At 68.4% G+C, this 41,263-nt stretch carries 31 protein-coding genes and 1 pseudogene; 12 read left to right on the top strand and 20 right to left on the bottom strand.

Annotation, left to right across the window (positions count from 1 at the left end; all coding sequences use genetic code 11):
- Positions 1-769 precede the first annotated feature (769 nt).
- From D0D37_RS30025 to D0D37_RS30035, 3 genes are all read right to left on the bottom strand, one after another.
- Positions 770-2,353: an amidase gene (locus tag D0D37_RS30025; protein WP_116203961.1), complete on the bottom strand. Its 1,584-nt coding sequence runs from the start codon at positions 2,351-2,353 to the stop codon at positions 770-772.
- Positions 2,354-2,396: 43 nt separating this feature from the next.
- Complete coding sequence (gene glnA / locus D0D37_RS30030) at positions 2,397-3,740, bottom strand: type I glutamate--ammonia ligase (protein WP_116203962.1); 1,344 nt, start codon at positions 3,738-3,740, stop codon at positions 2,397-2,399.
- A gap of 64 nt (positions 3,741-3,804) precedes the next feature.
- Positions 3,805-5,085 carry an MFS transporter gene (locus D0D37_RS30035; protein ID WP_116203963.1) on the bottom strand — a complete coding sequence of 427 codons (1,281 nt, stop codon included), beginning with the start codon at positions 5,083-5,085 and terminating at the stop codon, positions 3,805-3,807.
- A gap of 92 nt (positions 5,086-5,177) precedes the next feature.
- Between D0D37_RS30035 and D0D37_RS30040 the strand changes: the two genes are divergently transcribed.
- Complete coding sequence (locus tag D0D37_RS30040; protein WP_116203964.1) at positions 5,178-5,813, top strand: LppX_LprAFG lipoprotein; 636 nt, start codon at positions 5,178-5,180, stop codon at positions 5,811-5,813.
- Here D0D37_RS30040 and D0D37_RS30045 read toward each other — a convergent pair.
- The gene (locus D0D37_RS30045; RefSeq protein ID WP_116203988.1) at positions 5,810-7,189 is read right to left on the bottom strand and encodes an alpha/beta hydrolase; all 1,380 of its coding nucleotides are present in this window, start codon (positions 7,187-7,189) and stop codon (positions 5,810-5,812) included. The genes D0D37_RS30040 and D0D37_RS30045 overlap by 4 nt on opposite strands.
- Before the next feature lie 32 nt (positions 7,190-7,221).
- Positions 7,222-8,844, bottom strand: a complete 1,623-nt coding sequence (locus tag D0D37_RS30050) for an alpha/beta hydrolase (protein ID WP_208720213.1) — start codon at positions 8,842-8,844, stop codon at positions 7,222-7,224.
- A 99-nt stretch (positions 8,845-8,943) separates the two neighbouring features.
- Here D0D37_RS30050 and secA2 point away from each other — a divergent pair, with 99 nt between their 5' ends.
- From secA2 to D0D37_RS30065, 3 genes are all read left to right on the top strand, one after another.
- Positions 8,944-11,283, top strand: coding sequence for an accessory Sec system translocase SecA2 (gene secA2 / locus D0D37_RS30055; RefSeq protein ID WP_116203965.1), 2,340 nt, complete (start codon positions 8,944-8,946; stop codon positions 11,281-11,283).
- Positions 11,284-11,386: 103 nt separating this feature from the next.
- The gene (locus D0D37_RS30060) at positions 11,387-13,108 is read left to right on the top strand and encodes an NAD+ synthase (protein WP_116203966.1); all 1,722 of its coding nucleotides are present in this window, start codon (positions 11,387-11,389) and stop codon (positions 13,106-13,108) included.
- A gap of 778 nt (positions 13,109-13,886) precedes the next feature.
- Positions 13,887-14,420 carry a methylated-DNA--[protein]-cysteine S-methyltransferase gene (locus D0D37_RS30065; protein ID WP_116203967.1) on the top strand — a complete coding sequence of 178 codons (534 nt, stop codon included), beginning with the start codon at positions 13,887-13,889 and terminating at the stop codon, positions 14,418-14,420.
- Between the two features lie 701 nt (positions 14,421-15,121).
- Here D0D37_RS30065 and D0D37_RS30070 read toward each other — a convergent pair.
- From D0D37_RS30070 to lysX, 3 genes are all read right to left on the bottom strand, one after another.
- Positions 15,122-15,703, bottom strand: a complete 582-nt coding sequence (locus D0D37_RS30070; RefSeq protein ID WP_116203968.1) for a DinB family protein — start codon at positions 15,701-15,703, stop codon at positions 15,122-15,124.
- Between the two features lie 7 nt (positions 15,704-15,710).
- On the bottom strand, positions 15,711-16,304 hold the full coding sequence (locus D0D37_RS30075) for a hypothetical protein (RefSeq protein WP_208720214.1): 594 nt from the start codon (positions 16,302-16,304) through the stop codon (positions 15,711-15,713).
- Positions 16,305-16,817: 513 nt separating this feature from the next.
- The gene (lysX, locus tag D0D37_RS30080) at positions 16,818-20,141 is read right to left on the bottom strand and encodes a bifunctional lysylphosphatidylglycerol synthetase/lysine--tRNA ligase LysX (RefSeq protein ID WP_116203970.1); all 3,324 of its coding nucleotides are present in this window, start codon (positions 20,139-20,141) and stop codon (positions 16,818-16,820) included.
- A 245-nt stretch (positions 20,142-20,386) separates the two neighbouring features.
- On the opposite strand from lysX, the gene panB reads away from it, so the two are divergent.
- Positions 20,387-21,277 (top strand): 3-methyl-2-oxobutanoate hydroxymethyltransferase, encoded by an 891-nt coding sequence (gene panB / locus D0D37_RS30085; protein WP_116203971.1) that lies wholly within the window; start codon positions 20,387-20,389, stop codon positions 21,275-21,277.
- A gap of 44 nt (positions 21,278-21,321) precedes the next feature.
- Here the strand turns inward: panB and D0D37_RS30090 are convergent, their stop codons facing one another.
- Positions 21,322-22,260: a cytochrome c oxidase assembly protein gene (locus tag D0D37_RS30090; RefSeq protein WP_116203972.1), complete on the bottom strand. Its 939-nt coding sequence runs from the start codon at positions 22,258-22,260 to the stop codon at positions 21,322-21,324.
- Between the two features lie 16 nt (positions 22,261-22,276).
- Positions 22,277-23,224 carry an undecaprenyl-diphosphate phosphatase gene (locus D0D37_RS30095; protein WP_116203973.1) on the bottom strand — a complete coding sequence of 316 codons (948 nt, stop codon included), beginning with the start codon at positions 23,222-23,224 and terminating at the stop codon, positions 22,277-22,279.
- Positions 23,225-23,457: 233 nt separating this feature from the next.
- Here D0D37_RS30095 and D0D37_RS30100 point away from each other — a divergent pair, with 233 nt between their 5' ends.
- Positions 23,458-24,432 carry a right-handed parallel beta-helix repeat-containing protein gene (locus D0D37_RS30100; RefSeq protein ID WP_116203974.1) on the top strand — a complete coding sequence of 325 codons (975 nt, stop codon included), beginning with the start codon at positions 23,458-23,460 and terminating at the stop codon, positions 24,430-24,432.
- Positions 24,433-24,583: 151 nt separating this feature from the next.
- Entirely contained in the window at positions 24,584-25,522 is a 939-nt protein-coding gene (gene pip / locus D0D37_RS30105) for a prolyl aminopeptidase (RefSeq protein ID WP_116203975.1), read from the top strand.
- Positions 25,523-25,617: 95 nt separating this feature from the next.
- On the opposite strand, the gene D0D37_RS30110 is transcribed toward pip, so the two are convergent.
- The 5 genes from D0D37_RS30110 to D0D37_RS30130 all read right to left on the bottom strand — a co-directional run bounded on the left by D0D37_RS30110 (position 25,618) and on the right by D0D37_RS30130 (position 31,203).
- Positions 25,618-26,421: an ABC transporter permease gene (locus D0D37_RS30110; protein WP_425266981.1), complete on the bottom strand. Its 804-nt coding sequence runs from the start codon at positions 26,419-26,421 to the stop codon at positions 25,618-25,620.
- A gap of 15 nt (positions 26,422-26,436) precedes the next feature.
- On the bottom strand, positions 26,437-27,318 hold the full coding sequence (locus D0D37_RS30115; RefSeq protein ID WP_162834536.1) for an ABC transporter permease: 882 nt from the start codon (positions 27,316-27,318) through the stop codon (positions 26,437-26,439).
- A 125-nt stretch (positions 27,319-27,443) separates the two neighbouring features.
- On the bottom strand, positions 27,444-28,652 hold the full coding sequence (locus D0D37_RS30120; protein ID WP_116203976.1) for an ABC transporter substrate-binding protein: 1,209 nt from the start codon (positions 28,650-28,652) through the stop codon (positions 27,444-27,446).
- A gap of 26 nt (positions 28,653-28,678) precedes the next feature.
- A complete protein-coding gene (locus D0D37_RS30125; RefSeq protein ID WP_116203977.1) occupies positions 28,679-29,755 on the bottom strand; it encodes an ABC transporter ATP-binding protein in 1,077 nt (358 codons plus the stop codon).
- 32 nt (positions 29,756-29,787) lie between these two features.
- The gene (locus tag D0D37_RS30130; protein ID WP_116203978.1) at positions 29,788-31,203 is read right to left on the bottom strand and encodes a gamma-aminobutyraldehyde dehydrogenase; all 1,416 of its coding nucleotides are present in this window, start codon (positions 31,201-31,203) and stop codon (positions 29,788-29,790) included.
- 113 nt (positions 31,204-31,316) lie between these two features.
- On the opposite strand from D0D37_RS30130, the gene D0D37_RS30135 reads away from it, so the two are divergent.
- Both D0D37_RS30135 and D0D37_RS30140 read left to right on the top strand, forming a co-directional pair.
- Positions 31,317-32,060 carry a FadR/GntR family transcriptional regulator gene (locus tag D0D37_RS30135; RefSeq protein ID WP_116203979.1) on the top strand — a complete coding sequence of 248 codons (744 nt, stop codon included), beginning with the start codon at positions 31,317-31,319 and terminating at the stop codon, positions 32,058-32,060.
- Between the two features lie 32 nt (positions 32,061-32,092).
- Positions 32,093-32,833, top strand: coding sequence for a cache domain-containing protein (locus D0D37_RS30140; protein ID WP_116203991.1), 741 nt, complete (start codon positions 32,093-32,095; stop codon positions 32,831-32,833).
- On the opposite strand, the gene D0D37_RS30145 is transcribed toward D0D37_RS30140, so the two are convergent.
- Positions 32,823-34,241: a PucR family transcriptional regulator gene (locus tag D0D37_RS30145; protein ID WP_116203980.1), complete on the bottom strand. Its 1,419-nt coding sequence runs from the start codon at positions 34,239-34,241 to the stop codon at positions 32,823-32,825. The genes D0D37_RS30140 and D0D37_RS30145 overlap by 11 nt on opposite strands.
- A 154-nt stretch (positions 34,242-34,395) precedes the next feature.
- On the opposite strand from D0D37_RS30145, the gene gabT reads away from it, so the two are divergent.
- Complete coding sequence (gabT, locus tag D0D37_RS30150; protein ID WP_116203981.1) at positions 34,396-35,751, top strand: 4-aminobutyrate--2-oxoglutarate transaminase; 1,356 nt, start codon at positions 34,396-34,398, stop codon at positions 35,749-35,751.
- The gene (locus D0D37_RS30155) at positions 35,748-37,175 is read left to right on the top strand and encodes an aldehyde dehydrogenase family protein (protein ID WP_116203982.1); all 1,428 of its coding nucleotides are present in this window, start codon (positions 35,748-35,750) and stop codon (positions 37,173-37,175) included. The genes gabT and D0D37_RS30155 overlap by 4 nt, the downstream gene beginning before the upstream one ends.
- Here the strand turns inward: D0D37_RS30155 and D0D37_RS30160 are convergent.
- Positions 37,156-37,920: a helical backbone metal receptor gene (locus tag D0D37_RS30160; protein WP_116203983.1), complete on the bottom strand. Its 765-nt coding sequence runs from the start codon at positions 37,918-37,920 to the stop codon at positions 37,156-37,158. The two genes, D0D37_RS30155 and D0D37_RS30160, sit on opposite strands and share 20 nt — an antisense overlap.
- Positions 37,917-39,335, bottom strand: coding sequence for an RNB domain-containing ribonuclease (locus tag D0D37_RS30165; protein WP_425266980.1), 1,419 nt, complete (start codon positions 39,333-39,335; stop codon positions 37,917-37,919). Before D0D37_RS30165 ends, D0D37_RS30160 begins: the two co-directional genes overlap by 4 nt.
- Positions 39,336-39,448: 113 nt before the next feature.
- Here D0D37_RS30165 and D0D37_RS30170 point away from each other — a divergent pair, with 113 nt between their 5' ends.
- Positions 39,449-40,408, top strand: a complete 960-nt coding sequence (locus tag D0D37_RS30170; protein WP_116203984.1) for an ATP-binding protein — start codon at positions 39,449-39,451, stop codon at positions 40,406-40,408.
- A 232-nt stretch (positions 40,409-40,640) separates the two neighbouring features.
- Here the strand turns inward: D0D37_RS30170 and D0D37_RS30175 are convergent, their stop codons facing one another.
- Together D0D37_RS30175 and D0D37_RS30180 are read right to left on the bottom strand one after the other, a co-directional pair.
- Positions 40,641-40,838: a hypothetical protein gene (locus D0D37_RS30175; protein WP_116203985.1), complete on the bottom strand. Its 198-nt coding sequence runs from the start codon at positions 40,836-40,838 to the stop codon at positions 40,641-40,643.
- Between the two features lie 24 nt (positions 40,839-40,862).
- Positions 40,863-41,263, bottom strand: a pseudogene (locus tag D0D37_RS30180) (hypothetical protein); the annotation flags it as partial.

A 41,263-nucleotide genomic window follows, 5' to 3' on the forward strand; every position in this document is an offset into this window, starting at 1 on the left:
ATGTGTTAAGCACGCCGCCAGCGTTCGTCCTGAGCCAGGATCAAACTCTCCAACAATGCTGTAAAGTTCGATCGAGACTATTCTCAATCATATTTCTCAAAGGAAACCCCGACGAGGGGGTTTCATATATAAGCTCTACTGGCTTAGTTCACTAGCACACTGTTGAGTTCTCAAGCAACACACCTCGAACCAGCCCCGGAATCAACCAGGCCAAGCTCGATGCGTTATTTCAAGCTTTTGGTCGAGCATGCCGGTTCCTACAAGCTAGTCGTAGGGAGTCGGCGGCCGCTCGTGGGCCGACGCTGAACATTACCTGGTCCGTTTCGCGGTGTCAACCCGCTCGGCCCTGGCTCCTGATCGGTGAGGCTTTCGGCCCCGCCGGCCCGGTGTTCCTGGCGACGAAGAGAAGATTACATGCCTTCCAACCCCCCGAAAACAGGGGGGTCACTTAACGGCATCGGCGCTGGTCAGAGCGTTAGCGGCGGGCCGATTCGACCGGTTCGCGGGCCGCTGGGGGCGCTCGGAGGGGCGGCTGAGCGCCTTCGAGTGACCCAGGTCTCCGCCAGGACGCCCTCGGCCCAGCCCACCCGCTGCCCCAGACCACTCCTTCGCGGCCGGATGCGCAACCCAATTCCGCAGGTCAGCCGATTGCCCGGCCACCCAGCCGACCGCGGCCAGCTCCTCCCCGGCAACCGGCCGAAAGAGAAAGCCGCCGGTCAGCGCAGTGCACTGACCGGCGGCCGACAACCTGCGGGCAACCCCGAAAGAGCTACCCAGGCAACCCGGGCAAGTACCGAGGCGGAACCCGGACCGGCGCGACCCGCATGTAGTCCGCGGCCAGGGCGAGCATCTTCCCGTCCGTCCACTGTCCGCCCATGAACGAAATCCCCACCGGCAGCGGTCCGACCGAACCGGCCGGGACGGTGACGTCCGGGTAGCCCGCGACGGCGGCCGGGGTCGAGGACGGGATCACGTCGTTGTCGCCGACCTTGCAGTCCGTCTTCCAAGCCGGCGGGTTCGTCGGCGACGCGATGGCGTCCAGGTCGTACTTCGCGAGGGTCTCGTCCAGCGACCGGCGCGACAGGTCGGTCAACTCGGCCCGGTTCTTCAGGTAGGTCGGATCCTGCGGGCCGGGCGCGGCGAGCGCCTGCTCGAACAGCTCCTGACCAGCGAAGCAGGTGCGTTCCAGCGGGTCAGCGCGGTTGTACGCGACGAGGTCCGCCAGGTTCCGCGGGCCGGTTGGGCGCGTGGCGAGGTAGGCGTCGACGTCGCGGTGGAACTCCGTCAGCAGCGCCGGGAACTCCAGCGCCGAGAGCCGGTCCTGGTACGGCAGGTCCACCTCGACGACCGTCGCGCCGGCGCGTTCCAGCGAGGCTTTCGTCTTGCTGACCACGGCGTCCGTGTCCGGGCCGAGCACCGGCAGCCGCCACAGGCCGATCCGGGCACCGCGCAGGACGCCGGGGCGGAGAAGTTTCGCGTAGTCGGTCGGCTGGGTCGACGGATAGCGCAGGGTCGCCGGGTCGGACGGGTCGCGGCCCTGCAGCACCGAGAGCGTGAGCGCGGTGTCGACGACGTTGCGCGCGATGGGTCCCGCCGTGTCCTGTTCCGCGGAGATCGGGACGACGCCGGTGCGGCTGACGAGCCCGAGGCTCGGTTTGTGGCCGACCGTCGCGGTCATCCCGGCCGGACACACGATCGATCCGTCGGTCTCGCTGCCGATCGCGACCTGCGCGAGCGACGAGGCGACCCCGGCCGCGGATCCGGCGGACGAGCCGCACGGGTTGTGGTCCAGCACGTACGGGTTGTGGGTCTGCCCGCCGACGCCCGACCAGCCGGAAGTCGGCTTCGCGGCGCGGAAGTTGGCCCATTCCGACAGGTTCGCCTTGCCGAGGATCACCGCGCCCGCGTCGCGCAGCCGGGTGATCAGCGTGGCGTCCTTGGCCGGGCGGCTCCGCAGCGCGCGCGAACCGGCGGTGGTCTGCTGGGCGTGGGTGTCGACGTTGTCCTTGACCAGCACCGGGATCCCGTCGAGCGGACCGCGGGTGCGACCGGTCCGGTGCCGCACGTCGCTGGCCGCGGCCTGCGCGAGCGCGGCCGGGTTGAGCGCGAGGACGGCGTTGACCTTTGGGTCCAGCACCCGGATCCGGGCGAGATACGCGCTGGTCAGCCGGGTGGCGGTGAGCTGCCCGGTCGCCATCCGGTGCTGCAGCGACGGGATGTCGGCGCGGTCGAGGTCGAAGTGCAGCTCAGCCGGATCCGAGTGGTCACTCTGCATCGCGACCGCCGGCGGCGCGGTGGCCAAGCCCGCCGCCGCGACCAGTGCGGCGAGTACGGCGGGCAGTCTTTTTCCCATGTTCCGATGCCTCCCCAACGTCGGAGCACGGCCCGGGACCGTTTCAGAGCATCGGCAACAGGGTCCGGAGCTCGTACGGAGTGACCGCGCTCCGGTAGTTGTCCCACTCGACCCGCTTGTTGCGCAAGAAGAAGTCATAAACGTGCTCGCCGAGCGCTTCCGGCAGCAGCTCCGACTTCTCCATCTCGGCGAGCGCCTCGCCGAGGTTCTGCGGCAACTGCGAGTAACCGGCGGCGCGGCGTTCGGAGTCCGACAGCTGCCAGATGTTGTCCTCGGCGGGCGGCGGCAGCTCGTAGCCCTTTTCGATGCCCTTCAGCCCCGCGGCCAGTATCACCGAGTAGGCCAGGTACGGGTTGCACGCCGAATCGAGCGTCCGGATCTCCACCCGCCGCGACGACGCCTTGCCCGGCGAGTACATCGGCACGCGCACGAGCGCCGAGCGGTTCGCCCTCCCCCACGACACCGTCGTCGGAGCCTCGCTGCCGCTGATCAGCCGTTTGTAGGAATTGACCCACTGATTGGTGACGGCGGAGATTTCCTTGGCGTAGTGCAGGACGCCGGCGACGAAGGCCTTGCCGGTCTCGGACAGCTCGTGCGGGTCCTCCGCGTCGTAGAACGCGTTGCGGTCGCCCTCGAACAGGCTGACGTGGGTGTGCATGCCGGAGCCGGGCTGGTCGGTGAACGGCTTCGGCATGAAGGTCGCGCGCACGCCCTGGGTCAGCGCGACCTCCTTGACGACGTAACGGAACGTCATCACGTTGTCGGCCATGGTCAGGGCGTCGGCGTAGCGAAGGTCAATCTCCTGCTGCCCCGGCGCGCCTTCGTGGTGGCTGAATTCGACCGAGATGCCCATCGCCTCGAGGGTTTCGATGGCGTGCCGGCGGAAGTGCGTCGCGGTGGCGTGGCTGGCCTGGTCGAAGTAGCCGCCGTTGTCGGCGGGCTCGGGCTCGCTGCCGTCGTCAGGGCTGTTGGCGAGCAGGAAGAACTCGATCTCCGGGTGCACGTAGCAGGTGAACCCGGCCTCGCTGGCCTTCGACAGCTGGCGGCGCAGGACGTGCCGCGGGTCCGCCCAGGACGGCGAACCGTCGGGCATCGCGATGTCGCAGAACATCCGCGCGGAGTACGGGCCGCCTTCCGGGGTCTCCCACGGCAGCACCTGGAACGTGGAGGGATCGGGCTTGGCGACCATGTCCGACTCGTAGACGCGCGCGAAGCCTTCGATGGCCGAGCCGTCGAAGCCGATGCCCTCGCTGAACGCGCCCTCCAGCTCGGCGGGCGCGACCGCGACGGACTTCAGAAATCCCAGCACGTCGGTGAACCACAGGCGAACGAACCGGATGTCGCGCTCTTCCAAAGTGCGGAGCACGAATTCCTGCTGGCGATCCATGGCCGAACCCTAACCAGCACGTGTTAACGCCATGTTTCACGGGTCACCCCCGTTGGAGTCCGATTTACGCCAAGGCGGCCAGCTGCGGTTTCCGCGACCGGGTGATCGACAGCGACGCGACCGAGGCGATGACCGCGAGCCCGGCGGCGACGTACCAGGCGACCGCGTAATCGCCGAGCTGGTCGCGCACCGCGCCGGCGGCGGAAGCCGCGAACGCCGCGCCCAGCTGATGGCAGGCGAAGACCCAGCCGAACACGATCGGCCCGGCTTCCCCGAAGGAGCGGAGGCAGAGCGCGACCGTCGGCGGAACGGTCGCCACCCAGTCGAGGCCGTAGAAGAGGATGAACGCCCACATGCTCGGCTGGACCGAATTCGTGAACAGCTGCGGCAACAGGGCCAGCGAAACTCCCCGCAACGCGTAGTAGACGCCGAGCAGGATCCGTGGGTCGACACGGTCGGTGAGCCATCCCGACGCGATCGTTCCCACCACGTCGAAGACGCCGACCAGCGCGAGCAGGCTCGCCGCGGTCGTCTGCGGCATGCCGTGGTCGTGCGCGGCCGGGACGAAGTGCGTGCTGACCAACCCGTTCGTGGTCGCCCCGCAGATGGCGAACCCGACGGCGAGTAGCCAGAACGTACGAGTGCGCGCGGCCTGGAACAGCACCGTCAACCCTCGGCGGACAGTGCCGACCTTCGGAGCCGGCCGCTCCACTTCGGTGCCTTCGGGCGCTCCGTACGCGACAGCGCCGACGTCGGCCGGGTGATCGCGTACGGCCAGCAGCACGACCGGGACCACCGCGAGAGCCGCGATGGCGATGACCATGGACGCAGTCCGCCAGCCGTCGTCCACCGCGAGCGACGCGATCAAGGGCAGGAAGATCAGCTGTCCGGTAGCCCCCGCGGCGGTCAGCACGCCGGTTACGACGCCGCGGTGGCGCACGAACCAGCGCGTCGCGACCATCGCGGCGAAGCTCATCGCCATAGAGCCGGTGCCGAGGCCGACGAGCACGCCCCAGCAGAGGATCAACTGCCAGCTGGCGCTCATGAAGACCGTGCCGCCCGCGCCGAGAGCGACGACGCACAGCGCGGTAGCCGCCACCCGACGGATACCGAACCGCTCCATCAGCGCCGCGGCGAAGGGCGCGAAGAGGCCGTAGAGGACGAGGTTGACCGAGACGGCGGACCCGATCGTGGCGCGGGACCAACCGAACTCTTGGTGCAGCGGATCGATCAGAACACCCGGCGCGGCGCGGAAGCCGGCAGCGGCGAGAAGCGCGACGAACGCGGCCGCCGCGACGAACCAGGCGCGGTGCAGGCGGCGGGCAGGACGAGTCTCAACGGTCACGAGCAGTCAGTCTGGTGTGCCGGGAGCGAGGTCGACAGTGGCCGGAAGGACACTATCCGAAAGGATCGGGCCAGCCGAGTAGGCTCTCGCGCATGCTCAGCCGACGTGTCCTGCCGGCGCTGCTGCTCCTCGGGCTGGTCGGCGGTTGCACCGCGGCACCCCCTTTGCCCGCGGCGGACGGGTTGCTCGCCGCCGCCAAGGCGAACTTCTCCAAGGTCCGCAGCCTGCACTTCTCGGTCGGCGTCAACGGGGTGCTGCCCGGCCTGCCGATGACCAAGCTCGTCGGCAACGCGACCCTCAAGAGCGCCGGGCAAGCGAGCGGCAGCGCGGAGTTCACCGATCGGTCGTTCTCGTTCACCGTCTCCGGGCACACCGCGACCACAAAAGACACGAAGGGTCGCGAAACGAGCGGCCCCACGTCCTTCACGGTCGACCGGTTCCTCGGCCCGCATGGCAGCCTGATCCGCCTCCTCGATTCGCTCCGGCAGCCGACAACCGAGATCCGCGAGACGATCCAGCACATCGACGGCTACCGCGTCGGCGGAACCGTGCCCCAGGCCGTCGCGGCGAAGCTGGTGCCGCAGATCCACGCGGACGTGAACGTGAAGATCTGGGTCACGGCCGCGGAACCGCGCCGCTTCGCGCGGATGTGGCTGCAGGTGCCGCCGGCGACGGACCGCGACAGTCCGGTGATGTACGAAGTGCTGTTGACGGATCAGCAGCCCTAGCAGTTGCCGTCTCGGGCGATGGCGGTGTTGAGGTAAGCCGTTGCCGCTTTGTCGACACAGGCGTTGCCCTTGAGGAACGCTGCGTGCTGTACGTCGTCGACAGTCAGCAGTGCGGCGTTGAGGTCTTTCGCGAGCGCTACGCCTTGGCGGTACGGCGTAGCGGGATCGTGCTTCGTCGAGATGACAAGTGTCTTCGGCAGGCCGGGCGCGGATGGACGATGGGTTCGCGAGGTGGGCGGTACCGGCCAGGTCGAGCAGGTGTCGAGTTCGTGCGCGTCGGGCGAGCTGCCGGTCAGGAACGGCGCACCGGTGAGCATCTGGCGGTGCGCGGCGTCGATGGTCGCCCGGTCGGTGACGCGGTCATAGTCGACGCAGCGGACGGCGTAGTAGGCGTCGAATGCTCCGCTGTAATGGCCGTTCTGGTCGCGTTGGTAGTAGGCGTCGGCCATCTGGAGCAGCTTCGTGCCGCGATGCTCGGTCGCGAGTTCTTCCAGTGCCTGCTGCAGATTCGGCCACTGCGCCCGGGAGTAGAGCGCGGCTTCGGTCGCGGTGACGGCGTCGGAGAAGAACAGTCCGCGGCCAGCTAGCGCGGGAACTGGAGCGCGGGCGATTCGCTGGAAATCGGCGGTCGCGTCGCCGGATAGTGGGCACCCAGGACGCTTCGCGCACCACTGCGCGAAGCGGGTGAAGGCGTCCTGAAACCCGGCGGTCTGGGCGATGAGCGTCTGCGGCAAGTTCTGTGCGGGGTCGATGGCACCGTCGAGGACCATGGCACGCACCTTGTCCGGGTACGCCTCCGCGTACGCCGAACCGATCTGCGTGCCGTACGAGTAGCCGAGGTAGGTGAGCTTCGCGTCACCGAGGGCGGCGCGAAGCGCGTCGAGGTCACGTACGACCTCTCGCGTGCCTACGTGGGCGAGGAAGTCCGCACCGGTCATCTTGAGACAGCCGGCCACACTCCCGACGCCCGACGTACGAGCCGCGTCCTGCTCGGCATCCGACCGGCAGCGGATGCGCGGCTCGCTCGCATGCACACCGCGAGGATCGAAGCCGACCAAGTCGAACTGTTCGGCGAGCTTCCCCGCAGGCTGCGCCAATGTCGCCGCCGCAGTCATCCCCGAACTGCCCGGCCCACCGGGGTTGAGCACGAGAGACCCGATCCGGTGCGCCGGATCGGTGGCCCGATGCCGCAGCAAACCGATCGACACTGTCCGGCCCTGCGGGTTCGCGTAGTCGAGCGGCACCGTCAGCCGGGCACAGTCGACCGACTGATCCGCGTACAGGCCCTTCTCGAAAGCGGTCTGCGCGTACGGCGCACACGGCCCCCAATCGAGCGCGGGCTGCTGGCTCGCGCAAGCCGTGGCGGCGAGCATCATCGCCACCACTGTTGCCGCGAGCCAGCGCAACGTCAGCTCGACTTACAGCGAGTGCCGTCCGGCGGTGTCGTGCCGTCGATCAGGTAATCCGTCCCCGCCTTGTCGACGCACGCGTTGCCCTGCAGGAACACCGTGTGCTGCGTCCCCTCGAAGGTCAACAGCGAACCCTTCAGCGCCTTCGCGAGATTCACGCCCGCCTGGTACGGCGTCGCGGGGTCGTTCGTCGTCGAGATCGTCAGGGTCTTCGGCAGGCCCTCGACGTTCGGCTCGTGCGGCTTCGACGTGTTCGGCACTGGCCAGAACGCGCACGCGTCGCGGGCGGAGCTGGGTTGACGGCCGTCGTCGAGGAAGGGCGCGGCCTTTACGTATTTCTCCTGGCCTTCGAGGATCTGCTTCGGATCGGTGACTCGCGGGTCGTCGACGCAGCGGACCGCGATAAAGGCGTCTTGCGTGGTGCCGTAGCTGCCGTCCGGATTGCGCTCGTTGTAGATGTCGGCGAGCTTCTCCAACGTCGCGCCGCGCTGCAGCTTCAGCTCGTTCAGCCCGGTGTTCAGGTACTCCCAGAGGTTTTGCTGGTAGAGGGCCTGTATGGCGCCAGTGGTCGCGTCGTCATACGACAGCTTGCGGCCGTCGCCCACCGGCACCGGGAAGTCGATCAGCCGGCGCGTGAGGTCTTGGAACTGCTTCGTCGCTTCGGCCGGGTCGTGGCCGAGCGCGCAGTCCTGACGCGCCGCGCACCACTTCGCGAACTCGTTGAACGCTCCGCCGAAGCCTTGGCCCTGCGCGACGAGCGAGTCCTCCGGGCTCTGCGTCGGGTCGACAGCTCCGTCGAGAACGAGTGCGCGCACGTTCTTCGGGAAGGTCTCCGCGTACGTGGACCCGATGCGCGTGCCGTATGAGTAGCCGAGGTACGTGAGCTTCTCGTCGCCGAGGACGCTTCGCAGCACGTCCATGTCCCTGACGACGTCGCGCGTACCGACGTGCGCGAGCATGTCGTCGCCGTACTTCGTCCGCTGTACGCACTTCGCGGCGAAGTCCTTCTGTTCCGTCTCCTGCTTCGCGACGCCCGCCGGAGAACCGTCGGTCTCGCTGTCGTCGGCGCGATCGGCGTCGCGCTCGGGTCCGGTCAGGCATTTGATCTGCGGTTCGCTGGCCCCGATCCCCCGCGGGTCGAAGCCGACGAGGTCGAACCGGTCGCCCAGATCGGACTTCGACACCTGGTCGAGCAGGCCCGCCGCGGCGACCATGCCCGAAGCGCCCGGTCCGCCCGGGTTCACCACGAGCGAACCGATTTTCTTGCCCGGATCGCTCGCGCGGTGCCGCAGCACGCCGATGGTGATCGTCTGCCCGTCCGGTTTGTCATAGTTCAACGGAACCGTGAGCCGTCCGCACTCGATTCCCTGCGTCTTGAAGGCGGACCGCGCGTCGTCCGAGGTCGCGTAGGGTGCACACGCGGACCAGGACACGCTCTGCCCGTAGAACCGCGACAGTCCGGCGGGCACCGGGCCCACCGGCGCGTGCGATTCGACCGTCGGCGCGAGCGCGGACTGGTCGGGCTTGGACGAGCACGCCACGAGCGTGGTCGCGAGCAGGCCGGCAGCCGCTAACGCGACGAACGGATGGACTTTCGGGCTGGCGCTGGGATGACGTGGCACGGTTTGATCGTGCCATCCGGGTGCGGAACTCGAACGCACCGTCGGCGCGTTGGGCAGTGCGGGTGCGACCGGAGACACATCGACACGAGGAGACCAGGGGTGGCACTGATCAGCCGGGTGGGCAAGCGGCTCCGCCGGATCATCCAGCGGCCGGGCAGCGTCGAGCTGACCCGCTACGAAGCGCTGCTGCCCGCCGTCGAGAAGCTCGAACCGGAGCTGGAGAAGCTCGAGGACGCCGAGCTCACCGAGCGCGCGGGCAAGCTGCGGGACGCCATCGGCGGGGCCGCCTCGTTCACCGACGGCCAGCTGATCGAGATCTGCGCGCTCGGCCGCGAGGCCGCCCGGCGCAAGCTCGGCGAGCGGGCCTTCGACGTGCAGCTGCTCGGCACCATGGGCCTGCTCACCGGCCACGTCGTGCAGATGGAGACCGGTGAGGGCAAGACGCTCGCCGGCGCGCTGGCCGGCGCCGGCTACGCGCTGCGCGGCCGCCGCGTGCACGTGGTCACCGTCAACGACTACCTCGCCCGCCGCGACGCGGAGTGGATGGGCCCGGTGTACGACCTGCTCGGCGTCACCGTCGGCTGGGTCGAACCGGCGCACTCGAAGGAGGAGCGCAAGGAGGCCTACGGCAAGGAGGTCACCTACGGCGCGGTCGCCGAAATCGGCTTCGACGTGCTGCGCGACCGGCTGGTGACCAATGCCGACGACCTGGTGCAGAAGGCTCCCCAGGTGGCGATCGTCGACGAGGCCGACTCGGTGCTGGTCGACGAGGCGCGCGTGCCGCTGGTCATGGCCGGTTCGATCGACCACAACGACGCCGACGAGGAGGTCGCCAAGATCGTCCGGCGGCTGCGCCTCGGCCTGCACTACGAGACCGACTCCGAGGGCCGCAACGCCTGGCTGACCAGCGCCGGAGCGTCGGTCGTGGAGAAGTCGCTCGGCGGGGTCGACCTGTACGACGAGTCCGGTTCGGACCGGCTCGCCGCGGTGAACGTCGCCCTGCACGCGCACGCGCTGCTCACCCGCGACGTCGACTACCTGGTCCGCGACGGCAAGGTGCAGCTGATCAACGCCGCCCGCGGCCGCGTCGCCGAACTGCAGCGCTGGCCGGACGGCCTCCAGGCCGCGGTCGAGGCGAAGGAGCAGGTCACCGCCACCGACCGGGGCGAAATCCTCGACTCGATCACCGTGCAGGCGCTGCTCGCGCGCTACCCCGAGGTCGCGGGCATGACCGGTACCGCCGTCGCGGTCGCCGAGCAGCTGCGCGAGTTCTACAAGCTCGAGGTCGCGGTCATCCCGCCGAACACCCCGAACGTCCGCGAGGATCTGCAGGACCGCGTCTTCGCCTCGCCGTCGCAGAAGCTGCGCGCGATCGAGGAGGAGATCCGCACGGTGCACGAGACCGGGCGGCCGATCCTCGTCGGAACCCAGGACGTCGCCGAGTCCGAGGAGCTGGCGGAGAAGCTGGCGAAGGCCGAGCTGCCGTGCGTTGTGCTGAACGCGCGCAACGACGCCGAAGAGGCCGCGATCATCGCCGAGGCGGGCAAGAAGGGCGCGGTCACCGTGTCCACGCAGATGGCCGGTCGCGGTACCGACATCCGGCTCGGCGGCAGCGACGGCACGACCCGGGAAGAGGTCGCCGAGCTGGGCGGCCTGCACGTGATCGGCACCGCGCGGTATCCGTCGAGCCGTCTCGACGGACAGCTGCGCGGCCGGTCCGGACGACAGGGCGACCCGGGCAGCGCGATCTTCTTCGCGAGCCTCAACGACGACCTCGTGCTGTCGAACGCGCCGGACCTGCCGGACGGCATCGACGCGGACACCGAGACCGGCGAGATCACCGACCCGGCCGCGCACCGGCAGCTCAACCACGCCCAGCGCGTCGCCGAGGGTGTCGACCTGGAGATCCACCGCAACACCTGGCGCTACACCCGGCTGATCGAGCGGCAGCGCGCCGAACTGCTGGAGCACCGGGACAAGGTGCTGCACACCGGGCTCGCGGCGGAGGAGCTGGAGAAGGCGCAGCCGGAGAAGTTCGCCGAGCTGAAGGAAAAGCTGGACGACTCCGACCGGCTCGAGCAGGTGTGCCGCGAGGTCCGGCTGTTCCATCTCGACCAGCTGTGGTCGGACCACCTGGCGTACCTCACCGACGTGCGCGAGAGCATCCACCTGCGCGCGCTGGCCCGCGAGACGCCGCTGGACGAGTTCCACCGCGCGGCGATCCCGGAGTTCCACAAGATCATCGCCGAATCCGCCTCGCGCGCGGCGAAGACGCTCGAGGAAGCCGAGATCACCGACGACGGCCTCGACCTCGAGGAGGTGGGCGTGCGGCGGGCGAACACGACGTGGACGTACCTGGTGCACGACAACCCGTTCGACTCGGACTTCGAGCAGACGGTCAAGAAGGTGCGCAGCATGATGCGGATGAAGAAGTCCTGATTCCTGCTTTCGAAGGGCTCCTCGCCTCGGGTGAGGGGCCCTTCGCCGTTCTCTGGCTCACCTCCGCGTAGTTTCTGTCGGTCCGGTGGGACAGAATGGCGGCATGCCGCAACTGCGCATCGCACTGGCCCAGGTCAACACCACCGTCGGCGACATCGACGGGAACACCGCGCTCACCGTCGAGTGGACCCGCAAGGCCGCCGAGGCGGGCGCGCACGTCGTCGTGTTCCCGGAGATGTCCCAGACCGGTTATCCGGTCGAGGACCTCACGCTCCGGCGCACGTTCGCCGACGCGTCCCGGCGCTCGGTGACCGAACTGGCGCGCCGGCTCGACGAGGCAGGCTGCGGCGAGGTGCTCGCGTACGTCGGCTACCTCGACCACGACGAGATCGGCCCGCGCGACGCCGCGGCGGCGCTGTACCGCGGCGAGGTCGTCGCCCGGCAGTTCAAGCACCACCTGCCGAACTACGGCGTGTTCGACGAGCACCGGTATTTCAAGCCGGGCACCGAACTCGAGGTCCTGCGGCTGCACGGCGTCGACATCGGCATGGTGATCTGCGAGGACATCTGGCAGGACGGCGGCCCGATCTCCGCGCTGGGCAAGGCCGGGGTCGACCTGGTGGTCGCGCCGAACGCGTCGCCGTACGAGCGGTCGAAGGACGAACAGCGGCTGCCGCTGATCGCCCGGCGAGCGGCCGAGGCGGGCGCGCCGCTGGTGTACACGAACCAGGTCGGCGGACAGGACGACCTGGTCTTCGACGGTGACTCGCTGGTGGTCGGCGCGGACGGGACTTTGCTCGCGCGGGCGCCGCAGTTCGTGGAACACCTGCTGGTGCTGGATTTGGACCTGCCTTCGGCTAGTGCGGCTGCCGCGGGCTCTTTCGACGGCTTGGAGGTGCACCGGCGAGTGCTTAATGACTCGCCGCTGGTCGCGTACTCGCCGCTGGTCGCTCCGACGATCAGCGAACCGCTGTCGGACGAGGCCGAGGTGTGGTCGGCGCTGGTCGTCGGACTGCGCGATTACGTGCACAAGAACGGCTTCTCGTCGGTTACGTTCGGTTTCTCCGGCGGAATCGACTCAGCGGTCTGCGCGGCGCTGGCGGCGGACGCACTCGGCGGCGACAACGTGTACGGCGTCTCGATGCCGTCGAAGTACTCGTCTTCGCACTCGCGGGATGACGCCTCCGACTTGGCGGAGCGGATCGGGGCGCACTACCGGGTCGAGCCGATCGGCGAAATGGTTGACGTGTATGTCAATCAGCTGCAGCTGACCGGGCTCGCGGAGGAGAACATCCAGGCGCGGGTGCGCGGGATGCTGCTGATGGCGCTGTCCAATTTGGACGGTCACCTGGTGCTGGCGACCGGCAACAAGACCGAGCTGGCAGTCGGCTACTCGACCATTTACGGCGACGCGGTCGGAGCGTTCGCGCCGATCAAGGACCTGTTCAAGACGCACGTGTGGCAGCTGGCGCGGTGGCGGAACGAGGAGGCGGCGAAGCGAGGGGAAACGCCGCCGATCCCGGAAAACTCGATCACGAAACCGCCGTCGGCGGAGCTGCGGCCGGACCAGAAGGACTCGGATTCGCTGCCGGATTACGAGCTGCTGGACGATGTTCTGGACGATTACGTCGAGAACGACCGGGGCTACGCGGATCTGCTCGAGGCGGGGTTCGGCCCGGAGACGATCGACCGGGTCGTGCGGATGGTCGACCGAGCCGAGTACAAACGGCGGCAGTACCCGCCGGGCACGAAGATCACGTTCAAGGCGTTCGGGCGGGATCGGCGGCTTCCGATGACCAACGGATGGCGGGAACGGAAGTCCTGATCGGGGGTTCTGCCTCGAGCTGGGTTTCGGGGGCCGTGGGCGGGGCTGTTTAGCGCGGTTCGGCTGGGGCGGCTGGGTTTTCGGTCTGCGCTTCGCGGAGTTGACTTGGTCGCCCAGCACGGCTGGCTCGAACGGCTGGGTTTTCGGGCTCGGTTCGCGGAGTTGGCTTGGGTTGCCCGGCGCGGCTGGCCGGACTGGCTCGAACGGGCCGGTTTCGGCCTCGCTTCGCAGAGTTGGCTTGGCCGCCCGGCGCGGCCCGTTGGGCTGACTCGAACAACTCGGCTTCGGCCCCGCGTCGCAGGATCGGCTTGGCTTGCCCGGCGCGGCTGGCCGGACTAGCTCGAACGACTGGGTTTTTCGGACTTGCTTCGCGGAGTGGTTGGGCATTGCTGACGGGGTTGCCCGGCGCTGGCTGCCAGTTGGCTGGGCTTGGCCTGCGGTCGGCTGAGTGCTGGGCACGGCTCGCCGGGCTTCCCGCTTCGGCCAGTTCGCGGACGCAGCCAGCTGGGGTTTCCGGCTCGGCCGACCAGTTCTCGACTTGGTTGGTTGCGGCTTCGGATGTCGCCAGCCCCTTGCCAGACATGATCTGCCGGGCTGCTGAACGCGGTGATCGTCGGGCTGCCGGTGTTGTGGGCGCAGCTTGTCTCCGGCCGGTTTTGCGATCGGGCTTGCCTGGCTCGCAGTGTCCTTCGCGGGAGCCGGCCCGGCCCTGTGCGGCTCCAGGGTCGTGTCGTTTTCTCGCCAGTTTCTGTCGGTGCCGGGTCGTAGGCTGAGCGGTATGACGGTTGGATACACGGTGTTCGACACCCCGATCGGGGCCTGCGGCCTCGCCTGGCGGGACGGTGCGGTGATCGGGACCGCGCTGCCGGGAAGTTCGGCTGAGCGGACGCGCGCGCACCTCGCGACCCGCTTCCCGGACGCGGTGGAATCGCCGGTGCCGGAGGAACTTCGCGCGGTCGTGGACGATGTCGTCGCGCTGCTGTCGGGAGAGGCTCGCGACTTGCATGCGGCTCCGTTGGATTACCGGGAAGTACCGGAGTTCAACCGGCGCGCGTACGACGTCGCTCGGGCTATTCCGCCGGGGAAGGTTCTGACGTACGGGGACATCGCGCATCAGCTGGGTGCGCCGGGCTCCGCGCAGGCCGTCGGGCAGGCGATGGGGAGCAATCCGTTTCCGATCATCGTGCCGTGCCACCGGGTTTTGGGAGCGGGCAAGAACACCGGCGGCTTTTCGGCTCCAGGCGGGGTCGAGACGAAACGGCGGATGCTGGTGATCGAAGGGGCGTTTCCGGAGGAACCGACTCTGTTCTGACCGGTCGGCCGCGGACGCCCTCTGCTCTTCCGAGAGGTAAGCGCTCCGGAGTCTCCTTGGCTTCCGCGCGTCTTTTAGCCTGAGGCCTTGGCGCACTCGGTCGGAATCCAGCCACACCCCCAGCGCCGCAGGGTTTCCCACCGAGTGCACCAAACTTGCCGGGACGCAGACAATCAAGGCCACCCGTTCGGCAACTCACCGGGGGGGCGGCAGCCCAAACGCTGCCAGCCAGCCGATCAAACGTTCCAGCCCACTCCCCTCGCCAGCCAGGCCAGTGAGCCGACCGCCGCGGCTTGCAGAGGCAGTCCCGACCCGCGTGGCTCAGTCATCCCAGCCAGCCGACCCGACCCAGCCATTGCGGACAGCGGCTTCCCGCCCCTCGACCAGTTGGGCTAAGCCACCGCGCCTGGCTCAGCCATCGCAACTATCCGGACTGTGCGACCTTCACGGCCGGACACTCCCGCTCGCTCAGCCGTCGCGGTTAATCGGCCAGCCCGACCTCCACAACCAGCCCCGACCTGGATCGCTCAGCCGTCACAGCTGACCGAGCCACTGATCCGCACGAACCAGCTCACTCCACCGGTTCCCACGCCCGCAACCATCCCGCACCTCCGGACAGCCCGACCTGCACAACCAGGCCGACCCTGGCCCGGATCGCTCAGTCGCCGCAATTGACGAACCAGCGATCAGCGAGAACCAGCTCACTCCGCCGGTTTCCACGGCTTCAGCCAGTCCGTCTCCGGCCAGCCCTCCGCCGCGGCTTGCAGGGGCATAGCTGTGGCACCGTCCAGAGATTCTCGGACGATGTCGGCGTGGCCGGCGTGCCGGGCGGTTTCTTCGATCAGGTGCAGCAGCACCCAGCGGACGGACCAGGCTGGCACGTCGTCCGGGAACCACGGCACGTCTTTCGGGACTGGGACTTCCTGGTTCAGGTCCGCGATCCCGGCGATGACCTCTTCGGTGCGGGCGGCGACTTGGTCGTAGGCGGCGAAGGCCGACTCCAGGGTTTCGTCCGGGCCGAGGCGGTGGTTTTCCTGGTAGATCGCCATGCTTTCGGCGAAGGGCTTCGGCGGGATGCGCAGCACCCGGTCGATCCACTCGCTTTCGGTGGACGACACGTGCTTCAGCAGTCCGCCGACGCTCAGCGCGCTCGCGCTGGGGACGGCGCGCGCCTGGTCGTCGGTCAGGCCGTACGCGGCCGTCTTCATCGCTTGCCGTTGTTGGGCCAGGAAACCGAGCAAACCGCCGCGTTCGTCGGGGGTTGGGGAGACGTTGCCAGCCATGGTGGCCTCACTTCCGGTGTCTGTTGCTCCGCAGCATCGCACCCGCCACCGACATTTTTCGGCCGCGGACCGGCACCGGGGTCTGCACGACGAACGCGCCGCCTATCACGACCTGCGTCGCGTGCACCACCAGCTGAACTCGGGTGAACACGCCTTCCAGGTGCCCGGCCAGCGTCGACGCCACCACCAGCGCCCACGCGATCAGCACGACCACCAGGCAACCCACTGCCCAGGCGCGCCAGCCGGCTGGCCACCAGAAGACCAGGCTCAGCGCGCCGACGGCGACGGATGCGCTCAGCAGGTTCGGGGTCACCACAGTCTCTGGAACCCCGGCGCACACCATCAGCACGATCCCGAACACTGACACCGAAACCGACGTCAGGCGCCCGCTCCAGTGTGCTGGCGCGAGTCGCATCAGGGCTGGCCCGGTCAGCAGGAAGGCCAGGCCGCCGATTCCGGCCGCGATCTGGAAGACCGGTTGTGCATAGAACAAATCCCAGACCGGCTGGTCGGTCGGCGACACCCCGGTCTGCATGAAGAACTCCAGCAGCCACGCGGAATATCCCGCCAAACCCAGTCCGAGCAGGACTATCGAAGCCACCCGCGCAGCATGCACTTGCCCACCCTAAGCGAATCTCTGCGACGAAGTGCCGGATGGTGTCACACCCGTGACTTACCGGAGGTTCCGGACACTATCCGCTACCACGAACTCACGCACCGAATCCTTGAGGGAGGTTACCGGATCATGGTTGGCGGGCTGCCAATACCTGTCTCGGAGACGGTACGCGGGGAAGCCAGGCGGTGGAGGGGCCATCGGCCGGGCGTGGTGCGAGGACCGGACGAGGTTTGGAGCGGCTGGCCGCGGCGGATGTCCGGGCGGACATCGGCGGCGGGCGGGACGAACGGCCATGGGACGGCGGCTCGCCAAGCAGAAGCTGAACGGCACGGCTCGCGGAGGACGGTTCACGACGGGACCGCAAGCTAGCGACGCACGACGCCGCAGGCAGGGCAGCTGTCGACTACATCCGCGTCAGGCAAGCTGCCGACGGACCGGCCGAAGACCCAGACGAATCAGGCCACCTCCAGGTCCAAGAACCCCGACCGCAGAACAGCCTCACCCCTGCGGACGGACGAACGGGAACAGCACCGTCTGCCGAATGGACGTCCCGCTCAGCATCATCAGCAGCCGATCCACTCCGAGGCCCAGCCCGCCCGTCGGCGGCATTCCGTGTTCCAGCGCCAGCAGGAAGTCCTCGTCCAGTTCCATCGCCTCGACATCCCCGCTCGCGGCCCGCAGGGACTGCGCCTCCAACCGGCGACGCTGTTCGAGCGGGTCGGTCAGCTCGGTGTACGCGGTCCCGACTTCCGAGCCGAACGCGATCAGGTCCCAGCGTTCGGCCAGGAGCGGGTCGGTCCGGTGCTGGCGGGTCAGCGGGGAAACCTCGGTCGGGTAGTCCGTGTAGAACGTGGGCAGGACGGTCGAACCTTCTACCAAATGCTCGTGCGCCTTCAAGACCAAGTCGCCCGAGCTGGCTTCTTCCGGCACGGGGACTCCGGCGGCGGCGCACAGTTTTCGCAACGTGGCGATCGGGGTGCGGGAGTCGATTTCCTCGCCCAAGGCGTCCGACACGGCTTTGTGCACCGGGATCACCGGCCAGTCGCCGGAGATGTCGTGTTCGACGACGCGGCCGTTGGCGTCCGGGCGTCGCACGATCTGTGCGCCGTACGCGGCTTCGGCGGCGTACTGGATCAGGTCGCGCATCAGGTGCCGCATGGCGTTGTAATCCGCGTACGCCTGGTACGCCTCCAGCATCGTGAATTCCGGGTTGTGGGTCGCGTCCACGCCCTCGTTGCGGAAGTTCCGGTTCAGCTCGAAAACCCGCTCGACGCCGGCCACGCACAGCCGCTTCAGGTACAGCTCCGGGGCGATCCGCAGGTACATCCGCATGTCGTACGCGTTGATGTGCGTGACGAACGGCCGTGCGTTGGCGCCGCCGTGAATGGTCTGCAGCATCGGGGTTTCGACCTCGAGGAAGTCGCCCTGGTGCAGACGTTCCCGTACCGCGCGAACCACCGTCGAGCGCAGGCGCAGCATGTTCGCGGAGTCCGGGTTGACCGCCAGGTCCAGGTAGCGCTGCCGTACGCGCGTCTCCGGGTCGGTGAGGCCCTTTCGCTTGTCCGGCAACGGGTGCAGACACTTCGCGGTGACGGTCCACTCGTCGACGAGCACGGACAGCTCGCCTCGGCGGGACGTGATTACCTCGCCGCTCACGCCGACGTGGTCGCCCAGGTCTACGCCGGTGCGCCAGCCGGTGAGGTCGAGAACCTTCGCGTCGAGCATCAGCTGCAGTTCGCCGGAGAAGTCCTTGATCCGCGCGAAGCACAAGCCGCCGAGGGTGCGCAGGGCGAGCACCCGACCGGCCACCCGAACGCGTTTTCCAGTGTGGGAATCCGGTTCCAGCTCGGAAAACGCGTGCACGATGTCGCCGAGGTGGTCTTCGCGGGAGAAACCGACCGGGTACGGGTCCACTCCGAGTTCCCGCAGTTTGTCCACTTTGGCCACTCGCACGCGCACCTGTTCCGGACGGCGCTTGGGCCGCGGCACGACCTGCGCCGCTTCCTCGTCGATCCGCCGGACCTGCGCGACGAAGTCCTCCCCCACGTTCTCCAGCCGCAGCGACCGCGCGCGTCCGGTGGGCACGAAGCCCTCCAGCGCTCCCGCGACGATGCCGACTCGCGGGAGCCGTCGCGCGGAGGAGTAGCAGAGGAACCGCGGTTCCCATTCCGGGCCGTACTTGGCGTTGGACCGGTACAGCGATTCCAGCTGGAAGAACCGCGACGCGAGGCCGAGCACGGCCCGCCACGCGCGCAGCACCGGACCGGCGCCGATGCGCTCGCCTTCGGAGAACACCGCGCGGAACATCGCGAAGTTCAGCGAGATCCGCTGCGCTCCGACGTGCTGCGCGGCCGCGACGACCTCGGCGACCATGAACTCGTTGAGCCCGTTTTCGGCGTCCCGGTCACGGCGCATCAGATCCAGCGAGAGACCTCGACGGCCCCACGGCACGAACGACAGCAGGCCGCGAAGCTCGCCGCGGGCGTCGTACGCCTCGACCATCACGCTGCGGCCGTCGCTCGGGTCGCCGAGACGGCCGAGTGCCATCGAGAAGCCGCGCTCGGTCTCGTCGACGCGCCACTGCTGCGCGCGGGCGAGAAGCTGCGCCATCTCGTCTTCGGGGATTTCGCTGTGTCGCCGGACCTGCACCGTGTACCCGGCGCGCTGGATCCGCTTCACCGCCTGTCGCACGGATTTCCGCTCAGGGCCGGTAAGCGAGAACTCTCGGACGTCGAGGACCGCTTCGTCACCGATCTGCAGCGCGCGCAGCCCCGCCGCGGCGTACACCTTCGCGCCCTTTTCGCTCGCGCCGAGCACACCCGGCGTCCAGCCGTACGTACGCGCTTCGTGGAGCCACGCCTGCACCGCGTCCGGCCAGGCGTCGGGGTCGCCGATCGGGTCCGCGCTCGCCACCGTGGTGCCCGCGAGCACTCGGTACGTCACCGCGGCGCGGCCGTTCGGCGCGAACATGACGCTCTTGTCGCGGCGCGTGGCGAAGTAGCCGAGCGAGTCGTCCTCGCCGTACTCGCCCAGCAGACGGCGCAGCTGCAGCTCTTCGTGGTCTGTCCGAATGCGACGGCTGCGTACGCCGCGGAAGAGCGTGTACAGCGCGGCAGTGGACACGAAGGTCGCGCCGAGGTCGAGGACCACGTCGATCCACGCCGGGCCCTCGCCGACGCCGATCCGGCGCAGCTGCAGGTTCTCGCCGGTGGCGTGGTTGACCACCCAGGCGAACCGCTCCCACGCGTCGCCAAGGCTGCCCGGGAATACCTCGGTGAGTGCCCAGCCGCACACGATCACCCCGAGGAACCCGATGAACAGCACGGAAAGCCCGTTCCACCAGGCGCCGGGGGCGAGCCGCGCGGGGAAGGCGGGCCGCAGCGACAGCAGGAGAACGATCAGCAGGATCGAGATCACGTCGGCGACCGCGAGCGCGCCCACCTGTGTCGGGATGTGCCGCATCTGCCGAGCGGTGAGAGTCAGCAGGTCGGGAGCCCACAGCAGCAGCGCCTGCAGGACCAGCGTGGTCACCAGTCCGGCGACCTGGAACAGCACGAGCACGTACAGCGCGGCCTTCTTGCGCCTGCGCAGCGCCGCGCCGAGCACGACGAGCAGCAGCACGATCACCAGGCTCGAACTGGTCGGCACGCTCACCACGCCGAACGCCATGTCGATGCCGTTCAGCAGGTGCCCGTGCCGTCCGCCGGCGAGCAGCAGCACGATCGAAAAGATCGCCGCCAGCTGCACGACAGTGGCCACGAGACCGCCGGCGCGGGCCTTCCAGCCGAGGCTGCGCGGGCGGGCGCTCACTGGGGTTCCCATCGGTACCTTTCTTGCGACGCTGCCGCTCCGTCGAGTGGCGGCGCCGGACTTTCTCACCACCGGACGCATATCGGTCCGATGCCTATCAAGACGTCACAGGAGGCAAAACGGTTGTCGCTACCCGGCCGTGTGAAGCTGGTCGCACGACCTTGGGGCCCTCCCGCGCGCGTGTCACGCTGTGTCCGGTACTGACTCCACGACCCGGGGACCTCCGCGAGGCCTCGAGGGAAGGACGGTCGACGACGATGTCTGCCCAGTCTGCCCAACCCGATGGCGCCGCCGGCGAGGTGGCCGCCCCTTACGGAACCGGACCCGCGAGCGGTGCCGGTCCGGCCAAGCCGCGAAAAGTCCGGATTCACCATCTGCGAGAGCTGAAGGACCGCGGCGAACCGTGGCCGATGCTCACCGCTTACGACATGTATACCGCCGAGCTTTTCGACGAAGCAGGCATCCCCGTGTTGCTGGTCGGCGACTCCGCGGCGAACAACGTGTTCGGTTACGACACGTCGCTGCCGGTCACCGTCGACGAACTGCTGCCGCTGGTCCGTTCGGTCACCCGGGCCGCGAAACGCGCGCTCGTGGTGGCGGATCTGCCGTTCGGCTCCTACCAGCTGTCCCCGGAGCAGGCGCTGGCCACGTCCGTCCGGTTCATGAAGGAGGGCCGCGCGCACGCGGTCAAGCTCGAAGGCGGGCACCGGTTCGCGGCGCACGTCGAGGCGCTCACCTCGGCCGGGATCCCGGTCATGGGCCACATCGGCTTCACCCCGCAGAGCGAGCACAACCTCGGCGGCTACCGGGTGCAGGGGCGCGGCGAAGCGGCGGAGAAGCTGCTCGCCGACGCGCTGGCCCTGCAGGAAGCCGGCGCGTTCGCGGTCGTGATGGAGATGGTGCCGGCCGAGGCGGCCAAACGCGTCACGCACGAGCTGAAGATCCCGACGGTCGGCATCGGAGCCGGTCCGGACTGCGACGCCCAGGTGCTGGTCTGGCAGGACATGGCCGGCCTGCGCCGCGGGAAGGCGCCGCGATTCGTGAAGCGGTACGCCGATGTCGCCGGGGTGCTGCAGAGTGCCGCGACGGCGTTCGCCGAGGACGTCCGGCGCGGCGAGTTCCCCGCGCCTGAGCACGCGTTCCACTGAGCCGCCTCGTGAGTGCCGATCCCGGTTAGAACCGTGATCGGCACTCACGAGCGGCGGAACCGTTCGGCCAGCTCCGGATCGTTCTCCCACCACAATCCCTTCGCCGGTGCCTCGCCTGCCTCTGCCTCCTCGTCCAGCTTCCGGTCGAGCCGTTTCGCCCGTTTTTCGTCGTCGCGCGCCCACCTGATGAACAGCGCGCCCACGAACGGCAGCCCGGCGACGTCTCCGCCGATCCACAGCACGCCCGCGCCGATGATCTGGTCCGTGCGGCGGTCCGGTCCCCAGTCGCGGTGCACTGCGTCGTAATGCGCGGGCGCGAGCAGCGGGCCGAGCCACAGCACGAGCCCGAGCGCGCCGTCGAACACCACTTCGGTGAACGAGATCCACACCGACACCAGGTGCGAGCCGTTGCGCGGCGTCGGATCGAGCTGCACGCGGCTGTAGAAGTACAGGAAGGCGGCCAGCACGAGCGCCACGCGCACGAGACCGCCGACGACCGCTGAGTCGAGCGAAAGCTCGTACAGCGGCGTGAGGTAGATGAGCAGGAACGGCGCGATCAGCACCGCGGTGACGCACAGCGGGAACGTGATGAACTGTGCAAACCGGCCACGGCCGTGCGTACGCAGCCACTCGGCGAGTCTGGGCGGCGCGGTGCGCATCAGCAGCGTCACCGGCGCGCCGAGCGCGAGCAGCAGCGGCGTCACCATGAGCAGCACAGTGTTCTGCGTAGCGCGGACCCAGAACAGCGTCGTGTCGTACACGCCGAGGAACGAGCACGTGACGAGGACGAGCGTGGCCAGCCCGGTAAGGAACGCTGTGGTCCGTCCGGCCGACCATTCCTGACGGCGGGCCGCAGCGACGTAACCGACGCCGAGGGCGAGCGCGACAACCACGGCCGGGACGTCGGCGGTCCAGGCCGTGAAGAGCGTCGATCCGCTCAGCGGCGGCAGGTCAGGCACGATTTCGATGCGTTCAGTGTGCACCCGGCGAAATCGCGCCCTACGCCGCCCCTGAGACCGCGAAGAAGATCAGACTGCCGATTCCGGCGACGGCGCAGTAGATGGCGAAGGGGGTCAAGGTGCGCGTTTCAAAGTATTTCGTCAGAAAACGGACAGAAATGTAGGACGCCACAAACGCCACCACGCTGCCGACAAGCGCCGGGCCGAGCGACGGCTTGTTCTCCGGCGTGAACAGCGACGGCATCTTCAACGCGCCCGCGGCGAGGATCACCGGCGTCGCGAGCAGCCAGGCGAAGCGGGCCGCGTCCTCGTGGTCGAGGCCGCGCCGCAGGCCGGCCACCATGGTGATGCCGGAGCGGCTGATCCCGGGCAGCAGAGCCAAAATCTGCGCCGAACCGATGAGCACGGCTTCCTTCACGCTCAGCTTCGAGAGCCGGACGTCGGTGGCCTCATCGATGGTCACCGCGCGCATCACCATCGTCTCCTCGGCGCTGAAGTCGATCGTCTCCTCCGTGCGCGAGACGTCCGTCTTCGGCTTCCGGGAGAACTTCTCCGCGGCGAAGAGCACCCCGCCGTTGAGCGCCAGGAAGATCGCCGACGGAACCGGTTTGCCGAGGACGTCGCGCAGCAGGCTTTCCAGCAGCAGCCCGGCGATGCCGACCGGGATCGTGGCGAGGATGAGCAGCCACGCGAGCCGCTGGTCGGCCGTGCGGACCTCGCGCCGGCGGATCGACGTCCACAGGCCGGTGACGATGCGCACCCAGTCGCGCCGGAAGAAGAGGATCAGCGCGATCGCGGTGGCGACGTGCATCGCCACCAGCACCGCGAGATACGGCGAATCCTTCCCGATGCTCAGGTCGCGTCCCCAGCTTCCGCCGACGAGCGCGGGCAACAGGACGCTGTGTCCGAGACTGGACACCGGAAACAATTCCGACACGCCTTGCAAAGCGCCGACGACAATGGACTCGAGGTAGCTGACCGCGGACATTCACGGGCCTTTCTCGCCGCAGTTCGGGCATTCCGCGGAAAAGCTACCGAGGACCGGGTTAACTCCGAGCAAGCCGGGCGGGAACAGTCGCAGGCGACACTTTCCGGCCACCCTTTGTTCATCCTGTTCACATCCATGAACATCAATCATGTACTTGACCAGTGTTCTCTCGATGTCTTAGCGTGAGCGCACGCCGCATCCGAAGTCATCGAGCCTCGACGAGGAGGGTTGGAATGCGTGTCCGCGATCGGGTTCTGGCAGCCACTGCCGGAGCCGCAGCACTGCTCGCACTCGCCACACCCGCGGCGTCCGCCGGGACTGTCCCGGTCAAGACTTCCGCCGAACTGAAGACGGCGCTGGCCTCGGCCAAGCCGGGCACCACGATCCAGCTGGCCGCGAACACCACCTACACCGGCAACTTCAAGGCCGCCGCCAACGGCACCGGCTCCAGCCGGATCACCCTCACCGGCCCGCGCAGCGCGGTCGTGCAGGCGTCCGGCGGCCGCACCATCGAGCTGACCGGCAGCTACTGGACGCTGTCCGGCTTCACCGTCACCGGCGGCCAGAAGGGCGTGATGGCGCTCGGCGTCAACCACACGCTGGTGGACGGGCTCAAGGTGACCGGCATCGGCAACGAGGGCATCCACTTCCAGCACGGCAGCAGCGACAACGTCGTGCAGAACTCCGAAATCTCCGACACCGGCAGGGAAAACGGCGGCTTCGGCGAGGGCATCTACTTCGGCTCGGCCACCAGCAACTGGCCGAACGGGCAGCCTGATCACAGCGACCGCAACAAGGCGATCGGCAACAAGATCGGGCCGAACGTGCGCGCGGAGTCGATCGACGTCAAGGAAGGCACCACCGGCGGCGAACTGCGCGGCAACACCTTCGACGGCACCGGCCAGAGCGGCGAGAACTACGCCGACAGCTGGGTCGACGTGAAGGGCAACGGATACCTGGTCACCGGCAACAAGGGCAGCAAGGTCTTCGTGCACGACGCGACCTACGGGTCGTTCGAGGTCCACGTGCAGGTCGACGGCTGGGGCCAGAACAACACCTTCTCGGACAACACCGCGGACGTGCAGGCGCCCTCGGCCTACGGTTTCTACGTGGTCAAAGCGGCCACCGGAAACAAGGTCTGCGCCAGCAACAAGGTGACGAACGCAGGGAAGGGCTTCGCGAACGTAGCCGCGACACCAGGCTGCTGACCGCGATCACAGACGGGGGCCCGCTCAGCCCGGCGGCGGGGGCGGGCCCCCACCCACCTCCTCGTGAGTGTTTATCGCGGTTCTAACCGCGATAAACACTCACGACCCCCGGGTGCGGCGCCGGCACGAGCCTTCGGGAAGAGTGTCCGGCATGGACGAGCTTTACCCGCCGATCCTGGTGCGAGCCGACGGAATGCTGGACGTCGGCGACGGGCACCGGATCTACTGCCAGGAAGCTGGTAACCCGCAGGGGAAGCCGGTGGTGGTCCTGCACGGCGGGCCGGGAAGCGGCTCCGCCCCGATGACCCGGCGGCACTTCGACCCCGAGGCGTACCGGATCATCCTGTTCGACCAGCGCGGCTCCGGCCGCAGCACGCCCAACGCGGGCGATGATCTGTCGGCGAACACGTTGTGGCACTTGGTGTCCGACATGGAGCTGCTGCGCGAACGGCTGAACATCGAGCGATGGCAGCTGTTCGGCGGGTCGTGGGGTTCGACGCTTGCCTTGGCGTACGCGGAAACCCATCCGTCGCGAGTGTCCGAAATGGTCTTGCGCGGGATTTTCACCGTGCGCCAGCGGGAACTCGACTGGCTTTACCGTGGCGGGGCGGCGAATCTCTTCCCCGCGGAGTGGGACGCCTTCCTGGAGCCGCTGGACAACCTGGAAGACCCGCTGGCCGGGTACGCCGAGCTGCTCCACTCCCCCGATCCCGCGGTGCGCGAACGGGCCGCGATCGCTTGGAGCGTCTGGGAAGGCGCGACGGTGGCGTTGCTGCCGCAACAGTCCTTTGTGAACCAATACGCGAATCCGCAGTTCGCGCTGACGTTCGCTCGCCTTGCGGTGCACTACTTCCAGCACGGCGCTTGGCTGGAAGAAGGCCAGCTGATCCGCGACGCCGACCGGCTCGCCGGGACTCCGGGGGTGTTGGTGCAGGGGCGTTATGACGCGGTGTGCCCGCCGATCACGGCGTATCAGCTGCATCGGGCTTGGCCAGGTTCGACGTTGAAGCTCACCGAATCCGCGGGCCACGCGGTCACTGATCCCGGCATTCTCGCGGCTCTCCGCGAGGCGACCGACGGCTTCCGGTAGTCCGCCGCGCGAGCCCGGCACTCGGTTTAACGCCGTGAGGGGAACCCTCACGGAATCAGATTCCCTCAGGGTTCCCCTCACGGACTTGCCCGGAGCTAGATCCGGCCGCCGCTGGAGCTGTCGCCGCCGGAAAGCCGCTGTGCCAGGTAGACCGGCACCGTCGACACGATGATCAGCACCGCCGCGACCACGTTGACCACCGGGGCCTGGTTCGGGCGGAACAGGTTGTTGTAGATCCAGATCGGCAGCGTTTCCATGCCCGTGCCGAGGGTGAACGTCGTCACGATGATCTCGTCGAACGACAGCGCGAAGGCGAGCAATCCGCCTGCCAGCAAAGCGGAGCGCAGCATCGGGAACGTCACCAGGCGGAACGTCGTCATGCCGTCCGCGCCAAGGTCCATCGACGCTTCTTCGAGGTTCCCGCCCATCCGGCGCAACCGGGCGACCACATTGTTGAACACGACCACGATGCAGAACGTGGCGTGCGCGACGATCGCCGTCATCAGGCCGAGATCAAGGCCGAAGATCGTCCGGAACGCGTTGTTCAGCGCGATGCCGGTGACGATGCCGGGCAGCGCGATCGGCAGGATCACCAGCAGCGACAACGAGTTCCGGCCGAAGAACCGGTACTTCTGCAACGCGAACGCGGCCATCGTGCCGAGCACCAAAGCGATCGCGGTCGCCGAAAGCCCGGCGATGATGCTGGTCCACAAGGCATGCAGGGCACCCTCGTTGGTGATCGCCCGGCCCCACCATTCGAGGGTGAAGCTCTTGGGCGGCCATCCGAACGTCGTGTCGGCGTTGACCGAGTTCAGCAGGACCACCAGCAGCGGGAAATAGATCACCGCGAATCCGACTCCGAGCGCGGTCCACAACAGCACCCGGGCGGGTTTCGACATCCGCACGGCGGTCTCCTAGAGGTTGTCCAGCGCACCGGTGCGACGCACCGCGGCCAGGTAGACGAGCATGATCACGACCGGAACCGTCGCGACGGTCGCGGCGAACGGCAGGTTGTTGGCCGCGCCGATGTTGTCGTACACGACGTTTCCGAGCATCTGCGAGGTGCCGCCGACGATCTTCACCGCGATGTAGTCGCCGAGCGACAGCGAGAAGGTGAAGATCGAACCCGCGACGATCGCCGGGAACGTCAGCGGCAGGATCACCGAACGGAACGTGCGGAACGACTTCGCGCCGAGGTCGCCGGAAGCGTCCACCAGGGACGTCGGAAGCTTTTCGAGGCCCGCGTAGATCGGCAGGATCATGTACGGAAGCCAGAGGTAGGACAGCGTGATCACGGTCGCGGTGACGCCGTAGCCCGGGCCGGAAATGCCGAGCGGGTTCAGCAGCCAGTTGAGAACGCCGTTGCCGGACAACAGGGTCCGCCACGCGTACGCCTTCACCAGGTAGCTCGCCCACAGCGGCGTCATGACCATGATCACCAGCAGCCGCTGCGCCCGCGGCGACGCGAGTTTGGCCATGGCGAACGCCATCGGGAACGCGATCACCGCGTCGATCACGGTCACCAGCAACGCGATGCCGACGGTGCGGAACGTGATCGTGCGGTAAACCGAATCACTGAAAAGAGTGACAAAGTTGTCGAGGGACCAGTCAGTGACCACCTTGCCGGTGAAGACGTCGGTGGACCAGAAGGCCGTGATGAAGAGGGCGGCGAGCGCGCCGAGGTAGGCCAGGCCGAGCCAGAGCATCGGCGCGGTGAGGAGAAGTCCGAGGCGCAGCTTGGGTTTGCGGTGGAAGAAAGCCGAGATGCGGTGACTCGGCGGGCTCACGGCGGTCATGTCGTAGCACTTTCCGGTGGAGACGGGAGAAGAGCCGAGGGCTGCGGGAACATTGGGGAGGGCCCGCAGCCCCCGGCGGACTCGCGGACGCCGGCGCGGTGGGTACCGGCATCCGCGAGAGTCGATCAGCCCTTGATCTCGGTCCAGGCCCGGGTCCAGTCGCCGTAGTCCTTGCACTTGACGTCCGTGCGGCCGTCGAGGCACTGCGGGATCGGAGTGGTCCAGTACTGGATCTTGGCGGCGTACGCGGCGTCGTTGGCGTGGTAGGTGTCGCACAGCGACTTGTCCTTGAACTCCGCACAGGCCTTGGAGTTCGCCGGGGCCTCACCGAAGTACTCGGCGACCTGGGCGTTCACCTTCGGGCTCGTGATGTAGTCCATCCACTTGTACGCACACGTCTTGTGCTGCGACTTCGCGGAAACCATCCACGTGTCCGACCAGCCGGTGGCGCCCTCGCTCGGCACCGTGGCCGCGATCGGCGCGCCCTCGCTCTTCGCGAGGTTCACCGTCACCTGCCAGGCCGTGCCGATCACGCCGTCGCCGCTCTTGAGCGACTGCGTTTCCTTGAGGTAGTCCGACCAGTACTCCTCGACCAGCGGGCGCTGCTTCTTGAGCAGGTCCGTGGCCGCCTTGAACTGCTTGTCGTCCAAGGCGTACGGGTTCTTGATGCCCAGATCAGGCTGGTGCGCCATCAGGTACAGCGCGGCGTCGGCGATGTAGATCGGGGAGTCGTACGCGATGATCTTGCCCTTGAACTGCGACTTCTCGTCGAACATCGGCGACCACGACTTCGGCTCCGGCTGCACCTTGTCGGTGCGGTAGGCCAGGACGTTCGCGCCCCAGCCGTGCGGGATGCCGTAGGCGACGTTGTTGACGCTGTTCCACGACTTGTTCTTGAGGAACGGGTAGATGTCGTTGTAGTTCGGGACGAGCGCGGTGTTGACCGGCTCGACGTCGCCCGAGGCGACCAGCCGCAGCGAGGCGTCGCCGGAGGCCGAAACCACGTCGTACTGCCCGGTCTTCATCAGCGTCACGGCCTCGTCCGAGGTGCCGAACGGCTTGACGTTGACCTTGCATCCGGTCTGCTGCTCGAACGGCGTGACCCAGTTGACCTTCGCGTCGTTCGAGCCGTTTTCCGCGTAGCCGGGCCACGCGAGCACGTTCAGCTGGCCTTCCGGCTGTCCGAGCTGCGTCAGCGCGTTCAGCTTCGGCGGAGTGAAGCCCTGTGCGCCTGGCGCCGACCCCGCTTTGGAGTCGGAGCCCGAGGTGCCGCAGGCAGCGAGCAGGAGGCTCACGCCGCACAGCCCTGCGAGCAGCGTCTTCCTGTTCTTCATAGCGAGAGAAACCTTCCCGTGAGGAACTAGCCGGCTTCGGGGACCCGGAAACTGTGTTCGCGGCGCCAGCGCAGGCGAACGCGACCGTCGGAGAACTCGGTCGGCTCGCTGGTGTTCTGGCGGACAACGGACAATTGGCCCCCGGCATCGAGCGCGACAGCGTAGCGCACCGTCGAACCGGCATAAACGACATCCGTGACCGAACCGGTCGCCGAAGTCTCTCCGGGACCGGCCGGGGACGCAAGGTCTCCGTCGATGCGGATCTTCTCCGGCCGGATGCTGTACACGCCCGGCCTGCCGATCACCGCCTCCGCGCTGCGCCCGCTGAGCAGGTTCGACGTGCCGACGAACCCTGCCACGAAGGCACTTGCGGGGCGTTCGTAGACCTCGACCGGAGTGCCGACCTGTTCGATGCGGCCCGCGTTGAACACGGCGATCCGGTCGCTCATGGTGAGCGCCTCGTCCTGGTCGTGGGTGACGAAGACGAAGGTGATGCCGACCTCGCGCTGGATCTGCTTGAGCTCGACCTGCATGGTCTGGCGGAGCTTCAGGTCAAGCGCGCCAAGGGGTTCATCCAAAAGCAACACTTTCGGGTGATTTACGAGAGCGCGGGCGAGCGCGACGCGCTGTCGCTGTCCACCGGACATCTGCGACGGCTTGCGGTCGCCGAAGTCGTCCAGCCGCACCGTGCGCAGCGCTTCCTTCGCCCGGTCGCGGCGTTCGGCTTTCGCGACCCGCTTGACTTTCAGGCCGTACTCCACGTTCTGCTGCACGGTCATGTGCGGGAAGAGCGCGTAGTCCTGGAACACCGTGTTGACGTCGCGGTCGAACGGAGCCAGTTGGCTCACGTCCTTGCCTTCGAGTTCGATCGTGCCCGCGGTGGGCAGTTCGAACCCGGCGATCATCCGCAGCACGGTGGTCTTGCCGGAACCGGACGGGCCGAGCATCGAGAAGAACTCGCCGGGCGGGATGTCGAGGTCGACCCCGTCCACGGCGCGCACCTTGTCGAAGTGCTTTTCCAGTCCGGTGAGCCGGATCGCCGGCTGGCCGGTCTGCGGACGCCTTCCCGGCGGCCGGGTCTCGGCGGGGGCTTGATGGGGCATGGCGGGCCTTCCGATGGATCTGGTCACGACGGCTACAGCGCACTCATCACGTGCTTGACGCGGGTGTAGTCCTCGAGGCCGTACAGCGAGAGGTCCTTGCCGTAGCCGGACCGCTTGAACCCGCCGTGCGGCATCTCGGCCACGAGCGGAATGTGCGTGTTGATCCACACGCAACCGAAGTCGAGTTTCGCCGAGAACTTCATGGCGCGCTGATGGTCCTTGGTCCACACCGAGGAGGCGAGGCCGTAGGGAACGCCGTTGGCGTGCTTGAGCGCTTCGTCGTCCTCGGTGAACCGCTGCACCGTGATGACCGGGCCGAAAACCTCGTTCTGGATGATCTCGTCGTCCTGCCGGACGCCGGAAACCACGGTGGCCTCGTAGAAATAGCCCTCGTCGCCGGAGCGCCGTCCTCCACAGTGGACAGTCGCGTGCCCGGGCAGCCGGTCGATGAAGCCGGAGACCTTTTCCAGCTGCGCGGCGTTGTTGAGCGGACCGAAGGCGACGTCGTCGGCCGTGCCGGTCTTGTTCGCCTCGGCCTGGCGGGTGAGCGCGTTGACGAAAGTGTCGTGCACGTCGTCGTGGACCAGCACGCGAGTGGCGGCGGTGCAGTCCTGGCCCGCGTTGAAATACCCGGCCGCGGCAATGGCTTCGGCGGCGGCTTCGAGATCCGCGTCTGGGAACACGATCACCGGGGCCTTGCCGCCCAGTTCGAGGTGCACGCGCTTGACGTCGTGCGCCGCCGAACCGGCGACCTCGATGCCCGCTCGCACCGAACCGGTGATCGACACCATCGCCGGAATGTCGTGCTCTACCAAGGCACGTCCGGTGTCGCGGTCGCCGCAGATCACGTTGAACACGCCCGCGGGCAGGTGTTCGCCGCAGATTTCCGCGAGCAGCAGCGTGGACGCGGGCGTGGTGTCGGACGGCTTGAGCACGATGGTGTTGCCCGCGGCGAGGGCCGGCGCGATCTTCCAGATCGCCATCATCAGCGGGTAATTCCAGGGCGTCACCTGCGCGCAGACGCCGACCGGCTCGCGGCGGATGAACGACGTGTGGCCTTCCATGTACTCGCCGGCCGAACGGCCTTCGAGCACGCGCGCGGCACCGGCGAAGAAACGCACCTGGTCGATGACCGCGGGCAGCTCCTCCTCCATGGTCAGCGCGAACGGTTTACCGGTGTCCTGCGCTTCGACGCGGATGATCTCCTCGCCGCGCGCTTCGAGCGCGTCGGCGATCTTCAGCAGTGCGAGCTGCCGCTGCGCCGGGGTGGTCTCGCGCCAGCTTTCGAACGCTTCCGCGGCGACCTTCAGCGCGCGGTCCACATCCTCGGCACCGGCCACCGGCGCGGTGCAGTACGCACGGCCGGTAACCGGGTCGACGATTTCCGCGACCTTTCCGGACAGCGAGTCGACGTAGGTCCCGCCGACGTAGTGCTTCAACTCCTGCACGCGTGCGCCTCCTGACTCTCCGTGGCAGGATGAAACATATAACTCCATATTTCAAATGACAAGGCCCTGGGGCAGGATTGGCTCCAACGGATGCCGAGACGGGTGGACCAACGATGCGCAAGGAGATGTCGAACAGCGCACGACTGGCGATGTTCGCCCCGCTGGAACAGGTGGGGCGCGCGGAAGCGGTCGCGGCGCGGCTCTTCGACGCCATCACGCTCGGTCTGCTCGACGACGCCGAGCAGTTGCCGAGCGAGGCCGAACTCGCCGCGCAGTTCCGGGTCTCCACCGTCACTGTCCGCGAGGCGCTCGCGGTGCTGCGGCAGCAGGGTCTCGTCGAAACGCGGCGCGGACGCGGCGGCGGCAGTTTCGTGCGCACACCGGACTGGCCCGCGCAGAGTTCGTGGGCCGAACGCCTGCGATTGGTCTCAATGGCTGAACTTCGCGACTTCGGCGACCACTATCTCGCCGTCGCGGGCTCGGCCGCGAAACTCGCCGCCGAACGCAGCACTCCCGAAGATCTCGAACGGCTCCGGCTCACCGCGGAAGACCTCCTCGGCGCGAGCGGCCCCGACGCGACCCGCGCGGAACGGCACTTCCACCTCGAAGTCGCTGCCGCCGCACAGTCCCCGCGGCTCACCAACCAGGAAGTTCAGCTGCAGAGCGAACATGGCGTATTGCTGTGGGCGCCCCTCGGCGACAAGGAAGCCTGCCGTGGGTCCTACGCTGAGCACCAGGCGATCGTCTCCGCGATCGCCTCGGCCGACGGCGATCGGGCGCGCGCCTTGACCGAAGACCACCTCCTCGGTGCGCTCGACCGGCTCGCTGATCTGCACCTGACCCTCGAAACGCCGTAAGCTCCGATGACCCGCATCACGAGGTGAGCATCGTGCCCGACACCCGCACGCTGACCGGCGAAGAGGTAGTGACCCAGGTTTCCGCCCTCGTCGAGGAGATTTTCGCGCGCCTGAAACCAGTTCTGGCCGCCGCCGAAACGCTGCTCGCCGAGCCCGGCGACTCCACCGCCGAAGCGCTGCACACGATCCGGCCGCAGGTCATCGAGGCGCTCGGCGGCCTCGTGGTCGGCGCGGGCTTCGTGAGCGCGCCGAATGTCCTTGCCGATCAGGAATTCGGCTTCGAGTGGTGGACTTCCTGCCGCACCGACGACGGTTCGCCGGAACAGCTGTTCATCAGCCTCGACCCGGAGAGCCCTAATTTCCTTGACTACACGCGGCAATCGTGGTTCACCGTCCCGCGCGACAGCGGGCGGCGGCACGTCAACGGGCCGTACGTGGACTATCTCTGCACCGACGAGTACACGCTCACCTTCACCGTGCCTGTCACGCGCGGTGAGGAATTCGCCGGAGTCGTTGGTGCGGACGTGTATGTGCGCGAGTTCGAGCGCACGGTGAGTCGCCGGCTTCGCGCGCTCGGCCGGACCGCCGCGTTGCTCAACGCGCAGGGACGGGTGATCGTGTCGAACAGCGTGCGGAAGGCGACCGGGTCGCTGGTGCGCGAGATCGACGTGCCTGCCTGGTGGGCGTCCGGCGCGGAACCGTATACGGCGCCGGGCGGGACGACGTTGCGGCGGTGCGGGGATTCGCCGATCACGTTGCTGGTCACGACCTGATCTGGAGAGCGAACCACAGTTCCGCGCGGACGCCTGGTGCGTCGAGGTCTCGGCCCAGCAGTTCGGCCGCTTTCGTGACTCGGTTGCGCAGGGTGTGCCGGTGCACGCCGAGCTTCGTCGCGGCGATGTCCCAGTGACCGTGGTGTTCGAGCCAGCAGCGCAGGGACAGCTCCAGGTCGCCGCGGCCGGTGCGGTCGAACTCCCGTATCGGTGCCAGGAGCTGGTCGGAAAACGCTTGCGCGGCTTGGTGATCGACCAGGCCGAGCAGCCCGGCCCCGGCGTGGTCGGCGTACCGCAGCATCGGCACTCGCTGTGTCCGCGCTGCCTCGGCTGCTTCTTCCGCCTGCCTCAGCGCGGTCGGGAACTCCCCGTCAGACAGTCCACTGTGGAATTCTCCGGTCTCGGCAACGATCGTGCTCACCTCGTCGTTCTCCGCCAGCACGATCAGCTTGTCTCCGCGATGTGCGGCGAACACCTGCCCGGCAAGGGTTTCCAGCCGTTCGTACAGTGTGTTCCGGGCAGCCTTGCTCCCTGCTGCCGCGAGGACCGTCCACGGCTCTGGCGGAAGATCCGGCACCACCTCGTGGGCCAGCTCATTGTGTCCGGCGGCGAGCAGCTCCAGCACGCCGGTGTGCAGCTGGGACAGCGAAACCCGTTGCGCTCGATCCTGTTCCAGGGCAAGGGAAAGCAGCGAGACGGCCGTGTTGACGATGTGCTGGCCGGTGCTGTCCAACGGTTCCGCGGTGCCGACCGCCAACGCACCCCGCGTATGCAGAGTCTGGATTACGACCTCGTCGTCGCCATGGGACACCACGCGCGTGCCCGCGCGAAGGCCAGTGACGTCCAGCTCGACACTGCGCGCTTTGGCCGAGGAAGCCTCGCGCACGCGTCCAGCGGAGTCGTATAGCACGACCCAGCCGTCGACGAGCCGCGCGAGCCGCCGCACCACTCCTCCGGCACCGCTGCGGCCGACCGCGCCCGCCGCCAGCTCTTGTTGAGCCCGGCCGATCCGCACTGTCGCGGCGTATTCGTCGGCGGCGACCGAACGGGACACCGCGCGCGTGATCGCGATGAACGGCGTCTTCCGCGGCACCTCCAACACCGGCAACCCGACCTCGTCGGCGACTGCCACCAATGCGTCCGGCACCTTCGCGTGACTCAGCCCCACGCCGAAGCCGAGGCCCGCGACGTCAGCCTCGACCAGCCGCCGGACGTACGCGGCGTAGGTCGCGCTGTAGAGCGTCAGACCGGTCGTGAGCAGCAGTTCCCCGCCTTCGAGGAAGCTCTGCGGGTCGGTCAGTTCGGTGGGGTGCACCCAGCCGATCGGGTGGTCCAGCCCGGCCTCGCCCGCGACCACGCGCAGGCCGAGCGCGGGTTCGGCGGCGAGCGCTCGCAGGGTGAGTGCCATAACGGCTAAGTATAGCTGCTGAATTGGACAGAACGGCCAGCTGACGGCGAGCGGCGAAGGCCCCATCCTGAGGGTCGACCCACCTGAAAGCTCGTGAGTGCCTATCGCGGTTCTAACCGGGATCAGCACTCACGACCCGCGACGTAGGAGCGCCGTGACCACGAGCACCGCCGCCGAGCCGCAGGCTCCGGCACCCCGGCAGCGCAGGCTGCAGACCGAGATCCCCGGGCCCGTCTCCCGCGCGCTGCAGGAGCGCCGCGCGAACGCGGTCGCCGCCGGGGTCGCGTCGACGCTGCCCGCCTACATCACTTCCGCCAGCGGCGGCCTGCTCACCGACGCCGACGGCAACGTGCTGATCGACTTCGGGTCCGGGATCGCGGTGACGAGCGTCGGGCACTCCGCGCCCGAGGTGGTCGACCGCGTGCGCGAGCAGGCGGCGCTGTTCACCCACACCTGTTTCATGGTGACCCCGTACGAGGGTTACGTGGAGGTGTGCGAGGCGCTGGCCGAGCTGACGCCGGGCGACCACGCGAAGAAGTCGGTGCTGTTCAACTCCGGTGCCGAAGCGGTCGAGAACGCGGTGAAGATCGCCCGCACCGCCACCGGCCGCCAGGCCGTCGTGGTGTTCGACCACGCCTACCACGGCCGCACCAACCTGACCATGGGCATGACCGCGAAATCGGTGCCCTACAAGCACGGTTTCGGCCCGTTCGCGCCCGAGGTGTACCGCGTGCCGGGCTCGTACCCATACCGCGACGGGCTGGCCGGCCCGGAGGCCGCGCGGCAGGCGATCGACCGGATCGAGAAGCAGATCGGCGGCGACCAGGTCGCGGCCGTCGTGCTTGAGCCGATCCAGGGCGAGGGCGGGTTCATTGAGCCCGCGCCCGGCTTCCTGCCCGCGATTTCGTCGTGGTGCAAGGCGAACGGCGTCGTGTTCGTCGCCGACGAGGTGCAGACCGGCTTCTGCCGCACCGGAAACTGGTTCGCCTCGCAGCACGAGGACGTCATCCCCGACCTGGTGTGCACGGCCAAGGGCATCGCGGGCGGTCTTCCGCTCGCCGCGGTGACCGGGCGCGCGGAGCTGCTTGACGCGGTCGGCGCGGGCGGGCTCGGCGGCACCTACGGCGGCAACCCGATCGCGTGCGCCGCGGCGCTAGGCGCGATCGAGACCATGCGTAACGACGGTCTTACCGGCTCGGCGAAGCGCATCGAAGAGCTGGTGCTGCCGCGACTTCGGGCGCTGGCCGAGGAAACCGGCGTGATCGGCGATGTCCGCGGACGCGGCGCGATGCTGGCTGCCGAGTTCGTCAAGCCTGGCACGAATGAGCCGGACGCCGACCTTACGAAGCGCATCGCCGCCGCCTGCCACGGGCAGGGTGTCGTGGTGCTGACCTGCGGCACGTACGGCAACGTCGTCCGGCTGCTTCCCCCGCTGTCCCTGTCCAACGAGTTGCTCGACGAAGGCCTCGCCGTTCTCGAGTACGCAATCCGCACGGAGGCCCGCAAGTGACTTTCCCGTTCTGGGTGGCCGGAAAGCCGGTAACCAGCAGCGAAACGACCGTCGTCCGGCATTCGTTCGACGGTTCCGAGGCAGGTTCGCACTACCTGCCCGGACCGTCCGAAGTAGAGGCTGCGGTCCAGGCCGCGGCCGACGTCGCCGACGAGTACGCGACGCTGCCCGCGCACGTCCGTGCGGGCGCACTCGACCACATCTCGCGGCGGCTTTCCGAGCGAGCGGAGGAGATCGCGCAGCTGATCACCGCCGAATCGGGCAAGCCGCTGAAGTGGTCGCGCGGCGAGATCGGCCGTGCGGTGTCGACGTTCCGCTGGGCCTCCGAGGAAGCCCGCCGGTTCTCCGGCGACCTGCAGCGGCTCGACACCGACCCCGGCGGCACCGGACGGCTCGCGCTCGTCCGGCGCGTGCCGCGCGGCCCGGTGCTGGGCATCACGCCGTTCAACTTCCCGCTGAACCTGGTGGCGCACAAGGTCGCCCCGGCGATCGCGGTCGGCGCGCCGATCGTGCTCAAGCCGGCCCCGGCGACGCCGCTGACCGCGCTGCTGCTCGGCGAAATCCTTGCCGAGACCGACCTTCCGGCGGGCAGCTGGTCGATTCTGCCGCTGGGCAACGAAGCGACCGCCGAACTGGTCAAGGACCCGCGGTTGCCGGTCGTGTCGTTCACCGGTTCGGTGCCGGTCGGCTGGGCGATCCGCGACAGCGTGCCGCGCAAGCACGTCGCGCTGGAACTCGGCGGCAACGGCGCGGTGCTGGTCTGTCCGGATTGGACTGACCTGGACTTCGCCGCACAGCGGATCGCGACGTTCGCCATGTACCAGGCCGGACAGTCGTGCATCTCGGTGCAGCGCGTGTACGCGCACACCGACGTCTACGACGAGTTGCAGGCGAAGGTTCTCGAGCAGGTTGCCGCGCTGCGCACCGGAAACCCGCGCGAGGACGGCGTCGACGTCGGCCCGTTGGTCAACGAGGCAGCCGCTTCGCGAGTCGAATCCTGGGTCACCGACGCGGTTGTCGCCGGTGCCAAGCTGCTGGCCGGTGGTGGCCGTAAGGGGGCGACGGTGGAGCCGACCGTGCTCGCCGAAGCTCCCGAGGACGCTTCGGTGATGGCGGACGAGGTGTTCGGTCCGGTGGTCTCGCTGGTCCGGGTGTCCTCTGTGGACGACGGTGTCGAGCGGATCAACGCGTCCCGCTTCGGTTTGCAGACCGGCGTATTCACTCGCGACCTGCCGACGGCGTTCGACGTGTCCGCACGACTCAAGGTGGGCGGCGTGCTGGTCGGCGACGTGCCGAGCTTCCGCGCCGACCAGATGCCCTACGGCGGGGTGAAGGACTCCGGCGTCGGCCGGGAAGGCCCGGCCGCGGCGATGGCGGACTTCACCGAGGAGCACGTGACTGTCCTTACTGGACTGACTCTCTGAGCGCCGCGTAGGCGTCCACGAGGGACGGTCCGTACCACGTGAGGTAGCGCCCGGAAAGCAACACCGGGCGCATCTCCGGGAAGAAGCCGGGGCCGTCGTCCTGGGTGAATTCGTACGGCTCGTCGGGCAATACAACCAGGTCGGCCCCGGTCTCGCGGAGTTCTTCCAGCGACGGCCGGGGATACCGCTCGGAATGTCCTGAGTAGACGTTTTCGATCCCGACCCGGCGCAGCACGTCTCCGGCGAACGTGTCGCGTCCCAGCACGATCCAGGGCTTGCGCCACACCGGAATCACGGCCCGGTGCCGCACCGGCTCCACTTCGCGCCACAGCTCGTCCGCGGTGTCGAGCCATTCCGGTTCGTCGATGCCAAAGACCTGGCCGAAAATCCGCCGCAATGATCCCAGCGCGGCGGGCACGGACTCCGCCGCCGCCATCACGAACACCGGAATCCCGTTGGCGCGCAGGGTTTCCACGTCCTCCGGCCGGTTCTCCTCGGAGTTCGCCAGCACCAGATCCGGTTCGAGCGCCAGCACCCGGTCGAGCTTCGGATACTTCGACCCGCCGACCCGTTCCACGTCCAGATCGGCCGGATGCGTGCAGTAGTCCGTCGCCCCGATCAGCCGCCCGGGCGCGCTGACCTCGACCGCCTCGGTCAGCGACGGCACGAGCGACACCACCCGCGTCGGCGGTCCCTCGATCGGCACCGGCTCGCCGAGATCGTCAACCAGTTCCGCGTTCCTCATACCCGTTCGAACGACACCTTCCGCTGCTCGACGTCCACCTCGGTCAACCGCACCGCGATCCGCTCGCCCTCCGGGAACTTCTCGCCGGAGCACTTCGCCATCACCGGCGGGTTCTCGACCAGGATTTCCGCGCGCGTCTCCTCCGCGCGCAGCACCACCGCGGTGAACTCGTGACCCACATGCTCAGCGAGTACCCACGCCTCGACCTGATCTATGCACGCACGCTCCACCCGTGCCGCCAGACTGTCCGAAGCGGACATCTGCGCCGGCACTTCGGACAATGCCTCGCGCACCCAATCCGGCACGTCTCGGCCAGCGGTCACCGCCAGGCACACCTCGGTGCCGAACCGGTCCACCAGCCGACGAATCGGTGCGGTGACATGTGCATACGCCCCGCCGATCCCGGCATGTGTCGTAACCGCAGGCAATTCTCCGGCAAAGGCCGTGTAGCCCGCGCCCCGCAGCAGCCGCGTGGTGTCCGCGTACAACGCCATCGCCGAGGGCTGCCCAGGGTCCAAAGTAGACAGAAACTCGGATACCGTCAGCTCGACCGGCCAGGCCAACCCGGTCGCCGCCGCGGACCGGCGCAGCCATTCCACCGCGTCCGGTTCGGGCGACGGCAGCGTCCGCAACACCCCGATCCCGGCGTCGATCATGATCCGCGCCGCGGCCATCCCGGTGAGCAAAGAGATCTCGGCGTTCCACGCGTCGACAACCGTCCGCGGCCGGCGTGCGAGAATCCAGCCGCCGTCGGTGTCGCCGCTGATTTCCTGCTCCGGCAACTGCAATTCGACCGCGCCGCGCTGGACCGCCAGGCTGCGCCGCAACCGGCCGAGATCCGGCAACGCCGCCACCGACGGATGCGGTTTCCCCGCCTCCAGCGACGCCTGGACCCCTTCGTAGTCAAGCTGTTCCGTCGAACGCACCAACGCCCGCCGAACCCGCGTGGCGACGATTTCCCCGGCCTCGTCGACGTCGATGGTCCACAGCACCGCGGGCCGGACCTCGCCCGGCAGCAGGCTGGCCGCGTCCTCGGACAGCACCGGCGGATGCAGCGGGACGTTGCCGTCCGGGAGATACAACGTCTGCCCGCGCCGCCGCGCCTCGTGATCGAGCGCCCCGCCCGGCGGGACGAACGCCGCCAGGTCCGCGATCGCGTACTGCACCCGGAACCCGCCAGTGCGCCGCTCGATCACCATCGCCTGGTCGAGGTCCTTGGACCCGGGCGGATCGATCGTGACGAACGGCAGGTCAGTGGCGTCCTCGCGGCGGCCGGCCGACGCGAGCGGATCGAGCACCGCCGCCTCGGCCTCCGCGAGCACCGCGGGCCCGAACGACTCCGGCAGCGCGAATTCCGCCCGGAGACGACCGAAGTCCCCTCCCGACGCTGGTGTCCTCAGCACGAGTGGCGGCACGGTCCAACACTATCCCGCCGAACCGCCGATGATCGCCGGTTCGGGCGCGGGCCGGTCGGGTGTAGCCTGCCTGGCATTGATAATCGTCTTCATTTTCAGAAGGGGTCGGATCGGTGAAGATCGCGTTCGTCGGCAAGGGCGGCAGCGGGAAAACCACGCTCTCGTCTCTGTTCGTCTCTTACTTGGCAGGCGCGGGCAAACCGGTGCTGGCCATCGACGCGGACATCAACCAGCACCTCGCGGTAGCCCTGGGCGCGACCGAAGAGCAGGCATTGGCGTGGCCGACCCTCGGCGACAACATGCCGCTGATCAAGGAGTACCTGCGCGGCGACAACCCGCGGATCCCGTCCGCCGAGGCGATGATCAAAACCACCCCGCCCGGCCGGGGTTCGCGACTCGTGCGCCCCTTCGAGGACAACCCCATCTTCGACACCTGTTTCCGCCCGCTAGGCGAGGTGCGGCTGGGCGTCACCGGCCAATTCGACGAGGACGACCTGGGCGTCGCCTGCTACCACTCGAAGGTCGGTGCGGCCGAGCTGCTGCTGAACCACCTGGTGGACGGCACGGACGAGTACGTCGTAATGGACATGACCGCCGGTGCGGACGCGTTCGCCTCGGGTCTGTTCACGCGCTTCGACGTGACGTTCTTGGTGTGCGAGCCGACCCTGCGCAGCGTCGGTGTTTACCGTCAGTACGCGGATCATGCGCGGGACTTCGGGGTTCACCTGGTTGCCGTCGGGAACAAGGTGACCGACAGCGACGATGTCGATTTCCTCACCGAGCAGCTGGGTTCGGCACTGCTGGGCTGGATGACGACGTCCGGCCACGTCCGAGCCGCGGAACGCGGGACCACCCGGCCGATCGGCGAACTGGAACCGCGCAACCTGGCGACGCTGGCCGCGATGCAGGAACTGGTGGACGCGACGCCGCGGGATTGGGCGCGGTATCAGCGGCAGGGGGTGGAGTTCCACCTACGCAACGCGCGAGCCTGGGGGAACGGGCGCGCGGGGGCGGATCTGGAGGAGCAGGTGGACCCGGAGTTCGTGCTGGATCCGGCTGTGGTGGCGGGATAGCTGACCGGTTTCAAGGCATCACGCCGCCGACCGGACATTGACCTGTCCGGTCGGCGGTTTCCGCTCTCCGGCCGAACCGGCGTCGCTGCTCACCCGACGGCAGGTGCCTCAGCCGATGCCGTCCGCGACGCCTCGACTGCCCCGCCTTCAACGGATCCGGGCTTACCTCGACGCTTTGCGGCCCGGCCGGGCAACTCCCGCCAGTCCGGCCTGATGGCGAGGATTCAGCCGGTCAGTCGCCGTCCCAGGAACGGTCGGCGGCGTCGGCCTGGCGGGTGCGTTCGCGGGCGATGTCGAGCGCCCGGCGGGCCGTGGCCTCGTCCGGGTACGGGCCGAGGAGGTCGGCTCCGCGGCTGCGTTCCAGGTGCTCGACTTCGCGGGTCCGGGTGTTGTAGTACCAGCCCTGGTCCGGGTTCGGGTCGTCAGACATGGGTTCAGCCTGACACCTCGCCGCTCACTTGCGCCAGCGGAACGGGACCTCGGTGGGCTGCCCGGTGGGCCCGAAGTCGGCCGGGCCTTCGTCCTCGTGGTCGGGATGCTCGTCGAACCACCCGCGGTTGTCCGGAACCGGGATGCCGCGGGGCGGGGTCGCCGCGTCGTCCGCCGGGGAGGACGCGCCGTAGTCCGGCTTCGGCACCGGCGGCACGGCTGATTCCTTGCCCGGAAAGACCGGCCGCTCGTCCCGATACGTCCGCGACGGCGGCGGTGGCCCGGACGGACCGGTCTCCTGCCCGGGAAAAACCGGCAGCGGCCGCCCGTCCGGCCCGGTCTCCTCGGAGCGACGGCGGCCGCTGGGCTGCGGGAGCTGGAACGGGACGCCCGTCATGGGAGGGGTCGGCTGCGGTGGTGTGGGGG

The organism is Amycolatopsis circi (assembly GCF_003385235.1).
Taxonomy (GTDB): domain Bacteria; phylum Actinomycetota; class Actinomycetes; order Mycobacteriales; family Pseudonocardiaceae; genus Amycolatopsis; species Amycolatopsis circi.

What these genes read in the sequence shown, in the direction of transcription:
- D0D37_RS30175 (WP_116203985.1), bottom strand. Translation starts at nt 40,838, where the DNA reads ATGTCTGACGACCCGAACCCGGACCAGGGCTGGTACTACAACACCCGG.
- D0D37_RS30070 (WP_116203968.1), bottom strand. Translation starts at nt 15,703, where the DNA reads ATGGCTGGCAACGTCTCCCCAACCCCCGACGAACGCGGCGGTTTGCTC.
- D0D37_RS30060 (WP_116203966.1), top strand. Translation starts at nt 11,387, where the DNA reads ATGCCGCAACTGCGCATCGCACTGGCCCAGGTCAACACCACCGTCGGC.
- pip (WP_116203975.1), top strand. Translation starts at nt 24,584, where the DNA reads ATGGACGAGCTTTACCCGCCGATCCTGGTGCGAGCCGACGGAATGCTG.
- glnA (WP_116203962.1), bottom strand. Translation starts at nt 3,740, where the DNA reads ATGGATCGCCAGCAGGAATTCGTGCTCCGCACTTTGGAAGAGCGCGAC.
- panB (WP_116203971.1), top strand. Translation starts at nt 20,387, where the DNA reads ATGTCTGCCCAGTCTGCCCAACCCGATGGCGCCGCCGGCGAGGTGGCC.
- D0D37_RS30100 (WP_116203974.1), top strand. Translation starts at nt 23,458, where the DNA reads ATGCGTGTCCGCGATCGGGTTCTGGCAGCCACTGCCGGAGCCGCAGCA.
- D0D37_RS30025 (WP_116203961.1), bottom strand. Translation starts at nt 2,353, where the DNA reads ATGGGAAAAAGACTGCCCGCCGTACTCGCCGCACTGGTCGCGGCGGCG.
- D0D37_RS30095 (WP_116203973.1), bottom strand. Translation starts at nt 23,224, where the DNA reads ATGTCCGCGGTCAGCTACCTCGAGTCCATTGTCGTCGGCGCTTTGCAA.
- lysX (WP_116203970.1), bottom strand. Translation starts at nt 20,141, where the DNA reads ATGGGAACCCCAGTGAGCGCCCGCCCGCGCAGCCTCGGCTGGAAGGCC.
- D0D37_RS30040 (WP_116203964.1), top strand. Translation starts at nt 5,178, where the DNA reads ATGCTCAGCCGACGTGTCCTGCCGGCGCTGCTGCTCCTCGGGCTGGTC.
- D0D37_RS30135 (WP_116203979.1), top strand. Translation starts at nt 31,317, where the DNA reads ATGCGCAAGGAGATGTCGAACAGCGCACGACTGGCGATGTTCGCCCCG.
- D0D37_RS30115 (WP_162834536.1), bottom strand. Translation starts at nt 27,318, where the DNA reads ATGACCGCCGTGAGCCCGCCGAGTCACCGCATCTCGGCTTTCTTCCAC.
- D0D37_RS30065 (WP_116203967.1), top strand. Translation starts at nt 13,887, where the DNA reads ATGACGGTTGGATACACGGTGTTCGACACCCCGATCGGGGCCTGCGGC.
- D0D37_RS30160 (WP_116203983.1), bottom strand. Translation starts at nt 37,920, where the DNA reads ATGAGGAACGCGGAACTGGTTGACGATCTCGGCGAGCCGGTGCCGATC.
- D0D37_RS30110 (WP_425266981.1), bottom strand. Translation starts at nt 26,421, where the DNA reads ATGTCGAAACCCGCCCGGGTGCTGTTGTGGACCGCGCTCGGAGTCGGA.
- D0D37_RS30045 (WP_116203988.1), bottom strand. Translation starts at nt 7,189, where the DNA reads ATGATGCTCGCCGCCACGGCTTGCGCGAGCCAGCAGCCCGCGCTCGAT.
- D0D37_RS30120 (WP_116203976.1), bottom strand. Translation starts at nt 28,652, where the DNA reads ATGAAGAACAGGAAGACGCTGCTCGCAGGGCTGTGCGGCGTGAGCCTC.
- D0D37_RS30145 (WP_116203980.1), bottom strand. Translation starts at nt 34,241, where the DNA reads ATGGCACTCACCCTGCGAGCGCTCGCCGCCGAACCCGCGCTCGGCCTG.
- D0D37_RS30125 (WP_116203977.1), bottom strand. Translation starts at nt 29,755, where the DNA reads ATGCCCCATCAAGCCCCCGCCGAGACCCGGCCGCCGGGAAGGCGTCCG.